The following is a 57,671-nucleotide window of genomic DNA, read 5'->3' as shown; positions in this document are numbered from 1 at the left end:
CAATTAGTTTAATCCCACTGATATTTTTCGCGTTAATCAGTACTCCTACGATTCCTAATGATTGAAACGGGACGATATGCTTCTTGACTGCTAATCGTAAAGCAATGGTTGCTTCCTCGTAACATCTGGATGCTTGGCAAATATCATCCTCTAAATGGCTGATACCGCATTTAAAATGACCTTGTGGATATTTTTTTAACATATAATCGAGGTATTCTTTTATCACATCATAGATCGCTTTCTTTTGAATGGTTTCATTGGTAATCAATAACACCATGTTGCCATCCCGGTGTCCAACCAAGATATTATGCTTTTTCTCATTGAAATAATGAAAGGTCGTTTCAAAAATCTGTTCCTGCAGAAGAAACTCATCTTCAATCGAACTTTGGATTTTTTTATATTCCACTACCGATAGATAATATTTCTGCTCAAGATCTACACCAGTATATTTCCCACGATTGATGATCTCATTTGTAGACAGCCTGCCCTCTACTATTTGTTCAAGAAAATTTCCCTTCATTCTCTCAAACGTTTCTACTTTTGTTTTCTCATTTAAGAGAATGAGTGATGCCGCATTGGCAAATCGGTCTAAAAACAAATAATCCTCTTCGTGATGATGATTTTTCAATTCATCATAAAGCAAGCTACAATAACCGATTACTTCTTTTTGTAAAAGGATTGGGGTGATGAGACGTTCCTGAATCGAAGTTTGGATCACTTTTTTTCTAAAAGGTAAAAGTGACTTCGTGCTTAATCGATTTTCTTGAAGATAACTTTCCATATCCTCTCGATAATCCAAATATTTTTCCTTCGATAGCCCTGAATAGGTAATCGTTCGATGTAACGTATCTTCAACGATAATGGGAATTTGCATCATTTTATATACCATATCAGCTAGGGTTTGCAAATCACTGCCATTAATAATCTCTTCGGTTAATTTGTTTTGAAAATTGGCCAAGCGAGTGACGACATTTTTTTGATCCAATAATTGGTCATAGGTTAACTCAAGTTCTTTTACAATCGGTGTTTCATTATAATAATCGAGTTCATGCTCATCTTGCAGTTCCTTTTCCCATTCCTTTTTGGGCTTCATCACCCATCGGCACTCCGAATCGCCCTTCCCCACACAAGTGATTTCTCTCGACAGAAGTGATTCTCCAAATATCGTTGTCATATAACCGCTCGCAAATCCGCTCAATGTGTGACAAACCGGACCATTAGATACTCCGAGATGCTTTATATGCTCCTCAGCCTCATAAGAATCAATCCATGTTCCGGATGAAAAGAAATAATGAATCCGGCTTTGTTCATCTAACTCATAAGAGCAATCATGTTTAATCCCTCTTATATGCCCATTTTGAATGTGGAGAATCGGCCCATGTTTGATGAGATTTTCTAGTGAGGATTCGGTATGCACCACTTCATTGGCAATTTTAACACCCATTTCCCAGCCATAATGAAATAAAAATCCCTTTATCCTCTTAATGCCAATATTCTTTGCCAGTTGCTGCCTGAGAATCCCGAAAACGGATGCAGATGTAACAATCTTACGGTCACCTGCAACTACCTCGTGGCTATAACTCTCCTCCGAAACTTTGACGTTCATGCTAACACATCCTGTTTTCATGATAGATAGCATACGTCCTTCTAGTTGAAAACAAATCTTTTCGTATGCCTTAAATTTCAGTTACTTTAATCATAAGGCTTTTCAAATAGACCATCAATCAAAATCCACCATTTTTCCACGAAGAGCACCTTAACCTAGAGGATCTTCTCCAAATCGTTCCCATAGATTTGAAAAAATAACCTCAACAAAATCTTTGATAGTATAGTCCTTCATATATTAGGATTTGTTATTAGGTTCCACAGTTATGACGACATTTCCCTTTTTGTGTCCTTTTTCGACATATCTATGAGCCTTAACGATTTCTTCGAACGCATAGGATCTATCAATGACCACTTTTAACTTCCCCGTCTCTACAAGTTCTTTAAGAAAATCTAGAGCTTCTGAAGTTTCAGGTGAGTTTTGACTCAATATTAGTTTTTTGCTGCTTGTCAATTTAGTCCATAGCATTCGAACACCTGGTAACGGTACTGTGACATTTATATAGGTTCCGTCCTCCTTTAGCGATTTCATACAATCCGAAAACGAGCTCTTGTCAACCGCTTCAAAGATCACATCATAAGTCTCGCCTTTACTCGAAAAATCTTCTGCAGTGTAATCAATTACCTGATCCGCTCCTAAAGATTTTACCAATTCTATATTCGTGGTACTGCATACCCCTGTAACATTTGCTCCGAGATATTTGGCAATCTGACCTGCATAACTTCCTACACTTCCTGAAGCACCGTAAACTAGAACCCTTTGACCGCTCTGAATGTTAGCTTTTCTAAGAAAATACAATGCGGTGCGTGCTCCAATCGGAATGGCAGCGGCTTCCTCATATGTTATATTGGAGGGCTTAATAGATACTGGTCCATCTTCAGGCAGACACTTATACTCGGCATAAGCACCAAAACCCAATAGAGAAGCAGCAAAAACCTGATCACCTTCCTGAAACCTTTTGACATCTTTCCCTACTGACTCAATTTCCCCAGCTAACTCCATCCCCAATGTAGTTTTTTTTGGTTGTCTAAAACCAAGTGTTATTCGGGCAGGCAGCCAAAAAGCGGGAGGAACTGTAAAACTCCGTGCCCGAATATCTGCTACCGTTACGGTTGTCGCTTTTACTTTTATCAGGATTTCATTTTCCTTAGGAGAAGGTTTTTCTACCTCTTTCAGTTGAAGAACGTCGGGGGGGCCGTATTTTGTGTACTCAATTGCGCGCATTTATTCTCCTCCAATTCGTTATAATCATTAATATCTACGAAGGTCTACGAACTAATAGAACGAGGATTCACTCCTTAGATCGCACGGCTTTTCGTATTTTATCAGGAAAAATATGTTAATATTATTCTACTAAGCATAATCAATTAAAGGAAGCAGGTTCTTTAATCTGAGCTGGCTATTTTATAGGAGGAGATATAAATGAAAAAAATGATTAGTGTGCTATCTATCCTTGTTTTAAGTTTTTTACTTTCTAATGTCATTGCTGAGGCAAAAACACGAACAGGCGGGACGAGTCCTAGCTATACCAAACCGTCTACGTCTACTCCGAAGACTTCGCCGTCAAAACCGAGCTCAAGCAGTACAACAAACACAACGACAAAACCGACAACTTATTCCTCACTTAGAACAAAATATCCAAAATCTACACGTTATTTTTCTGGCGATGTGTTATCAACAACGCTTGTTTTTGGAACGATTTTATTAATGTTAAACGATGGAAACGATGTTGAACCTACATATGCGGATGAAGAAGGGAACGTTTATACGCTTGCAGATTTAGAAGAGATGGATGTCCAAATACCAGAAGATGAACCAGTAGAAGATGATTTATATTCTGAAACGGTTAGTTTTGATGAAAATGAATCGGACACGGAAGTGCCTGAAGAAATAGAAACAGCATCTTCTTACGAAAATTTTGAAAACGAAACATACTACGAAGAAGAAAATCACTCATTTAATTGGCTCTGGCTTATCCTCCCTGTAACTGTCGTAGTGATTGCATTATCTTTTTTACGGAGAACTAAAAAATAAAAAACGCTAAATGGGCGTTTTTTTTGTACATCTATTAGGGGGGTGGAATGGCAAAATGGTGATGAATGTCCCTATGTCCAACCGGAATTACTTTTTTATTTCAATTTAGAGTATATGTAGTTAAAATAGGTTTTATATGATTTTGAGTAAAGAAGGAGAATAAATTGACTTTAGAGAACAATAAGTACCAGGATCAATCATTGTTTAGTATCACGTGGCCTCTATTTATCGAAATAACGCTTCATATGAGTATGGGAATTGTTGCTACGTTAATTTTAAGCGGATATTCAGACAACGCTGTTGCAGGAGTTGGAGTAGCCAATCAGATTCTTAATATTTTTATTTTAGTATTTAACATCACAGCCATCGGAGCGACTATCCTTATCGGTCAAAATTTAGGAGCAAACCGATTGGACCGGGCGCGACGCCTTGCAAGATCTTCCTTTGGAGTGAATTTCTGGTTTGGAGTTGTGATGACCATTATTGTGGTTGCTTTTGGCGGTTTGTTTTTAAAATTTTACGGACTTAGCGGTGAAGTTTACGATTTTGCTTACACCTTCCTTACCATCATAGGTCTATCTCTTTTCCTTGAAGCCATTTCTTTAGCTTTAAGTGCTGTTTTGCGCAGCTACGGACATACAAAAGAAACCATGGTCGTTACGGTCATCATGAATGTGATTAGTATGATCGGTTCCTTTATTGCCATTAAAGGATGGTTCGGCCTTCCTGTAACAGGTGTTGCTGGGGTGGCCTATTCCATATTTGTTGCCCGGATTTTTATTATTGTAGCACTGTTTTACTTTGTTTATAAACAACTAGCTTTAAAGTTTCATATAAAAGATATTTTTAAAATTAATAAAACCGATGTAAAGGAGCTTCTGTCCATCGGGATTCCATCCGCTGGAGAAAACCTTTCCTATCAATTTTCTCAAGTGGTGATTACAAGCTTTGTCGCACTTACCGGTGATGCAGCATTAGCCGCACGGGTGTATATTTTAAATATATCGATGATTTGCTTCCTGTTTACAGTTGCAATTGCCCAAGGGACACAACTTTTGATTGCCCGCTATATCGGAGCTAAGCAATACGACAGAGCCCTGAAGAGGGGTCTTAAGACATTAAAAATTGCAGTCATTGTTTCAGCTGCGGTTTCTCTTGCTGTTGCTTTAATTGGTAAGCCCATCTTAACTATATTTACAACCGATACTAGCATTATTGCTATAGCTCTTCCAGTATTGTGGGCGATTGTATTTATTGAACCTGGCCGTGCCATGAATATCGTTCTTATGGGTTCTTTAAAATCAGTAGGTGATGTACGGTTCCCAGTTGTCATCGGTGTGATCTGCATGTGGGGCATTGCCGTAGTATTTAGTTACTTTTTCGGAATTACACTTGGTTTAGGACTACTAGGAGTTTGGCTGGCCCAAGGACTTGATGAATGTATCCGAGGATTTTTCGCCTTGAACCGGTGGGTCTCCAAACCTTGGTTAAAGAAAAAAATTGCCGAACAGAAAGTATCGCCAAGCGTGTCTTAGATTACTAGCTTACTTCGCTAACATTGCTGCCAAAATGGCGGCTTTTTTTTTGTACGAACGGACCAGATTTACAAAAAGTGTTTACTAATGATGCTTGTAGGCAACTAACTATTGCTATCATACGAAACGAAAAAAAAGCACTATATAAGACGATGATTGCCTTAAAAAGTGCCGTGTTAAAATTAGCCTCTTAAAACTCTAAAGGCTTCCCTTACTTTTCTTGCAAATTGCAGTGGTGGTTCAACTGATTCAAAGTGCATGTACATTGCTCTAGGTTCTTCAAACAACCAGTGATTATGAACAGCCGTAACGATAATATCCCGTTTTCGAAGTTCCGTTAATAAGGGGTTAATTTCTTCTTGTAAAAGAACGGTTTCACCTAAATTTAACGCATTCCCTTTTCTATCTAAATTTTCAAAAGAAAAAAATTGAGGATTAACTAGTGGAGAATTTGTTTCGCGTCCAAGAATTCTAAAGTTAATATTACGAAACTTTTGCACTAAACAAACTCCATTTTCATCTAGGCTTCCACTCCCACCAAGTATCCTAGCAAATTCTTGACATAGGTCTCTTCTCTCGTCCCAACTCATCATGTAATCTCCTTTGTTATAGTTATTTTACTAAAAGGATTTCCCTTTGCTATTACACTATGATTTACTTTTTAATTTTGAGTGGACAAGAGTTTAATGACAGTTATTTTTTTCTGCTTTCTTACGGAATCATTATTTTATACGCCAAACGGTTTAGGGTATTCTGAAATCTGTTTAATTCCATTTTTCCTGCATTAATTGTTTTGCAATGGTATATCCAATTAGGAATGCTGATGCAGATGTGTTGCCATCAACCGTAAAGGGAATAATCTGTGCATCGGCAACAATTAGATTATTGACTCCATGTACTCTTCCAAAACGATCAACTACGCCAGCTTTATTAAATGGTGCCATTCGTAGTGAACTTTGTTGATGGTGATTATGACCGAAGTTTTCTTTAATGAAATTTTCAAGCTTTTCATCATGCGCATGGCTCCAGTAAAGCTTGCCCTAAAAAATGCAGTTGAGGAACTGCAGGTCCAGTCCCCACAACAATATAGTCAAATATATTTTTTGACCGGCTTTCATTGCATTCCCCTTTTTTTCAGTTTAATTATCTTATGAAAAAACACCGGGGGAGTAGTGGGTGAAGATACACTTATTCACTCTTCCTATTTGTTATTTTAGATTATATGATAAGAGAAGTTCTGAAAGTGGATGGTATATTTTCAATCGAATTGGATGGTTAATAATTGATCTAATTGAGATATTATTAAATTATTAAAAACTAATAACAAATTAAAGCTTTAACGGAGATGATGGAAAATGACCTGGGCTGTAATTTCGATAATTCTTTTAAGTATTGTTAAAATATTAATGACTTGTCTTCCAACTGGTCCTGTGGAATGGCTTATAAGGAAATTTGAAATTCATTCTAAACTTAGTGAACCGAATGTCACCGTAACAATTGGCGGAAAACTCTTAGAAGGTATAGACAAAATTCAAGTTATTCATTCCTTTAACGAAGCAACATTTTTAAAGCAGCATTATATATTTCCAGGGACCGATATTTGCATCCAGAGAACAGTGAGACTCCAATAGTTATTGATACGAAAAGAGGCATAAAAGATGTTAGGTTATTTGTTTTTAGCTACAACGATCGCATTGATGTAGTAAAACAGTACAAGAAGAAAGTAGTTGCGTATAGCCTCCTTTCAGATCATCTCCAAAAAAGTTCTTTAGCCGTACAGGGGATTTAGTTTAATAGATCAGAAGAAAGTCGGTTTCAACTATTTGTGAAAAGTCGTACTTAAACTATCGGAGTGCGATTGTTGACTAGAAAACACCTATACCTATCCTCAGCTTTTCTAGAAATTGAATAATAATTTTACTCTGATATGAAAATGAACACGGGAGCCTTATGCCTGTGTTCATTTTTGTTGGTCAAGACCCTTTTTTCTCTAACTCTCCTTCACCATTTATATAAAAATATAGAAAAATAAAAAGAACCCTGATGAGCGTTATCAGGGTCTCTTGAAAAGTATTTAATCAACCGTTTGGTTAGTTTTTCAGCCCATGTATACCAGGGGTTGTCCGATTTAATTAACCGTTTAGTTAGTTTTTTCTCCACTCTTTTTATGATCATGCAAAGCTTTGACTTACAATCTTATAAATTCTCTTAAAAACGATTGAGTGAATCTATTCACTAGCAACCTTGGATTCTACATCCAAGGGTCTAACTAAAGACCAACTCTTTTTCGCTTAGACCAAGCGTCTTTGCTGTTGATGTATGAATTTCGTGCAGAAGCTCGGGGTTTTCCATTAGCGACATGCCATAAGAAGGAATCATTTCTTTGATTTTCGGTTCCAACCTATTCATATGTTGCGGGAAGCATTTTTTGATTACTTCAAGCATAACGTGCACGGCAGTAGAAGCACCCGGAGAAGCGCCTAGTAGTGCTGCGATCGAGCCATCAGCAGCAGTAATCACTTCCGTACCAAATTGAAGCGTTCCTTTGCCGCCAGCTTCAGTATCCTTGATAACTTGCACACGTTGGCCTGCTACTACTAAATCCCAATCCTCGCTTTTGGCGTTCGGGACAAACTCACGTAACTCCTCCATGCGTTGTTCTTTCGATAACATAACTTGCTGAATCAAGTATTTTGTCAATGACATCTCTTTTACGCCTGCCGCCAGCATAGTTAAGATATTATCTGGATTTACAGAAGTTACTAAATCAAACATTGAACCAGTTTTTAAGAACTTTGGTGAAAAGCCGGCAAATGGTCCAAATAGCAACGATTTTTTATTGTCGATAAATCTTGTGTCAAGATGCGGAACAGACATTGGCGGAGCACCAACCTTAGCTTTGCCGTATATTTTTGCATGATTCTGCTCTACAACATTCGGATTATTGCACACCATAAATATTCCGCTTACCGGGAATCCTCCAATATGTTTTCCTTCAGGAATACCGGATTTTTGCAGTAAATGCAGACTTCCTCCCCCGCCTCCAATAAAGACGAATTTTGCCGTATGGCGTTCGACCGTACCGCTATCGAGATTCTGCACTTTCAATTCCCACAAGCCGTCGCTCGTACGTTTAATATTATTAACACTATGTTTGTAGTTTATATTGACATTTTTACTCTCTAAGTGATCAAACAACATCCGTGTTAGGGCACCAAAGTTGACATCCGTTCCAGCGTCCATTTTAGTTGCCGCTATCGGTTCATTCACTTTACGGCCTTCCATGATAAGCGGAATCCATTCCGTCAGTTTATCATGGTCATCCGAAAATTCCATCCCTTGAAATAGAGGATTGTTTGACATAGCTTCAAAACGTTTCTTTAAAAACGTAACATTTTGTTCCCCTTGTACTAAACTCATATGAGGCAGTTGTCTGATAAAATCCTGTGGATTATTCATCAGCTTGCTGTTTACAAGATAAGACCAAAACTGCATGGAAACCTGAAACTGTTCATTAATTTTTATTGCTTTACTAATATCTAAAGATCCATCAGGTTTTTCGACTGTGTAGTTAAGTTCACATAGTGCCGCATGCCCCGTACCCGCATTATTCCACTCGTTAGAGCTTTCCTCTCCTGCGTTAGCGAGCTTCTCAAACACAGAAATTTCACATTCCGGTACTAATTCTTTTAAGAGTGTCCCTAAAGTCGCACTCATGATTCCGGCGCCAATTAAAATGACGTCTGTTTTAGTTTCTATGTTGTTCATTTTCATCAACCTTCCCCTAAAATTTGGCTAGACGTCACACTAACCTAAGCGCGACCTAGTCACACACCTTTTCTATCTTAATTATAACCATTTATAGTGTAAAAATGTTGTTTATAGATTTATATACTTATATTATATGATAATTTCAAATTATTTAAAAGCCGGTAAAAAGTGAGAATCCTTTTATGAGTCCTAGGAACACACGTAACCAAAATAGACCAAAGTTGCAATGGTCTACTTTTTGTATTAGTCATTAAATTTTTTTTAGTAGCTGGATTGGATGAAAGATGTTTTTTCCTTTTAATATCAAAAGTAACTAGTATTCTCATTAATAGTTCTAATAGGGGAGAGGAAATCGTAGAATTGAGGAAAAGGACAAGGGAGGGGCTTTGTTGGAAGTCCTAGTTCACAAGAAACCTAATGGGTCCTATACACATCTGTTGAATTTAGTTCCTCCCCCCATATATACCAAATTAATTCGTACACTTCAATAATTAGCTTATCCAGGTCTCCTTCGACTCTTTCATTTGCCAATTACCATCTTTGTAGTGGACAGTACCTTCTACACCAATTGCACCTAATCCTGACCTATATTTAGAACCTTCAAAGAAAACATTGTTATTTAGTTTAAAATCCATTTTCTCTAGTCTAAGGAGTACACCATCCAAAGTCATTTTATCTGCATTGTAGTATCCTTTTTCTTTCAGTTCATCAAAAGTGGCATCCATTACATCAACTTTATATTTATCTTTGAAAAAGTTCATAATTTCTTTTTTATCCTTTTTACTTAATCCATCGTCGAAATTGCTCATATCAATAGCAATAAATTTCATTTCACTACTCAATGCCTCGTCTTTTTCCATGATTGCGTCCAACGCAACGCTGTATATTTCTCCTAAATGTTCCTCCGGTTTTACTCCAAGGTTACAAGCAGTGAGAAAGAGCGATATGATCATTAGAATGGAAGCAAATTTAATTTTCAATTTTATGCCCCCCTTTCATTAACTAATACTAGGGCTTTTTTGGATTTGGAGTTCCTTTTTAAAGAAACTTCTAAAACCTACAAATGATAACTCATGATGATAAGTTCCCCTTTGTTCCCCATCGTTCACCTTCATCAATAAATCCACATTTTTTATATAAGTCTTGTGCGACAGTATTTTGAAGTATCAATAGGTTTAATTATTGATTGGTCTTCTCCTTTAATAAATGAAGCTTTCATTTCCGTATTAAATGATAAGTGCACTAGGGCATCCCGCTGATTTGAATTTCCATATTGATTTATAGATTGTGCTAATGAGTATATAAAATTTCAGGGTTAAGACAATCCTCCATCTCAGTAGGGGTAAATAATCCTGTTGGGTTTAATCTTTGTAGCTCAATATTTTGCTTTCTATCGTATTGCATTCTTGCTATTCTTACTTTATCTCTTACTTCACAAGGCATATTGATGGTTTTTAGGACATCATCTGTATCTATTAAACAAAGCACTTTACTATTTAATGCTTTAATTTCACCTTTTTCTCCAAAAGGAGCAAAAAGATATTGATACAATTTTACAACATTTCCACATCCACCAACTGCAAATATTTTTAAATTATTTATATCCTTTAGGTAATACTCTAAATAAAGTTTATCATCGCTGCCTTCACATATTATCCAATTCGTACCATCAGCCCTCATTGAACTTAATATTGAAGAAGTAAGCTCAAAGTAACTTTTTATAATTATATCCTCTGGTAAAGAGCCTCTCTTTTCAAAATAATTATTTAAATCATAAGAGTTTATTTTAATTCTCTTACCCTCTTTACGTTCAATATATTGAACATTTCCTGTGTCTGTTACCGGAAGCGAACCATACCAATGGGTCGTTAATAATAATTGATTTTCGTTTGAGAGTTTTTGGAGTCTTTCAAATTGACTAAACGACTTGGAAATATGTAAAGAATTTTCCGGTTCATCACCTTCCAGTAACTTAATTCTTGCTTCCTGTCTCTCGATAATTTCTGCTTGAGAAAGTTCTCGTTTTAAAGGCCTGCCGGTGTCTGTTTTCCGTGCATCTGAGAGTCCAATTAACCCATCTTTTTCATAAGCTTTTTTCCACCTATATGCAGATTGTTCAATCCGCTTCATGCCTAAAATGTTCATATCAAAGCCATTCTCCTCAAAGATTTGCCTAGGGAGTTTACCAGCCAGTTATTCATCCATCAATCTATTTTTAAATACATCTGTATATGTAATAGTTAAACTGCTTACACGTTGTACATTTGGGTTTTTTTGAAGTATTTTTATTTCTCTAGTTGAAAAAATTATTTTGCTCATAGTCGTTCCCCTAATCCTCATATTCATAAGACTTAAGTATATAAAAAAGTACCTATAGATGGAACACTCTTTTTCAAGTGTCCTATCTATAGGTACCATATTATTTTATCGGCACCCTTTTTCTTTTTATAGTAATTCTTTGGCGGCTGCTGCTATGTCTTTCTGGGTTAGTTTGTAGAATTCTTTTAGGTATTCGAGTTTGCCGACTTGGCCGAATTGTTCTTTTACTCCAATGCGTCTCATTTTGGTTGGGCAGTGTTCGCTTAGGACTTCGGCTACTGCGCTGCCTAGCCCGCCAATGACGTTGTGGTTTTCGGCGGTTACGACTGCTTTTGTTTTCGACGCATACTTGACAATTAAGTCTTTATCAATAGGTTTAATCGAGAACATATCAATGACAGTAGCTTCGATTCCATCCTCGTAAAGCAAATCTGCCGCTTTTAAGGATTCCGCTACCATAATGCCGCTTGAGATAATGGTAACGTCGGCGCCTTCACGGAGAACCTTTCCTTTACCATCTTGAAAAACTTCATTCTCATCGTAAAGCTTAGTTGCATTTTTGCGGATCGTACGGATGTAATGGATACCGTACTCTTTTTCAATTTTTCGAAGCAAGTAACGAAGCATGGTGGAATCACTCACTTCATACACCGTAGCATTAGGAAGGAGGCGAACAAGACCAAGATCTTCGAAGGCCATATGGGTGCCGCCGTTATGCTCGGCTGTTACACCCGCATCAGATCCCAAAATCTTAATGTTGGTTTTCGCATAGACGCCTGAAACGAAAAGCTGGTCAAAGGTCCTTCTTGTAGCGAACTGACCGAAGGTATGGACGTAAGGAATCTTCCCTGTCAGCGATAGACCTGCAGCCACTCCCATCATATTGGCTTCCATAATCCCGCTGTTAATAATTTGCGTTGGAATCTGCTTAACAATTTTATTTGTAGAGATAGCACTCATTAAATCAGCCTCTAATGCGATCACATTGGGATTGCCCTTCGCCAATTCAACCAACGTATTTGCATACATTTGCCGCATTTCCACTTTTTCTAGTTCATAGCTTTTGGATGGTGTTTCAATCATACTGACACAACCTTTCCAAGTTTGTTTTCCAATTCTGCAATTGCACGCTTAATGGCAGCTTCATCCTCTTCACTAGGACGGATATGATGGTTATCAGCCTTTTCTTCTAAATAGGGAACCCCTTGCCCTTTAACGGTATCCAAAATAATTGCAATCGGCTTCTCTGACTGACGTTTTCCCTCTTCAATCGCTTCATATATTTGTTCTAAGGAACGACCGTCGACTTGCAGTGTGTAAAAACCAAACGCTTTAAACTTCTCCACAAAGTCAAGTGGGTCAATAATATCCTTCGTTGGACCGTCTAGCTGCTTTTTATTGTCATCAATAAATACAAAGAGATGATTCAGCTTATGGTGTGCCGCGAATTGCGCTGCCTCCCAGCACTGCCCTTCGTTCAATTCTCCATCACCGACGATACAATACGTATAATTATCCTTATTTGATAGTTTATGAGACAGAGCGACACCAACAGCCGCGGAGATTCCCTGCCCTAAGGATCCCGTTGTCATATCCACACCAGGTGTTAAATTCTTATCGGGATGAGAAGGAAGGGTGGTTCCGTTTTGATTTAAAGTATAGAGAACTTCTTCAGGAAAGTAGCCTTTTGCCGCTAACGTCGCATAAAGACCAGGCCCGCCATGACCTTTTGATAGAATGAAGTAATCACGATTCTCCCATTTTGGATCTTGTGGATTCACCTTCATCACTTCACCATATAAAACCGCCAATACTTCAATAATTGATAAGCTGCCGCCGTAATGCCCAAAACCGAGATGATACAATTCTTTTAATGTCTTAAGCCGAATCTCATCACGAAACGCATCTACTTTTTGCAAATCCATTTTCTTTCCTCCTTTTTTTACTCAAAAGTTGGGGGTGATTCAGTTTGTGAAACACCCCCAATGTCCTATGCTCCTACTTGTTGTGAATCAGCTGTAGTTTTATTTTTTTTGAAAAAACCATATACAACTGTCAAGACGACAAGACCAACAACGGTAACACTAACACCTGTTGCACCAAGGGAATTTGCAATATTTCCAAGAAGAATTCCGGAAGCTGCAAAGTCCGCATCAGAGAATGTTGTACTTGCAAAACCAAGATCGCCAAGTACTGGCATTAAGAATACAGGAAGGAAGGTAATCAACAAACCATTGGCAAACGATCCAATCGTCGCACCGCGAACACCGCCTGTTGCATTACCAAATACTCCAGCCGTTGCACCTGTGAAGAAATGTGGAACAACACCAGGTAAGATAATCACTGCTCCTGCAAACCCAAGGATGGCCATTCCGACGATACCGCCAAGGAAGCTGCAGAAGAACCCGATTAAAACTGCATTTGGTGCATATGGGAATACAATTGGACAGTCAAGAGCCGGCTTAGAGTTTGGAACTAGTTTAGTAGAAATCCCTTTAAAGGCCGGAACAATTTCAGCTAACACAAGTCGAACACCTGAAAGGATAACGAAAACCCCTGCTGCAAACGTAACACCTTGAATAATAGAGAAAACAATATAATGAGTGCCGCCACTTAATTCTTTTTCAACATAAGATGGGCCTGCAAAAAGAGCAATAATCACATAAAGGATGACCATCGTTAATGAAATCGTTACAGAACTATCACGCAAAAATCCTAGACCTTTAGGAAACTTAATATCTTCTGTAGAACGTGATCCCTTACCAACTACTTTCCCGACAAGAGCAGACAATACATAACCTAAGCTTGAAAAGTGGCCAAAACCTACGTTGTCGTTACCCGTAATTTTTCTCATAAACGGCTGACAAATTGCAGGGAAAACAGCCATGATTAAACCTAAAGCAAGGGAACCAACAATAATCAGTGGTACTCCTTTTAAACCAGAAACAACTAAGATAACTGCAAGCATACATGCCATGTATAAAGTATGATGACCCGTTAAGAAAATATATTTTAATCTAGTAAAACGAGCAATTAAGATATTCGCTAACATCCCAAAGAACATGATAAAAGCTGTAGCACTGCCATACTTGGTTAATGCCATCGCAACAATCGCCTCGTTATTTGGTACAACCCCGTTTACGTTAAAAGCTTCTTCAAACATTTTTCCGAAGGGTTCAAGCGATCCAACGATAATTCCAGCACCTGCAGAAATAACGAGAAAGCCTAAGAACGTTTTCGTTGTTCCCTTCACAATATCACTTGCCGGCTTTTTCAAAATAACAAGACCAACTAGTGATATTAACGCAACTAGAACAGCTGGCGTACTCAAAATATCCATCAATAATTTAAGAATTCTTTCGCCCATAGTATTACCTCCTCATAGTTTCCAGTTATTAAAGCAATCCTTTTTGTTGAAGCACGTCCTTCAATTTACTGCGAAGACCGTCCATATCGATAATGCTCTCAATCACGACAACCTCTCCTAAATGACCCATCCCTTCTGCAATATCCTTTGCTGCGATAAAAAGATCAGCTGAATCCGGAGTCGCAGAGCTAAGGTCAGAATGCTCGACTTCAATTCCGCTAACGCCTAACTCACCAAGGATTTGTTGCACATTCATCTCCAACATAAAGCTGCTTCCTAAACCTGAACCACAAACGGCTAATATTTTCATTTGAAATTCCCCCTATAATAAATTAAAAATTAAACCACTACTGAATAACGCTCAAATAATTCAAGAATAATTTCTGTTGTCTCTAGTTCTTTTAAAAGCCCAACATTATTGTTCTCACTGAGAAGCTTCGTTAATTGAGATAACGCCTTAAGGTGTGTTGTATTATCGATGGCCGCAATACAAAATATTAAGCGGACAGGATACTTTTCATCATTTAAAAAATAGACCGGCTCATCGAGCTTTAAAAAGCTCATCCCTACTTGATTAACTCCTGATTCAGGTCGTGCATGTGGAATGGCGACTTCTGGACCAATGACAACATATGGACCTAACGTCTTGATATTGGTAATCATCGCATCGATGTAGGATGACTCAATAGCCCCTGACTCTAGCAGCGGATTGGCTGCTACTTTTACAGCCTGCTCCCAATTAGAAAGCTGTCCAACAATTTGAATCGTATTCTCTTTCAGTAAATCGCTTAACACTGGTTGATTCCCCCTCTGAATATCTACCTTTTTGTGAAAGGTTAGTTGATTTAAAGCATGGGTTAAGCCTTTTTCATCATAAACATTGGCATAGCGCTGAATCGTTTGAATCAACTCTTTTGTCGAGGTGTCATGGTATTGAATCCCAAAAAGATGATGATACACTTCATTGACCAAGCTGTTCTTTTCCGTTGGTGTCATAATCGGCTTTACATAAAAGCATGGCAGCTTCGACTCGAGCTCTACCGTTGAAAAAAGAAGATCATATTGATCCACATTCTCCCTCTGATATCCTTGCAAGGACAATGTTTTTTCGACGATGATTTCGGAAAAAAGCGATTCCAACAGGTGTTTTACCATCAAGGATGAGCTAATCCCACTTGGACAAACGACAATCGCTCGTTTCTTTTTCGGTACGACCTGCTTCGGCTTTTCCAGCAATGCTCCAAAATGAATCGTGATAAAACCAATTTCTTCTTCTGGAATTCTGATACTTAATAGTGATCCAATCGGCTGAAGCAATTCTTTGACAATCGTATAGAGCACATGATGTTCTCGCTGGATTTGGTCGAGCAACGGATTCGTAATCGGAATCCGATATTTCATTCGAAAATAAGCTGGCTTAAAATGCTGATACAAGGTGTTGATGACATCGTTCTTTTTTTCGAAAGCAATCGCTGCTTTATTTTCAAAATCAAAGACAAGCTGTTCACATAATTTAAAAAGTAAGTCCCAGTCTCCGTCATGAACGAAGCGGTTCCCTAAAGACAGACCCAGCAATTGGGTGGTGAAATAACCTAGCTCATTTTCATCTTCCTCAAACTGAAGCGAATGAAATAATGATTTTGCCACCTGCCACATATGTTCTTTTTTCAATAATTCGATTTCATCATGATGAAACCTAACAAACTTTCTTTCTCGTTGACGATAATAGTAGAAAACGAGAAAATACGTAAATTGGTGTAATCGTTCCTCGACAAAATGAAGATCGAACAGCTTTTCCATTTCCGTAAGCGTATGTTGAATCGTATTCAATGGGATTTGTTCCGTTCGATCACTTACTAAATGATTGATCAGTTCTTTATAATACGGAATGCGTATCAACTCAGCTAAATGGTGCTGGACAAGTACCCGCTTATCTGACTCTGCACCTGATAGATGGTAGCCCTTTTGCCTGGAGTAGCGTATTTCAACCAGGAAGGACAGGTTCCTTTCATTTGCCTTTTTCACGTCTGATATAACTGTGTTCTTACTTACCTGTAACAGCTGGGTTAAATGGACCGATGAAATCGGCTCTTGCCTGATAAAAAGGTAAAGGTAGATGAAGATCAAACGTTCCTCTTCTGTTAAAATAAAATCGCGTTCCTTCTCTTCTATTTGTTGTTTTCGAAAAAAGTCGACTACCTCTTCCGGCATGACAATATAGTGATGTCCCCTGTAAGGAATCGCTGGAAGTGCTCGCTCTTTCAACCAATGATTGACTTTCTCCAAATCATAGGAAATCTGCCGCTTGGTTAATTGAGTTTGATCCATGACCTGATTCATGGTGGTATTCTTCACTTTTAAAAGATGTTTCAGTAAAAGTGCGGGACGTTTATCAATCATCATCGGGTCTCTACCTCCTGAAATAATCATATAATAAAACGCTTTCAAGCTGTTGGGTGATTGGGAATAATTACTGTTTGAATAATCTGACAAAATTGTTCTCATCTCCCAATCAGACAAATCATTGTCTCATGATGGACAATTGTGAATATATTCACTATAGTAGTTTTAAAAAAAGAGCAGGTGAAAAGAGTATGTTTTTAATGGATTATCATCATCACACCAATCATTCCTTTGATTCCACCGCTAGTATGGTAGAAGTATGTAAAAAAGCAGTTGAAAACGAGATTCAAGAAATTTGCTTTACCGAGCATTTCTCCGTTAATCCGCTTGCGCCAACCTACGGACACATGGTTTTTGAAAAATATTTAAATGAGATTTGGTTTTGTCAGGAACAATTTAAAGGCCAATTAACCCTAAAAGCCGGAATTGAACTTTGTGAGCCTCATCTTTTAAAAGATCAATATGATGAAATACTACAACCACTAGATTTAGATTTCATCCTGGGCTCCGTCCATAATCTCAACAACCAGAAGCTTCGTCTGGCCCTCAAAGAAGATCATCCAACCGCCTATGAACGGTATTTTAATGAACTATATCATATGATTTCAACAGCGGATATAGATATCCTCGCCCATTTCGATTTAATGAAACGGTATGCCTATAAAGAACATAGCCTTTATGATTTTCATGAATATCAAGAAATCATCGAGCAAATATTGAAAAAAGCGATTGATAGAAATATAGGAATTGAGATTAATACCTCTGGACTTAGAACGGGATTAAAACAGACATTACCATCGGTCGAAATCATCCAACTGTATAAACAGCTAGGCGGTGAAATTGTAACGATTGGTTCAGACTCTCACACCGCTGAGTCTGTTGGTGCCAACCTCACAGATGCGCTTTCTTTAGCGAAGGATTGTGGATTTAACTATATTTGTAAATTTGAAAAAAGAAAGCCGATACCGGTAAAAATATAAACACATATTCCAATTGATACCAAAAACATTGAATTTTTTAGTATAATCAAATAGGTGGTTAAGTATTTTTATTCTTGTGTTGGGGGTATTGTGATGTTTGGTGCAGTTGAAGCGGGCGGTACGAAGTTTGTTTGTGCTGTGGGAGATGAAACAGGCAAAATGATCAAGCAAATTCAGGTACCAACGACTGTCCCTGAGGAAACGATGTCACAGGTGATTGGATTTTTTAAGTCCTACGAGCTTAAGGCTATTGGAGTGGGGTCATTTGGACCAATAGATATTAACCGAGAAAGTGCCGGATACGGCTCTATCACCCCGCCTAGTTAATGAACATGCCTTGCAAACAGAATAGGGAGTTCCTGTTTAATGGAACTCCCTAATTTTTATGGTATTCAATTAAAAACCAAGTAAAATTTATGACCTTAAACAAATACATCTAAAATTAAAACTAGGATAAAGGCGACAAAAGAAAGGAGCGTTTCCATAACTGTCCATGTCTTGAATGTTTCTTTAACAGTCAATCCCATATATTCTTTTACCAACCAGAAGCCTGCATCATTAACATGTGAAAGCATTAATGAACCTGCACCAGTAGCAATAACTAATAATTCGAGGTTAACACCTGACATATGCTCCACTACTGGAGAAACAATTCCGGCTGCGGTTGTTAGCGCAACAGTTGCTGAACCGGTAGCGACTCGGATTAATCCCGCAACTAGGAAGGCTAGGACAATCGGTGATAAGGACATTTGCTCGGACATTGCTGCAATCGCTGTCCCTACACCGCTTTCAATTAGAATTTGCTTGAACGCACCGCCTGCCCCAATAATGAGAATAATCGAAGCTAATGGTAATAAACATTCTTCCGTTAATTTTTTAATTAATGTCCTATCCATACCCTGGCGGTAGCCCAAGAAGAAATAGGCTGCAAAACATGAAATTAGTAAAGCAATAACCGGGCTGCCAATAAGCAATAGAAATTTTTCAATAGCACCTGGCAGTGAAAGATATGGGGCAATTACCGTTAACATTATTAATAAAACAGGCAGCAAGATAATGAAAAACGAAATCGCTATACTTGGTAATCCGCTTGACTTTGTCACCACGCGGATTAATTCCGGTTCTCCAACAGGAGTTACCCGTTTTTGAATCCATTTTGAAAATAAAGGTCCGGCAATGACGGCCGTTGGAAAAGCAATAATTAATGAATAAAGCATTACATGTCCTAAGTTTGCATTATAAATGCCAATCGCTGTCATCGCACCAGGATGCGGAGGAACTAATCCGTGCACAATCGACAATCCGGCAAGCACCGGGATACCAATTAATAGAATGTTTTGTTTAGTAGATTTGCGAATCGAAATAACCAAGGGCAGCAAGATTACTAGACCAACCTCAAAAAACACAGGAATCCCAATAATAAAACCAGAAAGAAGCATCGCCCATGGCAGGTATTTCACACCGAATTTTTTGATAAAGAAATCGGCTACTTGCATGCCCGCACCTGAGTCAGACATCATTTTACCTAAGATGGTTCCCAACGCTAAAATTCCAATTAGATGTCCAAGGACAGCGCCCACTCCCGTTTCATAGGCTGTGACAATCTTGTCCATTGGTACGCCAGAAAAAACAGCTAGAAACAGGCCGGCGACAGTTAAACTAATAAATGCATGCCATTTCCACCACGATACTCCTAAAATTACGATTACAATGGCTGCCAACGTAATACCTATTAAATATAAACTCATATTTCCTCACTCTCCCCTAAGAAATCGCTTACATACTATTCAAAAAAATGGGTTACTGAATGGAATCATTATAATTAACAATATAATTTTGTTTACCTGTATTATAGTAACCCACGCTATATTCCAATACATTTCCTTCATCATCACTGGAACGACGAATTCTTTTTAACACCACTGTGTCTTTTTCTACGTTTAATCTTTCACTAACATGACTAGGTGCAATCGAAACGGCAAACTCATCTCGGAATGATTCCAGTCTAATGTTTTGCTCTTCTAAAAAGCGGTACAAAGATCCGAAATTGACATCCTCTAATTCTTCCTCACTTATGTCTAATAAGATGTAATGAGTGAAATGAATATAGGGCTCGTTGTCCAATAAGTAGAGTCGTTCAATTTGGACACAATGGCTTCCAAATAAAGAATAAAGTTCCGAGTCCGGAGACAATTCAGCCTTTTTAATATTTAACACCTTTTTGGTGATGTGGTGGCCTTCTTCTACTAATAGTTCCGTAAAGCGTTTCCCTTTTGAAAGCTTCGCAGACGATACATTCGCAATGACCTTTGTTCCTTTACCACTTTTCTTCTCCAGATATCCTTCTTGAGCCAGTTCTTTAATGGCATTCCGTACAGTAATTTTGCTTACATTAAATTCTTCTTCTAATTGAGGCTCGGAGGGAATGTTCGTGTGAATTGCATAAACACCATGTAAAATACGATCCTTCAATATTTCTTTTATTTGTAAATACATAGGTCCCTTTTTTCGATTCACATTCATTCCCTACTCGCTCCTTCATCTCTTTATATCATCAATGGTTCCGGCCATGGCGGACAAGATCTCATCTTCCGTCGACATCGGGGTATCGCCAACAATGGTGCAGGCCAACATTCCTGCTGCAGCTGCAAACCGGACTGTTTTCTCAGGTGAAAATCCCGCCAGCTCCCCATGTAAAATCCCGCTAGTAAAAGCATCTCCGGCTCCAATTCGATCATACACGGAAAAAGAAATCTTTTCTGAGAAGTGAAACTGCCCATCTTTATACAAATATCCCCGTATAGAATGGGTGTTATCACTATTAATCCCTCGGTGTGTTCCCGCAATCGTTTGAATATCGAAGTGTTTTGCCACCTTAGGAATGAGGTCTTTCAGCTGTTCCTCCCGGGAGGTTTCTGCTGTCTCCATTCCTAAAATATACATCGCATCTTTTTCATTCATCATGACGATATCAGCCAAAGCCAGCATGTCTTCATAATGAGGTTTCGCCCCACTGTACCCTCCCTCCCATAAGGAAGGGCGGTAATTACAATCGAAACAAACCAATCCGCCTTTTTCTTTTAGCTTTTTAGCCAGCTCTTTCATACTAGCACGAACACCATCGGTCATGGCAAGCGTAATACCGCAAAAGTGAATAATATCTGTTTGTTCGGCAATCAAATCCAGATCGTAATCCGAAACATGAGCGGTATTAAAGCTGCTTTCCAGGCGATTGGTATAGGTAACCCGGCTCGCCCGCTGTCCAAAACCATTTTCTAAAAAATACAACCCTAGATATTTTCCGCCTCTAGAAACAAATTTCCGATTGATTCCCAATCGCTGTAAGAAAGAAATGGCTGCATCACCTAAAGGATTCTCTGGTAATTTCGTCACAAGATAGCCATCATAGCCTAGCTTGGTCATCGCAGAAGCAACGTTTACTCCCGTGCCTGAAAAAGAGTATTGTAATGTGTTAGCTTGAGTCAGTAATTCATATCCCGGCACCTGCAAACGCATCATTACTTCACCGAATGCAACAATTTTTTCAGGCATGTTTTTCAACCAATTTTTTTGTAATGGCGAGTAGTGTCCTCACATCTTCCGGGTTTGTTTTTCCAGTTTCTTTATTAATAATAGAAGAATAAACATGAGGAATAATTTTAGGCACTTTTGCTTCCATGGCGATTTCTAGAATGGTCTCAAAATTAGCTAAATCAATTCCGCCAGTTGGCTCTAACGCAAACCCTTCTTCACCGCAAGCTTTCGCAACTGCACGGAACTCTTCCACATACTTTAATCCCTTCATAGGGAAGTATTTCAAAGCATTTCCACCCATATCCCGCACCAATGCAATCGCCGCTTTAATGGGAACAATCGCTGTTTCTCCCGCTGCTGCACTTACAGGACCAGTGGAAATATTCACATAGCCTACTTTTCCTGTTGGAGATACAAGAGAATTAATCCAGCTATCATTCTCGCCTAAATTGGCACGTGTTGCCCCAACCGCCGGAAACACTTGATTGATATGACTTCCCGGATAGTATTTGGCGATTTCCGCTACCACTGCTGCTTGTTTATTATCCCCAGCGCCAAGGCCAATTGATACGGCTTCATCAATCGCTGCCCCGTATTCCTTCATCGCTGTCACAGCAGCCTCTACCGTAGGATAATCCTTGGAAAGCACCCCAACTAGTACATGACCTTCCGCCGCTTCAAAAACTTCGACTGCATTTTCAATGCTATTAGCTAGAACATTCAATGCAACACGGTTGTGATAAAAACGTTTTTCAATGTTTGTCATTGTTCGCTTCCTCCTAAAATCGCTCTTAATTGGGCTTCAATTACGTATAGATCGTCACCCTGTAATGGACGTGGATCAAGATCGAAAAAGCCTTGTCGAATTCCGTAATCACGGGTATAGATTGCAATTTCACCATTTCTTAGCTTGTCATTTACTTCCCTCGCAGTTGTTTTCGTCACAGCCGGATCAATTTGAATACGACCTCTGAAAATGGCACGGCCAGCTTCATCCTGTACAATCGTTACCTTTACACCCTCAATGGATTCAAGTGATTTGAGAACTGCCAGACTGGCTTTTTCCTTTTCGCTATTGTCGATCTTGACAAAATACTCATCCAATGCCTGCAAAAGTCCAAAGGTTGTTTCTTTACCGACCTTCATGCTTCTGCCGGTGCAGTGCAATTGAACCTTTACCCAATCGATATATTTTTGTTTTCCGGCAACGATCCCGGATGTTGGACCTTCAATCGCCTTCGAGCCGCTGTATATCGCTAAATCAGAAACTTGTACATATTTCTTCAAATCTTCCTCTGCAGCTGCATCGACAATCAATGGAACATGATTCGCTTGCGCCACTTCCCATGCTTCTTCAACCGAAATCATATTTTTTTGAACAGCGTGGTGGGATTTGACGAAAAGAATCGCCGCCGTATTTTCAGTAATGGCATCCGCAATGTGCTCCGCTTTGCCCTCATTGGCATAACCGACTTCCACTAATTTTCCGCCGCCGAGAAAAACCATCGTTTCCACCGGAGCCCCGTATTGAACGTTATGGCCCTTCAGCATGATGATTTCATTTTTTTGAATCGTTTCTTGATGAAGTCTTTCGCTTCTTCGTCTGTTTCCTTCAGTCACGATTGCTGCTACCGAAAGAGCGATTCCACTCGATGCTGAGTTCACGACAACCGCTGCCTCTGATTGAAGCAGCCGAGCGATATGCTGTCCTGCTTTATCGACTAAATCAGCGATTTCAACATAATTTTGCCCGCCTATTTTCATGGCTTCCATTACGGTGTCTGTTGGAGCCGAAACACCTAAAATACTCATCCGGCCGCTTGCATTGATAACCCTTTTCAAACCATATTTAGCATTCAATGTATTCTCCATTGATTACCACTCCTTTTACGACAATATTCTGCTCTGCTGTTCGTTCTTCTCCTTCAGAATCCATCAACTGAGTCACTTCATCCTCTATAGAAAATAATGTGAGGTTAGCTAAATCTCCCGCTGAAATTCTTCCGAGTGCCGGCTTATTCAACCAGTCTGCCGCTTTAACTGTAACGGCATCAATGACCTCTTTTAAGGGATATCCTAAATACAAAAATTTAGATAGTACACTGGCCATACTATAAACTGGACCGTGCAAGCGATTTTTCCGATAGATATCCGTGCTGATCGTATCGAAGTGAATACCATACTCCTTCGCCTGCTCTGCCATTTGGAAAGAGAAGCTTGCATTTCCATGGCCAACATCCAAATGTACTCCCCGTTTAATGGCATCCAGCAGCTTCGGAAGAGGTTTTCCATCTTCATCAAATAAATTATTGGCTTTCCCATTTAAGTAATGGGTGATAATGTCCTTTTTCTCAAGTAAATCGAGGACATCATTAATATCCGGCGGTCCTGAACCAATATGAACCATCAGCGGCAACTCAGTGTCCTTTGAAAATTTACGGGCCACTTTTAATGGTTCTACTCCATTTGGACCTACGACACTTTTACTAATTCTCGCTTTCAGTCCAACAATAAAATCTTTGTGTTTGGCTATGGCCTCTTTTAATGCATCCTCATCCAGCCATGAAAGGTCGGATAGCTCATCGATTCTCTTAAGGCCAATTCGTGAAATATTTAAAAAGGCAAAAACATTCGTTTTCGACTTTTTAAAGCTGTTAACTAAGTCAGGCAAACGATCAGCGCCAGTACTGCCGGCATCAACAATCGTTGTTACTCCTGTTTTATAGCCAATCTCATCCACTTCATCCCCATATGGATTAAATTCTGGAAAGGCATGGACATGCATATCAATCCAGCCGCTGGAAACAATTACTTTATGATTAAAGTCAATTGCCTCCCCGCCATTTCCAGTTCCCGCCGGAACAATGTTTTGGATTTTTTTATTTTCTACTTTGATGTCTACAGAATTTCCATTGACTAGTTTTACATTCTGTAATACAAAACAATCTTTCATTTCCCTCATCCTTTTCGGTAAACCTAATAAAATGGGTACTTGTATACGATTACATCTACCTCTTTTGTTTTTCTTACAAGAGTAGGTTACCACGTATTTTCATTCCAGTCAATATAACGTTATAATGTTTAATCTATTTTATACCTTCTATATAATCTTTTCGAACTTATAATTCATTACTCATTTCTTAATAAAAGCAAATACAAGCACAAAAAATGCCCCAAAAGGTACTTTTGGTACATCTTTTATTGGTAAATTTTTAAACCAACCTTATATATTTAGAACCGCAGATTCATTACATATTTTTTCTTTTTTTCACAATTATAGAATGATAACTTTTTCTTCCGTGACCACGCCAACATCAAAAAAATCCTAAAGTAGTTGAAAATGCATTAAAAGCTCTTAATGAAGGGGATCAGTATGTCGAAAATCATAAAGAGGAAACCGCAAAACTTGAATTTGAACAATTGAGACTGCCAGAGGATGGTGTATTGAAGGATCTTGAAAGAAATAATTATGTACTTGGCTTTACGAAAGAAGATGCTAACCATATCGAGGAGTTGAAAAAATGGATGGAGGAAAAGAAGATATTTACTAATTCTCTCGACTTAAAATGAATTTCCATGCCTGTCACGCCCGAAGTTTAAACACCAACGGATTATTATTAGAAGTGCCTATTACATAGCTTACAATGGAACCATCGTAAAGTACTCGAGTGTCATGGCACCAATAGGTTCATTAGGGTGAGGACAGGCAAAGCATAAAGCATTCTTTGGACCATCTCCAATTTTCATACATAAAATCGAATGTCCCTTTCGAGATTTTCCAGCCTCAAATACGGTAACGAGATCGGGAAACTCATTAGCAAGCTTCCTGCAGCTCTCATCCATTTCATCTATAGTCAGAAAAGCTTTATAATCAGGAACATTAGCAACAACAGATTGGAAATTCATGTAATAGTTTCCTTTCATTTCATTTAAGTATTTCATGGCTTCATAATGTGTCCATGCTATACGGTAGAGCAACACAGATATATGGTAGCATAGTTTCAAAACAACTTGCATGTATCAATTATAAATTTAACTTGTCCCTTGTTATTGATAATAATAAAAAGGAAAAGGACCAAACCTGGTCCTTTTTGATACACTTCATTTATTAGACATATTCCCATTTGAGGGAACAATGGCAGGTTTGGGTCAGGAGTCTTTGACCATTCGATATAATACCGGTAATCCACTAGACATTTAATAAAATCCGTCATATAACAATTGTATTTTCTGACAGCTTCCATTACTTCAGCTCTACCTTAAAACATACTCAGTTGATAATTTCTTGATAAAAGTTCCAAAAGTTTAAGTCCAGCAACACTGTTCCCTTTTTCATCCAATGCAGGCCCGAAAATTCCAATTCCAAATTTACCAGGAACAGCCCCCATGATTCCGCCTGATACACCACTTTTAGCCGGAATACCTATTTTTATGGCGAATTCGCCCGATGCATTATACATTCCGCACGTAACCATAAAAGTTTTGCAAATTCTTGCTACATCGTCGGGCATAAACCGTTTTCCGTTAAGAGGATCCACTCCATCCATCGCAAAAATCATGCCGATTCTCGCTAAATCCAAACAATTCATTTCGACAGCACACTGTTTTGTGTATAAATCCAATAATGTTTCAACATCTTCAGTGATGATTTTATGCTGTTTGAGAAAATAACATAATGCCCGGTTTAAATCAGCAGATTCAAATTCGGATCGGGCTACCTTCTCACTATATCCAACCGAAGGGTCGCCGGACAATTCCCGGATAAAGCCTAATAACCGATTAAACCGATCCTCTACTGAATCCCCTTTAATCATATGAGTCACCACAAGTGCCCCTGCATTGATCATCGGGTTTAATGGTTTAGCTGGTGCCATTGTTTCTAATTTGGCAATAGAATTAAACGGATCTCCAGTAGGCTCCATCCCAACCCGTTCAAATACATAACGAAAACCTCTTTCCATTAAAACAAGAGCTAAGCTTATTACCTTTGAGATACTTTGGAGCGTAATCTTTTTATCAATATCCCCCGCTGAGATACATCTTCCGTCAGGATAATTAATAGCAATAGACAAATCACCTGGATTTGCTTTAGCCAGCTCGGGAATATAGTCTGCAACCTTGCCATCTTTTGTATATCTTTTTGCATCTTCCACTAATCGCCGTAAATCGTCACTTTTTTGACATGGCATTATCCATCACCCATAGTAGTATGGGCGAATGATAGGGCGAGCATTCCATTAGAAAAAAACAAAAATGTTCACATGAACCCGCTATGTAACCAAACTCAAGTAGAACTATTTTAACGATCTTTAATGAATAAAGAAGGGGCCACCTCATATATAGCTAATGGCCCCAATTCCTGTGCTAATTATAACCCCATCCCATTCAACAAATCCCTTAACGACTTTAGCTCTTCAACCGTCAATGTAACACCTTTTCCCATTTTCTCATGGTCCGGTGCCCATTCACGTAAATCATATTTGGGCTCTTTTCCGTTCCAACTAATCAGATTTAGTTCTTTGCTCCAGCCTTTTGGGGACTTTGAAATTGCCCCAATAGTCTCTTTTATTTCAAATTTAATTTCAGCCATCATCCTTGGCCTCCAATTCATCATTATTTCTTTAGTCATTCTGTTCATCAATGCTCAAATATTTCATTTTTAAATTTTCTTTGCTCTGGACCCGAGCTCCCCCAATTAGGCAGTACACCACAATAGTTGCCTAATCCCTCCATCGAAAAATTTTTTTTTTAAAAGAGTGGTATTTATAAAATTACTTTTGAAATTATGGTTGGAGGGAAATGCTGGTTCCCAACTTTGCACTAAAGTATATACCATAATTACCACTTCCTCTGTCCTAGGAACTTTGTAATCCTAGAGATAGGGTTTGTTATTTTCGCTATTTGTTTTCACAAATTTCTGCGAGGCAATTATGAATTCTTTTACAGCAGGCGTACAATCCTTCCTAGACTTTACTGCTAATCCAATAGTACGATAGGTTTCAGGAACAAGTTCAACAGTAGAAACTTGCGTTAACCAATTTGGTAATGTTAATTGAGGAATCACTGTTAGCCCCAGTCCTTCTTGAACCATTGAAATTATGGTTTGATTATCTTCCACCTCAAAATGAATATTAGGCTGTAATCCATTTGATTGAAACCTTTCCTTGACCAGCACCTCACAGCCTGCCTTTGGCATGATAAAGGGTTCCTGCGATAACTGCTCTATGGTTAAGGACTTATGTTCACGGAAAGGGTGATCGCTAGGTACTAGCACAACTAATTTATCTTTTAAAAGAGGAATCGTCTCCAACCTTTTAACCGGCAACGATACAAATCCAATATCAATAACTCCATTTTCTACCCATTCAGTAATTTCGTCATAGCTCCCCTCATATAGCTCCAACTCAATCCCTTCATACCTGCTTTTGAAATAAGATATAATGCCAGGCAATAATTTAGCTGAAGTGCTTGGAAAACTTCCTATCTTGATTTTACCCATTTCTATCCCAAGAATAGCAGCCGTCTTTTGTTTAATCTGTTCCGACTCTGAAACTATATTTCTCATATGTCCAATAATCCGTTTTCCTGCATCCGTCAATGAAACTCCATTTCTGCCTCTATTTAAAAGAATAATCCCCAGTTCTGACTCCAAAGCAGATATATTATGACTGACACCAGATTGTGTGAGTCCTAAATTTCCGCCAGCCTTCGTAAAATTTCCAGTGTCTACAACCTTAAGAAATACTTCAAATTGAAAAAGCGACATGGTTTCCTCCTTAATTTATCTAAAATACGGGGCACGTATTTATTCTTGAGATAGATTTACATGAAAATTTCCCATGTATTCAATTCATAATATTCATTTTACTTATACAAAATTAGTGCATATGATTAAAGTACAAAAGATCATTTCAAGGAGGAGAAACATGAAACAAATCCCGGTTTACCATATTGATGCTTTTACTGATGTATCGTTTGGTGGAAATCCTGCGGGGGTTATTCCCGATGCGAAAAATTTAAGGGAGGAAGACATGAAAAAAATTGCAAATGAATTGAACCTCCCAGAGTCTGTTTTTTTAATGGCTTCTTCTCATCCACATGCAGATTTTAAAGTAAAATATTTTACACCGCTTGAGGAAATCAATTTTTGCGGCCATGCAACAATTGGTCTTTCCTGGTTACTTGGAACCAAATACAATTGGTTAAATAAAGCTGATCAGATTGTATTTGAAACCAACGTAGGACTGATTCCAGTAAAATGGATAAAAGAAAACAATCAACTTATTAGTGTTTCTATGACCCAGATCGCTCCAAAAGTCAAAGAAATCGAAATCAATAAAGACACGCTTGCCCAACTAGTCGGTATTCAAACAACTGATCTAGATGAAAGATATCCAATTAAACTAAGCAATACTGGAAACTGGCATCTTCTTGTTCCAGTGAAAACACGTAAAGCCATTGATTTAGCTGAGCCGCAACTAAAAGAGTTAGGCAGCATGAATCGGGAGCATAATATTTCAACCACTCATTTATTTACCTTTGATACAAATGGGGAGTTTGATATTTATACAAGGGATTTCGCCCCTGGTATCGGAATCAATGAGGATCCTGTAACTGGTGCAGCAAATGGTGCATTAGCCGGGTATTTGTTTTTAGAAGGATTTCTTTCAAAAAAGCAACCTCATCAACTTAAAATTGGTCAAGGTCATGCAATTGGCAGACCGGGTACATTATATATAACGATTCATTCGGAAAATAATGAACCAATCATTGACGTAGCTGGAACAGCAGTAATAACGATTGAAGGGAATATCAACATTTTATAAAGATACTATCTTATCTTTAGGTGCAACATACTTTTCTCTCATTTTTTTCACAGCATATGCATCTATATACTAATTAAGAGGAGCCTGTCCCAATTGAGTTTAAAAAAAGCGACTGGCTCCACTATTATTATTTTACCATCCCTTTTCGAAGTGCGCTGACTACAACCTGGGCCATCATGTCCCCGTAATCCCACTGCCCAGCAGCTGTTAAATTCCGCTCCACATTCTAAAATTCTATAACTTTATTTTCAAAGTAAGGTATGTACTCTATTAGTTTTTAATAGTCACCCTTCAGTTCCCCCATTGCTAATTATTGCATCGGATTTTTATAATCATTAACCAACACCTGGACTTCATCATTTTCGTGAATGATTCCAGGCCTTTCTACTGCACATACGATCCCCCGCCGCTTATAACCAGAACAGATTCAACACCTAATTCTTCTGCAATCCTGTCTAATTCTTCCACAGACACAATCGTTATTTGGCGGTGGTTTAGAATCTCTGTTTCTCTTGGATACATCGGCTGTCTTAGATTCCGTGCCTGTCACGCCCCGGAGTTTGATGAATTTTGTCGAAAAAGACAAACAGTGCCCTCCATTATTTGCCATTAAAAATAGCCCTTGAATAAAGAGCTCACTGTTCGCGATGCATCTCCCCAGATTTATACCATCTCATCCACGTTTTAATCTGAGAAATATTTATGATCCCATACTTATCCATAATCTCTCTATTTGTTAATTTACCTTCAATTTTATCTTTGACTACCGCCCATTTGGTTTCTCCTGAATATACGTTTTTGCCCAAGCAAAAACACCTCCGATAAATGTACTGATAACAGTGCAACATTTAGGAGGTGTTTTATATTGTCTTATTTACTTAGGTTAGTCCAAGTTTGTGTCCGTTTTCTTTTACCGTACGTATTCACCATTCCAAATATGCAATCTCTAAATCCTAACTCAGTCAAATATAATTTGCAGTTCGTTTAACGATCTAAACCCAATCATTTTTCGCCATTGCAAGTCAGGAGCCGCTAATTGAAGGTTGTCTTTCCAGTCCAGGAGTGATTTAATCGTAATTTGTGTTTCTAACCGTGCCAACGGGGCACCTAAACAAAAATGCGTGCCATATCCAAATGCAAGATGGGGATTCGGATTCCTCGTTATGTCGAATAAATGAGGATCATGGAATTTATTCGAATCGCGATTGGCAGCTCCCAAAAGGATATATACCTGGTCGCCTTTTTTAATAGTTGTTTGATGAATCTCGATATCCTCCGAAGCAATCCGAGCGGTCATCTGTGTTGGACTCTCATAGCGCAAAAACTCCTCAACCGCCCCTTCAATAAGTAATGGTTTTTCCTTTAGGTCCATCAGTTGATGAGGATGTTTCAATAAGGTAAGGATTGAATTGCTGATAAGATTGACTGTTGTCTCATGACCGGCAATAACAAGTAAAATGCAGGTTGCCAATAATTCCTCGTCTGTTAACCTGTCCCCTTGCTGTTCCTCCTTTATTAACATGCTGATAAGGTCCTCTTCAGGGCTGTGTTTCCGTCTTTTAATCAGTTCTTTAAAATAATCCCTTAAGATTATAGTAATTGCATTCCCATTGTCTAACGCCTTTCTCGAACGGGTAAAATCAATGGTTTGAATTAAGCTTGCCGCCCATTCTCTAAATTGATATCGCTCTTCTTGAGGTACTCCTATTATTTTCGCTATAATGAGACTTGCTAAAGGAAACGCTAAATCGGAAACCACATCCATTGTTTTCTTATTTTGAAACTGTTGCAGTAAATCGTTTACCGTTTCTTGGATATAAGGACGAAGATGTTCCACCATTCTAGGAGTAAATACGTTACTAACCAGTAAACGCAACCGCTTATGGTCTGGTTGATTTTTAAAAAGCATCATGTCATTTTGGGTGTTTTTTAGCCGCTCATATTTTTTTGAAGTCTGAGGCAGCGGGATGCGATTTTTAAATCTAGTATCTTTAAGAATCGCTATCGCCTCTTCGTATCCTGTCACGTACCATCCTGGATATTTTAATAGATTTCCCCAATAGATCGGATGAATGGAACGCAGCTTATCGTAAAATGGATAAGGATTTTTAAAAAACTCAGGAGAAGTAAATGAAAATGGTATGGTTTGATTTAAATCGGTTGTCATGTCACGCCCCCTAAAATACGATCACGATCGTTTTACAGAGATGTGTAACTCACATCTCTGTAAAACTCTTAAATTTATCTCATCTGGACATTCTAAGATTGAAAGGGCCTCCTAATTTGTTACTTCCTTCCCATCTAACACTTGATCTTCAAGTTCCATCCATTTATACATTTTCCTACCTCCATTTGATTGATTAGTAATGTCACATCTATGTGATCCTTTACCATTTTTTGAATGTTATCTTTTGTTATTTCTTTAAGTTTAGGTGTGATGCCTAATATAGGCACACCACATAACTCTTCAATTAGTTTCGGGTTTGTTTTTTCCGCAAGATCAGGACTTTCACTTATGCCGTTGATCACGATTCCGGCAATCGTCAGACCTAGGCTTTTTGCGTATTGAACCGTTAGAAAAATATGATTTACTGTACCAAGATTAGGTCGGGCTACAAGCACGATTGGCAGCTGTAACGCCTGAATTAAGTCACTAACTAAGAAATGTTCACCCAGTGGGACTGAAATACCGCCAGCACCTTCTACGATGAAGAATTCATGTTTTCCTCTAATCTTTTCCCAGTGACTTAATACATCTTCAATCCCCACTATCTTCCCTTCTAGCTTCCCTGCAACATACGGTGCAAGTGGTTCTTTAAATTCAAAAGGGGTAATCTCTTCATAGGATAAAGATGTTTGTGACAGTTGCTTCAGTAAGCTTGTATCACTTTCTGGATCTTCACGTGAAGTACCGCTCAACAATGGCTTAAATACGCCAACATCCACATTTTTCTCTTTTAATACAGCTGCAAGTCCACTAGAAATAATGGTTTTTCCAACTCCTGTATCTGTTCCTGTTACAAAAAAACCGTTCATTTAATCATGTTCAACTCTTTTCCGATGAAATTAAAGGACTCTAGCAAGTAATCGATTTCTTTTGAACCATGGTCGGAGGAGACTGTTAACCGGATACGACTTTCTCCAATTGGGACGGTTGGTGGACGAATCGCTGGTGCATGTATTCCTTTTTCCTGTAATTTTTTCGCAAATTGTACAGCCTTTTCGGTATCCCCAATGATTACAGGAATAATCGGTGTAAGATCCCCCTTCACGGTATAACCCATTTCTTCAAGACTGATTTTTATTTTTTTTACATTTGAAAATAACAGTTGGCGTATTTCTTTACTATCTTCAATTATCTCTATGGCTGCATACGAAGCAGCACAGATTGCCGGCGGCATGGCTGTTTGAAAAATAAAGGTTCTCGCATGGTTTAACAGAAAATCAATTAACACCTTCGAACCAGCAACAAAACCACCCTCCGTACCAACAGCTTTGCTTAAGGTTCCAATCACCACATCAGGATGAACACCAAAATATTCACTTGTGCCCCTGCCATTTTCTCCTAAAACACCTGTTGCGTGTGCATCATCAACAATAACGTAGGCATGATAGCGTTTAGCAAGTGAGAGCATCTGATCAAGAGGTGCAATCGTACCATCCATACTAAATACTCCATCTGTTACAATAAAACGCCGCTGATATGACGCTGTTTCCTTCAACTTTTCTTCAAGATCACCCATATCGACATGGCTATAAATGACTGTGTCAGCATTGGATAGCCGGCAGCCATCGATAATACTGGCATGATTTAATTGATCACTTAAAATGACATCCCCTTTTTCAGGCAATGACGATAGCACACCGACATTCGCTAAATAACCGCTTGAAAACAGGAGAGCTTCCTCCGTTTGCTTGAAGCTTGCAATTCTTTCTTCAAGTTTTTGATGCCATTCAGTGTGACCTGTAGTTAACCTTGAGCCACTGCTTCCTACTCCAAAATCATGTAGGCTCGTTTCTGCCGCATAAACCAATCGTCGATCATTCGCCAGCCCTAAATAATTATTTGATGAAAAGACGATCTGTCTCTGACCATCAATCAACATCTCAGGAAGCGGAGCCGTATTCATTGTTCGAAACTTTCGATACAAACCAGCCTCTTTGGTCTTGTCTAATCGATGGCTTAACCATCTATCAAGCTCCAACACTCGTCACTCCATTTGTTACCTCATTGATGGCTTCTTTCATGATCATGACCATCGCTTTAATTTCTTCCCTAGTACTAACAAGCGGAGGAAAAAATACAATGACATCACCTAATGGTCTCGTTAACATACCAAGCTCTCTCATTTTTAAAGTAACCTGATAACCTACTCGTTTATGAGCAGAAAAGGGCTCCTTTGTTTCCTTTGAGTAAACAAGCTCTATTCCACACATAAAACCAAGTTGCCTAATATCCCCAACGTGCGGAAGCGATTGCAGCTCTTGTAGGAGTAAATGGAGATACTCTGCCTTTTTGGCTACCTGTTCTACAATATTTTCAGATTCAAACAAACGTAAATTTTCAATTGCAACTGCACATCCAAGCTGATTTCCTGTATAAGAATGACCGTGGAACAACGTTTTTAACTTTTCATAGTCATCATAGAATGCCATATAGATTTCCTCTGTTGTCAATGTACCAGCAATTGGCAAATAGCCTCCTGTAATCCCTTTCCCAACTGCCATTATGTCTGGTTGGACACCTTCGTGTTCACAGGCAAACATTTTCCCCGTACGTCCAAATCCAGCCGCTACTTCATCAACAATCATTAAGACATCATATTTTGTACAAAGCTTACGTACACCTGCCAAAAATCCTTCTGGCATCACAATCATACCTCCGGCTCCTTGGACCATTGATTCAATAGTAAGTGCAGCGATTTCTTGGTGATTTTCATTCAGGAGCTGTTCAAGTATATCTAAACATTCATCGCGGCACTGTACAGGATCACCACTCTTAGAGTGATATACGTAAGGAATTGGTGCTTTAAAACTCTCAAACATTAATGGGCCGTACACTTGATGGTAAAGCTCGATTGAACCAACACTAACGGCCCCAATCGTATCGCCATGATAGCCATTTTGCATCGCTATAAATTTTTGTTTCTCTGGCCTACCAATATTCATCCAATATTGAAACGCCATCTTAAGAGCAATTTCCATCGCTTCTGCTCCACTATCTGAATAAAAGACACGCGTTAACTTTTCAGGACTTATTTCAATTAGTTTTTCAGCAAGCTCTGTTGCTGGAACATTTGTCATCCCCAACAATGTAGAGTGGGCTATTTTTTCAAGTTGTTTCTTAATCGCTTGATCCAATTCTTTTTTTCGGTGGCCATGTACATTGAGCCACAAAGCAGAAAATCCATCATAATATTCCTTACCATAAATGTCTTTTACTTTAATTCCGTTTCCACTCTCAATAATGAAAGGATTTTCATCATAATCTTTCATTTGAGTGAAAGGCAGCCAAAGATACTTTTTACTTTTTTCAATTAACTCTTGTGTCATTCTCTTCCTCCCAATGAATAAAAATTGGCTGTTTTTCTAAGTAGTGTATGTATGAATGAAGATCGCTTAAGCCATCCACAAAGAAGATTCGACAGCCGTGTTCATCTCCGTATTCTTTTAATTTTGTAATGCGTTGATAGCCTAGCTTTTTACTAGCTACATAGCCTGTTATGTATTCAGGATCATCTGACCAACATAATTCTGCGACAGTAGCTGGGTGCTCATTCACCTTTGTTGCAAGTACAAGTGCCTCCTTCACTCTGGAATTCTTAGGCATCTTATAGTAGTCAGCCCATTTTTCAAAATTCGTGTCCAACCAGTCCATTCTGGAAACACGCAAGCCCTTTTCTTTCCGTTCATCAATTCGTTCACCTGAATGAATATCAATCAAAATAGCGCCCCTGATTCCTGAATATTCAGTCATCAGTTGATACGCTTTTTCAATGCTCGTTCTTGGGATCCCCTCTCTCTCCAAAAGTCTCCTGGCGAATGATTGCCCTTCATCTACTGATTCCACTTCATTTGTCGCAATTTGTAATGGCTTAACTAGTTTTATAGGCTCGTCAATAGATTCAAACTGAATCTGCATAAAATCTGGGTTTCCTCTTGAATGAGTTAAGCCCTTTTCCAATAAAGCATTCACTGCATGTTTCATATTGCTATATGTTGAAAGTAGTTCTCCACCGGATATATGCTTTCCACCATGTTCATGAGGTCCATTCTTGGCAGCTCTCATTCTAATGCTATAATACTTTCCCTCTTGCATACCTTCTACCTCCCAACCTTGTAATTTGTTGTTAATCGAATATCAGCAATCATTTTAAAAATAATTCTGGGGATCTCTGCAATAATTAAAGGCCTAAGTACAATAGTTTTCTAATAGAACTACTATAATAAGCACAGGTTAAAATGTTCGAAATACTTCAATAATCTACTCGCAACAATCCGGTAAATCACTGAAATTCCAACGTTTCAACTACATTCGCCTCTAATTGTAAACCAAAATCAATGATAGGTTAACAATTAGAATAATAAGATAGTTACCCTTTTCTGTCAATATTGTTAACAAAATTGTATTGGTAATTTAAAAGTTATTAAAGAAAAAAAAGGAATAAACCATTTTTAAGTACTTTTAGGTTTATCCCAAATTATTGTCTTGTTTTGGTTTTTCTTTAATAGCTTTTTACAGGTGGAATGGATGTAACTAACAGTTCCTATTGAATCTGTTCAGAAATATGACTTAATGCTTCTCCAGCTTCGTTTACATGAATGTTGACTGTTGATAGATCACCAATCGCACAAATACCAATCATTTCACCATTTTGTACAACTGGAATGCGACGGATTTGATGGTCTGCCATCATACGAGCACATTCATGTACATCTGTATCAGGCGAACAAGTGATTACATCCGAAGTCATACAATCATGGCAATGAACGGAATTGCTGTCTTTCCCATCAGCTACACAATTCAATACAATATCACGATCTGTAATCATTCCAACAACTTTTCTACCTTCACAAACTGGAACAGAACCACAGTTGATATCACGCATTATTCTTGCGGCTACTGTCACAGAGTCATGTGATGCACACACCTTAACATCCTTTGTCATAATGTCTTGTACCATTGTCATTGTTTTTTCCTCCTATTGGTGATTGATTTTTCCTTTGTATTTTCTCCATGCGAATCTAAATTATTACTCAAAATTACACTTTTTATGTGAATCCTATTTATTAATCTCAAAGATTTAAATTCAGATATATATAAATATACAAAGCCGGTGATTATGATAAAGTATTCCCAATTGATAAAAGCCTTTGCTCTCGTTGAGCAAAGGCAACTTTTTTACGGGTTCCTTCTATTATATAATGTTATTTTTCGATTTTCTTTCGTACTCCTTTACTAACTTATAAAGAGTTGTCTTTTTCACCCCTATACCATGCGTCGCCTTCACAGCTGTCATCTCTCCCGTTTTCCATCGATGATAAGCTTGTTGGCCTCACGCAGTTTTTGAAGTTAGAGGAGATTCTATAGGTACATGAAAAATCCGTATAATTAATTAGACCTACATCTCGAAGCCAGCCTAATCTATTGCAGGATTAATAGATGTTTTTATACCAGAACCAACAAAAAGATGTTTAGACCGCGTACTGTATCTGAACATCTTTTTGTATTATTTACATCGCTTTTTCCTTTTTTGAAGTAGAAGTAGCTGGAGAGTGCTCCCAACATTCAATGCCTTCATAATTTTTAATACAATCTTTATAAAAGACAGGATCTTTACCAGCTTTTTTCTGTTTCATGTAATCCGTTAAAGCAGCAAAGGCTATTTTTGCTAGTAATGTAATAGCAATCAAGTTTATGATAACCATAAAGCCCATAAATAAATCCGCTAAATCCCATACAAACTGGACCTTTGCAATGGAACCGAATACAATCATGGCTAACACGCTTATTCGGTATAGCATCAACCATACTTTACTTGTGTGTAAAAATCGAATATTTGTTTCCCCATAATAATAGTTACCGATTAACGCACCGAATCCAAATAGAAAAATAAAGATAGCCAGACAGCCTGATGCCCAGGAACCGACATGTTCACTTAATGCTGCTTGTGTAAGTGCAATACCACTTAGCCCTGGTTGTTTGTAAGCATCAGAAAGTAAAATAATAAATGCTGTGCTTGTACAGATGATCAGAGTATCCGTTAATACGCCAAATGCTTGAATAAGTCCTTGTTTAACCGGATGACTTGTTGTTGCCGTTGCGGCAACGTTTGGCGCACTCCCCATTCCAGCTTCATTCGAGAACAAACCACGTTTAACTCCATTCATGAGTGCAGCGCCGATTGAACCGCCTGCTATTTGTTCAAAGCCAAACGCGTTTTTAACAATAAGAGAAAGAATTTCCGGCATTTTTGTTATGTTCGTAGCTATGATAAATAATGCAATACCAATGTATAACACAGCTAGAATCACAACCTTGTATTCAGCCATTTTTGCAATACGCTTCACACCGCCAAAGATAATCGCAGCGAAAGCAAGTGCCATGATAATCCCTAAAGTTAAACGATCTGTACCAAATGAGTTCTCAAAAGCAATTGAAACGGTATTTGATTGTACAGAATTGAATACAAGACCGAAAGAAAGCGTAATTAAAATGGAGAATACTACTCCCATCCAACGTTTGTTTAATCCTTTTTCCATATAATAGGATGGGCCGCCGCGGAAACCATTTTTATCTTTTACTTTATATACTTGCGCTAACGTACTTTCAATAAAGCTGGATGCTGAGCTAATAATAGCAATAACCCACATCCAGAATACCGCTCCAGGACCGCCTAATGCAATCGCAATCGCAATTCCTGTGATATTACCTGTCCCAACGCGAGCGGCCATACCAATACAGAACGCTTGAAATGGGGAAATGTTGTCTTTAGCACCAGTTCTCCCTTCCATTAAAACACGGACCATTTCCTTTAACATTCGAAACTGTACAAATTTCGATTTAAATGTGAAATAAATCCCGCAAGAAACAAGCATAATAATTAGTAATTTTGACCAAAGGAATTCATTTGTTACACCAATCATATTTTGTAATAATTGTGGCATTTTACCACCCCTTATTAAAATTTAGTAGTTTATATTGAAGCAATTAGGACATCAGTTTGATAGAAATGGTTCGAATCGAAGTAGAGTCAGTGCCGGCGATGGTGCCACCTGCTGCTGGAATCTTAATATAAGATCATTTTTTAACAGGGTTTATTGCATCAGCATCATTTGCAGAGTTAGCTGATCTCCGTATAGACATGGATGCTAATGCAGCGGAAGAAAATGTTTCTTTGTCGCTGTGGTAAGAAACCATTGAAATGTAATTTTATTATGCTATGTATAGATCTTGTACCACTCCTTTCATGGCCGCATACGTATTTGTTAAAGCAATAGATGAATAAATTTCATCAGAAAGCAATTCTTGAAATGGCCTTGATGAGCACAGGCAATGGTTAATGAAACGAGACTGTAATCACTTCTACTGATAACCTCATCACAGGCAGGTTTCGAAAATTAGAAACTTACAAATACTGTTAATCGCCTTCATGTTTCTTCTCTCTAACAAAAATGTAGTTTTAATTTATAATAGAAACTACATAATCATAGGTAAAGGATCTCAGTAAGGATTTTACAGCCCTTCATTTTTTCGAAAGCTTCTTTTGCTTCTTTTTCAGTGTCAAACTCAAACATGTTTAGATTGTTTTTTGAATGGACAGTGATAATCCACAAGAAAATCTCCTTCTTCCATATAATTGTAGAAAATCTCGCATTTTAGATCCAGCCCCGGAAATGTGAGGCCTCAGCCAGTTTTCTTATTCCAACCATATACGCTGCTAAGCGCATATTAACTTGATGGACATGTGTTGTTTGATAAATATTTTCAAAAGAATCGACCATTACTTTTCGTAATTTTTCAGCCACCTCTTCCTCTGACCAATAAAATCCTTGATTGTTCTGAACCCATTCAAAGTAAGATACGGTGACACCACCTGCACTTGCCAATATATCCGGAACAAGGAGGATTCCTCTTTCATCCAAAATTTTGGTTGCTTCAAGGGTTGTTGGCCCGTTAGCTGCCTCCACTACGATGGAAGCTTTAATACGATTGGCGTTTTGTGCTGTAATTTGGTTGGAAATGGCAGCCGGCACCAGAATGTCACATTCTTTTTCCAGTAATTCTTGATTCGTGATAACATTGTTAAATAAAGGTGTTACTGTACCAAAACTATCGCGTCGATCGAGCAGGTAATCAATATTAAGCCCTTCTGGATCATAAAGAGCACCATATGCATCCGAAATACCAATCACTTTTGCTCCAGCATCATGCATGAATTTGGCCAAAAAGCTTCCTGCATTCCCAAAACCTTGAATCACTATGCGAGCACCTTGCAATTCAATGTTTTTTTTCTTTACCGCTTCTTCAATACAGATGGTTACACCCCGGGCTGTTGCCGTTTCACGTCCATTTGACCCCCCTAAAACAAGGGGCTTGCCCGTAATGAATCCTGGAGAATCGAATTCACGAAGGCGGCTATACTCATCCATCATCCAAGCCATGATTTGAGAGTTTGTATATACATCGGGTGCCGGTATATCTTTTGTAGGCCCGACAATTTGGCTGATGGCACGAACATAACCACGACTCAATCTTTCCAGTTCTGCAAACGACATTATTCTCGGGTCACACTTAATGCCGCCTTTTCCACCACCGAAAGGGAGGTTCGCAATGCCGCACTTTAAACTCATCCAAATAGACAAGGCTTTTACCTCTTCTTCGTTCACTTCTGGGTGAAAGCGTACGCCTCCTTTTGTCGGACCTACTGCATCATTATGTTGGGAACGAAAACCGGTAAACACTTTAATCGAACCATCATCCATTTTTACAGGTATGCGGACAGTGAGCATTCGGATAGGTTCTTTGAATAATTCAAATTCATTATTTGAATAACCTAATTTATCCAACGCCTCTTTTATGACCGTTTGTGTAGAAAGAAATAAATCTAGAGATTCCTTTTCTTTTTTCTGTTCTTCGGCTAGGCTTTCTACAGTATTTGTTAATGCCATTAATATCACCCCATAATTTGAAGAATAAAAGTTTTATTGCATCGTTTTCTTAATTTCGTATGAATTTTTCAAATGTCCAATGAAATCTTTTCTTATAAGATGTTTTTAGAAAATACACAGATCCCATTCTTGCGATAGATGTTTCAATAGCTTAACACCCGTCAGGCTATTGCCATACTGATCAATTGCTGGTCCATAAATACCAATTCCACATCCATCTTGAAAAGGCAGTTCTCTTTTCATACTTGGGGGAACTGTTGCTAAAATACCTCCCGATACCCCGCTTTTGGCTGGCACTCCGACAAAGGCGGCAAATTTGCCTGAAGCATTGTACATTCCACAGGTAAGCATTAAGGCTTTGGAAAGTCTGGCCACTTCAACAGGCATTACTTGTTGTTTTTGAATTGGGTGATATCCATCATGAGCAAGAATCATTCCAATCAGGGCTATATCTTCCGTATTTACTTCTAAAGAACACACCTTCAGATAAACTTCTAAAGCTTCATCCACCTCTGATTCTAAAAAACCCGTCTCTTTTAAATAATAGGCTATTGCTCTATTTCGATTGGCAGTCTGCCATTCTGACTGAAAAACCTCCGCATTGATGTTCGGACGTTTCCCTATCATTTTTTCGATAAATTTGTAAAGAAACTCCAATTTATTTTTTGATGATTCTCCCGGAAGCAGTGATGCGATGGTAATTGCTCCTGCATTGATCATGGGATTAAACGGCTTACCTGGTTTATGCATTTCAAGGCGGATAATGGAGTTAAAGGCATCTCCAGTTGGTTCCACATCGACCCGATCTAACACATAAGGAATTCCGCGACTTACACATGCCGCTATAAAGCTGATCACTTTTGAGATACTCTGCAATGTAAAAGGGACTTGCCAATCACCCGACTTGACGACTAGTCCATTTGATCCTACGATACAAATACCTAACTGTGACGGGTTTGCCTTTCCCAAAGCAGGAATGTAGCTTGCACATCGTCCTTCTGTACCATAGGAACGATAATGAGCCACCCATTCATCCAACCAATCCTGCCTTTGGTTCCCGATTTGATCTCTTTCCTTTTTTTTAATCTTGTGAATCAACTCTTCCAACCCTCTCTTTCTAAATTCTTTTTTAGGGAAAACATTTCACACTCAAAAGAAAACGCTTTCTATTTTCTGATAGAATGATATAGGTGATTCTATAATTAGAACTACAAAAGATAACAAAAACCTACAGAAAATTTTTTATCTTTCGTTTAATTTTTTATTCAAACAAAATTGGAGTATTTAATAATAAAGTTTGCATTGTATTGTGGCCAATCTATCTGTATACTAATTTTCAGAAAAATGAGGAAGTGATCTGCTTGAACATCAGTCCTTTAGTAAAAAAAGAACTATTCATTCTCGTTTTAATGATGATAACAGTCCCTTTGGCGGGTGAATTAAATTTCTATCCGATTAATGAAACGTTCCGGGTCAGTTTTGGTGTACCAATATTTTTATTCTTTTTGTTATTGTTCCGAAAAATCCCCGCTATTTTGTCTGGTTTATTGACAGCTATACAAGTTGTGGTCTTTCGTATTTTACTAGAATTCATCAACCAAGGTAATATGAATTTGACTTCCTCTTTTGAAGCTAATTTTCCTAGTTTTTTCTTTTATTTTGCCTATGCTTGTTTCTTTTATTTGGCAAAAGTAAACCGATTTTATCACCGTCCTATTTTAATTGGATTGATTGGCATCACCATCGAAATATTGTCGGATTTGACAGAGATAATGATGCAATATTTCGTATTGGGAACAACGATTAAATTGGCAGCACTTAGCGAAATTCTGATTATGGCGATTTCACATAGCTTTCTGGTTGTCAGCTTTTTCACGATCATGCAGTTGTATGAGGCACAAGCAAGGGAAAAACAAATAAGAAAACAAAATGAGCATATGCTCATGCTCATTTCCAATTTATACGAGGAATCAATTCATTTAAAAAAAACATTGCTAGATGCTGAAAACATCACAAAAAAATCATATGATCTATACAAATGCTTAAATGTTTTGCAAAACGAAGGGACGACTGCCCATACAGTCGAGGACCTCGGCAGGCAGGCATTGACAATAGCCGGCGAAGTCCATGAAATAAAAAAAGATAACCAACGTATTTATGCGGGACTTTCAAAACTTATTTCTGATGAAAGTTTTACAGATTATATGAACCTGGTTGAACTTGTTTCCATTATCAAACGAACAAATGAAAAATATGCCAGTATCCTTGGAAAAAATATTCAAGTTGAATATTCCATTACAGGAGCTCATCCTCCTTACCATGTTTTTACCCTTTTATCGATTATCAATAATATCGTCACTAACGCCATAGAAGCCAGCGATAAAACGGGCAAGATTACCATTAGTATTGAAAGGGAAAACCATTTGGTTAAATTCCAGATCAAAGATAATGGCCCTGGTGTTATCCAGAAACATAAAAATTTAATTTTCAAGCCTGGGTTTACCACTAAATATGATTATTCCGGAAATCCATCAACGGGAATGGGATTATCCTTTGTAAAAGAGATAGTTGAACAACTTGAAGGTGATATTACAGTGCAGAATAGATTAGAAGGAACAGGGTCCATTTTCACTATCCGCTTATCGGCCAATCATTTAATGGAGAAAGGGTGATTTGTTACTTTTTCATATAATAGATGATGATGAAGCCGTTCGTTCGATGCTGGCTCAAATCATCGAAGACGAGGGCTTAGGGGAAGTGGCCGGGGAGGCAGCAGATGGATCCTTATTGGATGGAAACAGGTTAGACATTGATATACTTGAGAGAGTCCTTGCATAGTCTCAATGACGGAAAAACTTCACTAAACCGTTGTTTAGTGAAGTTTTTCTGTTATAAGAAGAGAAAAATATACTATTCGTTAACAAAATAAGAGGGCTTACATGTTTTGACCTGATACGCCATAATCTTTGATTGTTAATTTTACGTTATAGTGAATCGGAACCTCACTGAATGTTTGATCCCAATCTTTTTTAACCTTACCCCACACTTGCGTTTCAGGAAGAACTGTCGCACCTAGCTTGACGAAATGAACATTAATGTATTTTTTTGAAGGCCTCTTTTGCTTCTGCTTCTGTCTCAAATTTAAACATTGTAATATTTGAATCTAAATACTGAGTGATAATCCACATTAAAATCCCTCCCTAATTTAAAGATTACCTATTTGCTAGTCCTGCTGACTAACTTAACTAAATTAACATAAGCTTTGTTGACCTTAAGGATAATTTGTTGTTAAAAAAGCAGCTAATTTTTTGCTCTTTTGTTTTCTTTCTTTGCGAACTCTTGCTCGCTCTGGTGCGGTCTCATGCAATTTTTTCTCTTCTTCTGTTTCCGGAATAACCTGTGGAACATGTGTTGGACGTTTATGTTCATCAAGTGCGACAAATGTTAATAGAGCTGTTGCTGCAATTGTACGTTTACCACTTTTTAAATCTTCAGCAATAATTTTCACAAAAACCTCCATAGACGATGTCCCTGTCCATGTCACATATGATTCAAAACAGACCGAATCTGTTGTACGAACAGGATATAAGAAGTCAACTGAATCAGTTGAAGCAGTTACACATTCCCTGCGACTATGGCGAGCCGCAGAAACAGACGCTACCTGGTCCACATCACTCATTAATTTTCCTCCAAATAATGTATTGTGATTGTTTACGTCATTTGGAAATACACGACTTGTTCGTATAACTCGTGATTCTTTACAATATTTTGCTTCCATATATATACTCCCCTATTGAACTACTGGCACAATCTTCTACGAAATAACTTTAATTTGGTCTACCCTATAAAGCTCTTAGTCTTCTAATAATTAAGTTTCTGGATCTTACAAATAACTAGTTGACAGTGCCAAGAAACTAACGATTTCTTTTTCCATCCCAATCCAGTGATCGTAGGAAAGGGCAATATACATGTTTGATTTTTTGCATACCGAGAATCCCCCCTTGTAGGCTTTTTAAGATCGGCGTTGACATTAAGGATTTAAAGACTCCGCCGTTTGTGATAGTAAAGCCAAGATTTGGACCATGAAAGTTTGGACATTGATTTTGTTGGGTTTTTTGTATTTCCATGCACAATATCCCCCATGATTCTGTTTCTCCTTATGTTTTTCCTTGAAAGAAGTAATTATTAATTTCTTATGACTAAGAATAATGCAATTATTGAAATAAATAAAATGATATAAAATTATAATCACATATAAAAAACTTTTATATCCTATAAATTCAGGAGTTAATAATGGATTACCGTTATTAACAAATAGTTAAAAAAAACCAACTAAATCGGCAATGAATCCATCATAGAAGAAGTCAGCGAACTTCAACATTCCTGAAATATTGAGTTCAAGCTGTGCTGTATCTTGGACATCCAATAATTCTTTTTGGAAGTTACTCTTAAGGACGCCTTTTAGTCATAAACCAATGTAAGTGCCAGGCACTGATCGCCTTAAAAAAGTATCCTAAATAGTTTACTTTTAAGAAACAGCTTCAAAAGGAAGGATTGTTAGAAGCCTTCATTTAAAAAGGAACCACGGCATATCATGCCACGATTCCTTTCTTTGCTGAATATAAATGTCACTGCTTTAAGAATGACTTCTATCTTATTCTTGTAATCAGACGCTTTAAACTTACTGCATGAGTAAAAATGACTAAATTTTTAATATATCCTCTTCGTTTGGTAAGGAAGATATCGCTCCTACCCTTGTACATACAAGTGCCCCTACTTTATTTGCAAATAGAATGATCTCTTTCAGTTTACTAAAATCATTAATAATTGTATTAATGGACTCCAAGTTTGCAAACTGATATAAAGCAGCACCGACAAATGCATCACCAGCACCGGTAGAGTCAATTGAATTTATTTCTATACTGTTTATTACACCCACATCATTTCCATTTGAAAGAAGAGTTCCTTCACTTCCAAGAGTCACAGCCACAATTTTCGCTCCCAAATGATGGAGCTTCTCTATTCCTTCATACTTATCCATTTTTCCAGTGATAAGTTCAAGCTCCTCTTCACTGACTTTTACAAAATCAGCCATGGATATACCTTTTCTAGCTAAACTAATAAATTCTTCCATTCTATTTTTCCATAAATCCTTACGGAAATTAGGGTCAAATGATAGGAATATTCCACTATTTTGCGCAAACTCCATTGCATTAAAATAGGTTGTTTTAAATGGGTTATCAAGTAAAGCTGTTGCGGATCCAAAGTGTATTATTTTTGCTCTACTTAGTCTATCTAAATTTAAGTTTTCGTCTGTTAGATGTTGATCTGCTCCTCTATTGAATACAAAATCCCTTTCACCGTCTGCTTGGAGAGAAACAAATGCTAAGGTTGTTGATGCTAAATCATCAGTAACAACCATCGATGTATCTACACCCACCTCTTTTAAAGTTTCTTTCAAAAATGATCCAAATGGATCATTTCCCACTTTTCCAATAAGACTCGCCACCCCACCTAGCTTTGAAATGGCAGCTGCTACATTCGCTGGGGCACCTCCAGCCTTCTTTAGGAAATGATCACCTTCTTTTAAATTAACATCAATATCTGTACAGAAAAAATCGATTAACAGCTCTCCAACGCACATAACTGAGCGGGATGTTTTATTCATTTATTTTCCACTCTCCATTCTTATCGCTTCTATTAATATAGAATACAAAGTATCTAGATCTATATCATAAACAGTTCCCTATTTTGTATATAGAGAGATTTAAATAGCTCATATTGCTCATTATATACATATCCATTCTTTTCATTTGGCTCTACTAGCCTATCACTCTTTTTTACCATTTCACTTACTGCTTCTTCCATTGAATTGAAGACTTTTGTACCTACAGCTGCCATAATTGCTGCTCCTTTACAGGCATGTTCCTTCGTCAAGGTAGTACATATACTTTTTTGAAAAACGTCTGCTACAATTTGCATCCATAAATCACTTTGGATAAATCCACCTGAAGCGATAACCTGCTCAACAGGTATTTGTAGTTCATTAAAAATCTCTAATGAATCACGCAATGAAAAAGCAACACCTTCCATCACCGCTCTCAACATGTGGTAACGATTGTGCTTTAATTGAAGTCCAAAAAACATCCCTTTAGCATTAGCATCCATATGGGGTGTTCTGTCTCCATTTAAATATGGTAGGAAGAGTAACTTTTCACTACCTGATGGAATCTTACTAGTTTCTTTGTTTAACTTAGTAAAGTCTGTGATATATAAAATATTTTCCATTAACCATTTTAATGATAGTCCTGCACTTAAATTAGCACCTAATATGTACCAGTTTTTCACATGACAGAATGTATTTGTACGATATAGTCTGTCATGAACTGGTTGATTTACAGGGGAAAATAACTGTCCTCCTGTTCCAATCGTACAGGAAATTGTCCCCGAAGAAAGGATGCCATTCCCAACAGCCTGCATCGGCTGATCCCCTCCACCATATACGACAGGGGTTGCTAATTTCAATCCAGTTTCATTGGCTGCAATTCGTGTTACGTAACCAGCGATCTCGTATGGCTCACGGCATAGTGGAAAAAGGTTCCTATTTATCCCTAACTTTTTAATTAGATCTTCAGCCCATTCTCTTCTTTCTATATTAAATATTAATGTTCCACAAGCATCTGTTGAATCTGTACCAATTTCACCAGTTATTCTGTAACGTATATAATCTTTAGGTAAAACCACTTTATCTATTTTTTCATAATTAAAAGGTTCATGGTCTTTTATCCACATTAAAGAAGGCAGTAAAAAACCAGGAGAAAGTGCATTCAGTGTTTGCCTTCCTACTTCTTCCTTTTGGATTTTATTATGTATGGAGTGGATTTGCTGCTGACTTCTTTGGTCACACCAAATGATCGCTGGTCTTATTACTTGTTTGTCTTTATCAAGTATTACTAAACCATGCATTTGTCCAGAAAAACTAATTCCAGTAATTTCAACCTCATATCCCCCCACTTTTTGTAAACAATGCTGTATGGTCTTCTTTGTAGCTCTCCACCATTCTTCAGGATCTTGTTCTGCCCAATTTCTTGCAGGAGTATTTATGCTATATACCTCACTATCTGAAAAACACTCTGTTCCAGTATAGTCAATCAGGCATGTCTTCACACTAGATGTTCCAAGATCTATTCCAAGCAAGTACTTCATCAAATACCCCCTTTTTGATCGCAAAATTGCATGAAAAATGAAGGCTGTCGATCATTCGACAGCCTTTAAAATGTCTTACTTCCAATGAAAAAATCCACTTATTGGAAAGATATTTCATCTTTTTTACCTTTATTACTCTTGTTCTCTACATTGTTAAATGCATCTGTTGAATTCCATTAAGCTGCACTATTTCCACGTAAGCGATCTAATAATACCGCGGCAACAATTACTCCACCTTTGACAACAAGCTGCCAATAATAGTTAACGTCCATTAGAGTTAAGCCATTACTAATAACGCCCATAATTAATACCCCAATGATCGTTGCTTGTATCTTTCCTTTACCACCTGTTAGACTAGTTCCGCCCAAAATAACCGCTGCAATTGCATCTAACTCATACATTTGTCCTGCAGTTGGTTGACCAGAATACAACCTGCCAGCTAAAACAACCCCACCTAAACCTGCTAATAATCCACTGATGGAATAAACATTAATTAATGACTTCTCAACCTTAATCCCTGTTAATCGTGCTGCTTCTTCATTTCCACCAATGGCATAAATATGGCGGCCAAACATGGTATACTTTAAAACATAAAACATAACGACATAAACAAAAATCATGATATAGATAGGAGTTGGTATTCCGAAAATAGCTCCGCCACCAATGAATTTGAACGTTTCATTTTGTAAAACAATCGGATAACCACCACTAATGACATAAGCAAGACCTCGAACATAGGTGAAACTACCTAATGTAACAATAAATGCTGGTAATTTGGTTTTAGCAGTGAAAAATCCATTTATTAGTCCTACTGCATACCCTACAGCCACACCTGATATCATGGCAATGACGGGGTTAACTCCTGCTGAAGAGACCATAACTGAAATAACACCGGATAAAGCAACTGTTGACCCGACCGACAAATCAATTCCACCAGTTAATATCACAATTGTCATTCCAGCAGCTAGAACAGCAATGATGGAAACCTGCTTTAATACATTTAACATATTGGCCGTTTCTAAGAAATTAGGCGCGGTAAAAGAAAGGACAACACATAATAAGATTAAAATCATGATCATACCCAATCGATTCCATAATCCGTGAAGGATCTTCCCAACATGAAGGCTTTCTCTTTGTGATATTGTTTGAGTATTTCCCCTCATTTTCTTTACTCCCCCCTAGTAGCTAAGTACATAATTTTTTCCTGTGTGGCTTCTTCTCTCGAAAGTTCTCCTGTTAATCTTCCTTCGCACATGACGAGGATTCGATCACTTACGCCTAAAACTTCCGGAAGCTCAGATGAAATCATTAAAACTGCCAAGCCATTTTCGGCAAGCTTCGAAACAATTTTATGTATTTCAGTCTTTGCCCCAATATCCACACCTCTCGTGGGTTCATCAAGCAGTAATACTTTAGGTGCGATGGACAGCCATCTTGCGATCACAACTTTTTGCTGATTACCACCACTTAAGTTCGATACCTGCTGTTCCGGTGAGGCAATTTTTATGTTTAGTTCTTTTATATAACGATCAGCGGTAGCATTCACTTCTTTCCAACTAACAATTCCTGCCTTCGTATGCTTTTTCAACTCTGCCATTAAAATATTCTCTTTTACAGACATAGATAAAAATAATCCTTGCTCTTTCCTGCTTTCAGGTACATGAGCAATCCCATTAGCCATTGCATCTATAGGGGATTGTATTTTAACGGACTTTCCATCTACAAATATTTCGCCACTTTTCAACTCAGATGCACCAAATAGAGCCCTAACTAACTCTGTTCTCCCCGCACCTACAAGCCCTGCTAAACCAATAATTTCACCTGGATAAATTTTAAACGAAACGTTTTTAACAATGGTGTTATCTGAAACATTTCTCAGTTCTAGAACAGGGGAACTGCTTTTTGAAAGTTTTTTAGGATCAGAAGACTTATCTCGATTAAACAAATCTTTTAAATCACGACCTACCATTAGCTTCACAAGGTGATCAGGGTTTGTCTCTTCAATGGGGCCACTTGCAATCCACTCACCGTCACGTAAGACAGTAAATCTATTAGCAATCGTAAAGATTTCTTCCATTCTATGAGAAATATAAACGATGGCAACACCCTGTTTTTTTAAATCCTCAATAATATCAAATAGTTTCATAATTTCTTTATCTGTTAAAGAGGCTGTTGGTTCATCCATAATAAGAACCTCTGCCTTAAAGGATAATGCTCGGGCGATCTCCACCATTTGTTGTTGAGCAACGCTTAGGGTTGAAACCAATTGGCGTGGGTCAAGATTAGAACCCATTGAATCCAACACCTTTTGTGCACTTTTATGCACCTCTCCCCACTTAACCATCCCTAACCGATTTCTCGGAAAGGTTGAACCCATTAAGATATTTTCACTAATCGACAAATTGGGAGAAAGGCTTAATTCCTGATGAATAACATTTATTCCTTTGTTCCTTGCATCAACAGGATCCTTCCACAAAGTCGGCTGACCTTTAAAATAGATCTTTCCACCATTATTATCAGGTGTATAGATCCCTGCTAAAATTTTCATAAAAGTTGACTTTCCGGCTCCATTCTCACCCATTAAGGCATGTACTTCACCTGGATAAAGTTCAATTTTCACATTGTTTAATACGGTTACACCTGAGAACGTTTTACTAATTCCTTCCATATTTAACACTGGATTTTTATGACCATGTTGAACCTTCACTACCCGCTCTGTAACTGCCATACTTTTATCTCACCCCTTTTTTTAATTTGAAAAGGGCTGAACAAGGGTTCTTCCTTATCAGCCCTTTTGATTGGAGGAGGCTTACCACCCTAGGTAAGAATCTAATTTATCTTGAGTAACAAGTTTAACCGGAACTTTAATAAGGTCTTCTACGTCTTCGCCATTTTTCACTTTCATTCCAATTTCAACTGCCTTTTTCACCATTTCACTTGGTGATTGCGCGGAAGTTGCCTTAATAGTACTTCCCTTTTTGGCCATCGCTTCTGTCACTTCAGGAGCACCATCTACACCTACAATAAAAAATTCATCTTTACGATCAGCTTGCTCTTGAGCAATTTCAACACCGATTGCTTCAGGGTCATTGATGGCAAATACGGCGTCAATAGAGCCTGATGGATTAGCTTGTAAAATACTTTCCATAACGGTTAATGCCTTTTCACGATTTCCTTCGCCGTTTTGCTTCGCTACTATTTTAATTTTAGAATCTTTAATAGCTTCCTCAAACCCTTTAATACGGTCTGTTACGGCTGAAACAGGAGGTCCATCAATGATAGCAATGTTTCCTTTTCCACCTAATTGTTCAATGACATATTCTCCAGCTAGTTTACCAGCTTGATAGTTATCCGATGTAACAGTAGCATCAACACCACCTTCAGCATTCGTATCTACAGCGATTACAGGAATACCAGCGTCTTTTGCCTGTTGAACAGCTGCTGCAATTCCTTTTGTATCAACAGCATTTAATAAAATAACATCTACTTTTTTTGTAATGAAGTTTTCAATTTGAGAAGTTTGCTTTGCGAGATCATATTCTGCACTTTCAACAAAAACCTCTGCACTTAATTCTTTCCCTGCTTCTTCAACCCCTTTTGACATGGCAACAAAGAAAGGATTGGCCAAAGTACCCACAGTTAGTCCTATTGTTAACTTTTTGTCACCTTTTTGCTCTTTGTTATCTTTCGGAGATTCACTTGATGATTCACTAGCACTAGTACACGCAGTCATCACAACCATTACAAACATTAAAACTAGTATTAATAGCATTTTTACATTTTTTCTCATTATGATCCCCCTAGTTTTTATAAACTTAAAGATTACTTAAAGAAGTTAAATTTGTTATCGCTTTCAGTTTTAATTGCATCACCTCCTTAAAAATAGTTTTTAGGTTGTACAAATAGATCTATAAATCCTTTCTGCTAGATTATTAGGTATAAACCCCTCTGTTAGCGTTTTCATATCTTTGAAAATAAAACCATTTCAATGATTATTTTTGGAGTTTTATTTGAACGTTATTGCTCATTTATGATTGTTTTTGAATGTTTTAAGTTAATTCAGATTATATTATGACTGTTTTTAATTGTCAACAATTCCAGATTTATACAAAAATATATTAATATAGCTAAATATGAACTATTCAAATAGAAGTTCTCACACATCGTGGCATATATTTCAATGATGTTTGACAATCTTTTCTATAAAGAAAGGAATCTACTTTTTATGCTTATTTATTATATTGGTAAAATGCAACAAAAATAAAAAATGGATGCCCGCAAGGATTCGAAAATGTCTCACTAGGTTTCCATAAGAAATTAATTTTGTTTATATCACTTGAATTTCTGGACCACTATTCTCTTTTTTAAATGATAGTTTTATCGTTTTTGTAGAAGGCTATGACAGACAACGATAAATCAAAAACACCCTCTCCTACCAGAAAGGGTGTTTGGTTTATTTCTTTTGGGTTTGCAACGCACAGGCACCGTTCTCATAAAAAAACCTGTTTAGATTAAATCTACACAGGTTTTTGAAGCATATCTTTTGATTATATCACTTGAACTTCTTGTCCACTTTTCTCTTTTTTAAATGAAAATTTCATTTTGAAAAGACTTACAACAAAATAGACAATCGCTAGAATTAAAACGAGGGTCCAGATTTGAGAGACAAATCGTGTATCCCAGACACCTAAGAAATACAGCAAAGCTGGAATGGTCAGCGTTACCCATGACTGGACGAAAGCAACAATCCCAATGTACGTATCTATTTTCTTTTTAAGCGCATTTGATAAAAAGAACAGAAACCATAATAGTGCCCACATACCCCATGTTAATGCATTGACAACATCGTGAAAGTGAATAATCGATGTTAACGTATAGACGACTGCAATAATAGCGACCCATAAACTAAACCAGCCGAGACCGCTGCCATCAAGCCCTTTCAATACGGTTACCCCAACATATAAATAGGTTAAGCCAAATAGGAAAATAGATGCAACATTATAAAGTTCCCAATTATTTTGACCCGATACAAACATTAAGTAAGATGGGATTATAATTTGAATAATTCCAATGAATATATTAAAAACACCTACACTTTTTGCTTCTGCCTTCCCTAATAGCATAAGACTGTTTAAAAATAATACTGCACCTGAGAGAAATAAACCAACAAAACTCATATTAATAGTTGTGAAAAACTATTTTCACAACCTTCCCCTCCTTTTAGAAAGCAATACCCTCTCAACTAAGAAAAGAAATTGCTTTTTCAACATCATTTATTGCTCTTTCGTAAACTTTGTTTATGCCACGATACCTTTATTAATACGGGTTTAGACATTGATTCGAAAAACCACGATCATTACGAAAACAACCTTATTTATAAAACGATACTTACGATCACAGATGATAAAACACTAACTAATGTTGCTCCAAATAAAAGTTTTAGACCAAATCGTGCGACAGTGTTTCCCTTTTTTTCATTTAAGCTTTTTACGGCTCCTGCAACAATTCCTATCGAGGAGAAGTTTGCAAAGGAGACAAGGAAGACAGAAATAATTCCTAATGTACGCGGGCTAAAGCTCTCCTGTATTTTTGCTAAATCCATCATCGCTACAAACTCATTTGTGACAAGCTTCGTTGCCATAATTCCCCCAGCTTGGACAGCTTCTGAAAATGGAACTCCCATGATAAAGGCAAATGGTGAAAAAATATATCCTAAAATTTCCTGGAATGAAATTCCGAAAACCATATCAAAAACATTATTGATACCAGCCATTAAAGCAACAAATCCAATCAACATAGCACCGACAATGACGGCTACTTTAAATCCATCCATAATATATTCGCCTAACATTTCAAAGAAGCTTTGCTTTTCCTCTTCTTGAATGATGAGGATATCTTCGTCTTCTGGCACAGTATATGGATTAATAATCGATGAAATAATAAATCCGCCAAATAGGTTTATCACAAGTGCTGTCACAACATATCTTGGTTCAATCATTGTCATATACGCACCGACAATGGACATCGAAACGGTTGACATTGCGGAAGCACATAATGTATATAGGCGATGGGCAGGCAGCAGGCCGAGCTGCTTTTTAACCGTAATAAATACCTCTGATTGACCAACGATCGCGGAAGCTACGGCATTGTATGACTCTAATTTACCCATACCATTTACTTTACTTAACAATAAGCCTATTGCTTTCATAATGATAGGGAGTATTTTAAAATGCTGGAATATCCCAATTAATACTGAAATGAACACGATTGGAAGTAATACATTAAGGAAGAACGACATTTCACCTTTATTCGCAAGCCCGCCAAACACAAAGGAAATACCGCTGGCTGCGTATTCTAATAATTTACTAAAAACGTCAGCAAATCCTTTAACTAAAACTAAACCAAATTTTGTATTTAATAACAATGCTGCTAAAATTACTTGAATGATGACCATTAGGATAATCGGTTTGATTTTAATATTTTTCTTATTATTACTCGCAACAAAAGCAAGTCCAAAAACAACAAGTAATCCAATGATGGCTATGATGTATTTCATGATTTCCTCCACAATGATGTATTTTATTCTAAGATGTAAATGATTCCGAACCTGACTACAGGGCTATCCCAAACAGATTACTTTCTTTAAATCCTTTAAGAAAAAGATACCTGGTTATTCTTTGTTAATATAGCTGCAATGACTTGAAAGTTTGAATATGGCGAATAGGCTTGTTTCCGAGCCTCGACCGCTTGATCAATTAATTTATTATTCTCCATTCATGATTTTTCTATAAGAAAGCAAATAGCCTGAGACTGACCAACAAGCCAACCTCGTCAGGGATTAATGGATTTCTGTATAAATAAGTGTTGGTTGAGCTACTTTTTCTTCAACTAGTTTGTAGGCTGCGTAAATTTTCTCGATGACTTCTTGAACATTCTCACGATTACTGTGGATCGTCACAAGTGCGTCACCCTGTTGGACAAAATCGCCTACTTTTTTGTGGAGAACAACGCCTACTGCCAAATCAATGACTGATTCTTTAGTGATGCGTCCAGCTCCTAACATCATTGCGGCAATCCCAATCATCTCGGCAGTGATTTCAGCAACACATCCTGTTTTTAGGGCTGGTACTTCGATCGTATATTTAGCTGTAGGAAGTTTTGTAGGATCATCAACAACAGAAGCGTCTCCACCTTGGGCAGCAAGGAATATTTTAAAGGATTGTAATGCTTTTCCGTTTCGGATCGACTCTTCCAACATTTCACGCGCTTGTTGCAAATCGGCTGCTTTTTCTGCTAGGACGACCATATGGCTGCCAAGTGTTAAACATAATTCATGTAAATCCTCTGGACCTTGTCCACGAAGGGTATCAATTGCTTCTTTCACTTCTAAAGCATTTCCTACGGCAAACCCGAGCGGTTGGCTCATATCAGAAATGATCGCTTTTGTCTTCCGTCCCACACCATTTCCAATGTCCACCATTGTCTGTGCCAATTCTTTCGCATCGTCGAGATTCTTCATGAAAGCCCCACTGCCTGTTTTCACATCAAGAACAATCGCATCTGCTCCTGCGGCAATTTTTTTACTCATAATTGAGCTTGCAATAAGCGGAATCGAATCGACTGTAGCGGTTACATCCCTTAAGGCATAAAGCTTTTTATCTGCAGGTGTTAAATTGGCACTTTGGCCGATTACAGCAATTTTATTTTTGTTCACTAAACGAATAAACTCGTCATTTGTAATTTCAACATGAAAACCTTTAACTGATTCTAACTTATCAATCGTGCCGCCGGTGTGCCCAAGACCTCTGCCAGACATTTTGGCAATAGGTACCCCAACAGAGGCGACTAATGGTGCTAACACAAGTGTGGTTGTATCACCAACACCGCCAGTACTATGCTTATCTACTTTAATTCCTTCAATTCCGGATAAATCGATTTGGTCCCCAGAGTTAACCATCGCTTCCGTCAAATAGACGCGTTCTTCTTTGGACATTCCTTGGAAAAATACCGCCATTGAAAATGCAGACATTTGATAGTCAGGAATACTTTCGTTGGTAAATCCATTTATTAAAAACTGAATTTCTCCGTTTGTTAATTCAATACCATTACGTTTTTTCTCAATAATATCAACCATTCTCATATGGTTTTCCCCCTAAATTTAGGTTAAAGTCTTTTTTTAATATTTTAAAGAAATTTAAGATCATTAAAGTTACAAACAGTTCAGCTGCTAAATACTAGTAGAAATCTGACTAATAACTTCTTGAAAGCTTGGTTTGTGTTTTCCCAAAGCGAACGCTTTCATCTATCCTTTTATTATTTTAAAATAACTATAGCATAAATGGTGAACAAATGTTAATTGATATTTGAACAAAATTTAAATTTATTTTTTACCATATTCGCCATCTTCGTCCTAAATAACATTCATATCAGCAAATATGCACTATATTTAAGAATTTACTGAACTTTTGTAAAAGTACACTAGAAAAATTGTAAAGTTCAGCAATTTAAAATGACCCTTGCCATTTCATCAAATAATTCAACTGGGTTTGCAAAACGATTGGAGTTAAAAGCGGGAAATGGATGATCTACCGATATATCCGATCGCGGAAAGATGGAGATAGATAAGAAATGAGGTGAAATGGGTGTTTTAGCTGTAGATAGGAACTTTAAAAAGCTTTGTTAATTAACCTTGTTGCTATTTTTACATTTACGAAAAAGGGAGCTTTCGCGGTGCATAAAAGAACGTTCCATTGACCGTTTGAGGAAAACAGAGTAGTCCCTCGGGCATTGAAACATCGTTAGAGTGACCGTTCGATTAAAAAAAGCATTCACCTGGGCACTGTAACACCGTTAGAGTGACCGTTCGATTAAAAAAGCCCTCACTCGGGCACTGTAACACCGTTAGAGTGACCGTTCGATCAAAAAAAGCCCTCACTCGGGCACTGTATCACCGTTAGAGTGACCGTTCGATGGAAAAAAGGCCCTCACTCGGGCACTGTAACACCGTTAGAGTGACCGTTCGATCAAAAAAAGCCCTCACTCGGGCACTGTATCACCGTTAGAGTGACCGTTCGATCAAAAAAAGCTCTCACTCGGGCACTGTAACACCGGAGGCTGAATCAGTGGTGTGCCTATATGGGGCATAACTCTTTTTTGGCAGGTTTCTCATTCTGATAATCGATTGCTACCTCATTCCAAACGGCAAATTTAAAACTAGTCGGGCTGCTATCCCTTTCGGAAAAGATCGTATATTAGGGGAAGAACATTTGGCTGTCAATTTTGTCAATAGCCCTTAAAATTGAAAACGTTTTAATTAGTTGGGGGAAATTCTAGTTATGGAAAGGTTGATAATAATATCTTGATTTTTCATAAAATTAAAAATAGTAGATGACCATGGGGACGGTTCTTGCGGTCGGCACTAACCTAATTAAAAACCATGAGAACCGTCACCATGGAGTCTGATCAGACCCATTTATGGACATTTCCACTTAGCGCACTCATCATTATTTCTGTAGTCGTTATGGTATTTGGTATGATATCGGGCCGCAATCGGTATGTATAAATGGCGAACAGTGATTGTCACTGTTCGCCATGTAACTCGATGTCTTTGGAGATGGTGTTCGGTTGAAGATCCCCCTTTATACTTTTAATAACCTTCAGCTGTAAAATCTAAGAGAGACGAGCTTTATGAACCTCTCTTTATGACCCGTGACCCTCTTTTTTCATGTGGACGAGCTTTATGAACCTCTCTTTATGATGATGTGACCCCCAAAAGTTAGAGTTTTATGTTAAGCAGCTAATTGGCTGGTATGGATACGGAATTGAACCGGACTCATGCCTGCCAATTTTTGCTTTATACGCTTGTTATTATAATAATTGATATATTCTTCGATTCGCTCTTTTAATTCCTCAAATGGG

Annotated in this window: 49 protein-coding genes and 6 pseudogenes (1 of these 55 running past the window's edge); 9 read left to right on the top strand and 46 right to left on the bottom strand. The window is 37.9% G+C overall.

The genetic code is table 11. The annotated features are described in order from the left end of the window. Positions 1–1,606, bottom strand: the 5' portion of a protein-coding gene (locus J7E67_RS07310; RefSeq protein ID WP_214715839.1) for a XylR N-terminal domain-containing protein. Its footprint begins 263 nt before the window's first position; only the first 1,606 of its 1,869 coding nucleotides appear in the window; the start codon lies at positions 1,604–1,606; its stop codon lies off the left edge, out of view. A gap of 237 nt (positions 1,607–1,843) precedes the next feature. After that, on the bottom strand, positions 1,844–2,830 hold the full coding sequence (locus tag J7E67_RS07305; protein ID WP_214731305.1) for an NAD(P)-dependent alcohol dehydrogenase: 987 nt from the start codon (positions 2,828–2,830) through the stop codon (positions 1,844–1,846). Between the two features lie 198 nt (positions 2,831–3,028). Here J7E67_RS07305 and J7E67_RS07300 point away from each other — a divergent pair, with 198 nt between their 5' ends. Together J7E67_RS07300 and J7E67_RS07295 are read left to right on the top strand one after the other, a co-directional pair. Next, the gene (locus J7E67_RS07300) at positions 3,029–3,640 is read left to right on the top strand and encodes a hypothetical protein (RefSeq protein WP_214731302.1); all 612 of its coding nucleotides are present in this window, start codon (positions 3,029–3,031) and stop codon (positions 3,638–3,640) included. A 164-nt stretch (positions 3,641–3,804) separates the two neighbouring features. Continuing rightward, on the top strand, positions 3,805–5,175 hold the full coding sequence (locus J7E67_RS07295) for an MATE family efflux transporter (protein ID WP_214715845.1): 1,371 nt from the start codon (positions 3,805–3,807) through the stop codon (positions 5,173–5,175). A 182-nt stretch (positions 5,176–5,357) separates the two neighbouring features. Here the strand turns inward: J7E67_RS07295 and J7E67_RS07290 are convergent, their stop codons facing one another. Both J7E67_RS07290 and J7E67_RS07285 read right to left on the bottom strand, forming a co-directional pair. Continuing rightward, positions 5,358–5,765 carry a DUF1259 domain-containing protein gene (locus J7E67_RS07290; RefSeq protein ID WP_214715847.1) on the bottom strand — a complete coding sequence of 136 codons (408 nt, stop codon included), beginning with the start codon at positions 5,763–5,765 and terminating at the stop codon, positions 5,358–5,360. Positions 5,766–5,939: 174 nt separating this feature from the next. After that, a pseudogene (locus tag J7E67_RS07285) lies at positions 5,940–6,191 on the bottom strand (GMC family oxidoreductase); the annotation flags it as partial. A gap of 339 nt (positions 6,192–6,530) precedes the next feature. Between J7E67_RS07285 and J7E67_RS07280 the strand changes: the two are divergent. Beyond that, a pseudogene (locus tag J7E67_RS07280) lies at positions 6,531–6,964 on the top strand (YfmQ family protein). A gap of 476 nt (positions 6,965–7,440) precedes the next feature. On the opposite strand, the gene J7E67_RS07275 reads toward J7E67_RS07280, so the two are convergent. The 8 genes from J7E67_RS07275 to J7E67_RS07240 all read right to left on the bottom strand — a co-directional run bounded on the left by J7E67_RS07275 (position 7,441) and on the right by J7E67_RS07240 (position 17,035). After that, positions 7,441–8,943 carry a malate:quinone oxidoreductase gene (locus tag J7E67_RS07275; RefSeq protein WP_214715900.1) on the bottom strand — a complete coding sequence of 501 codons (1,503 nt, stop codon included), beginning with the start codon at positions 8,941–8,943 and terminating at the stop codon, positions 7,441–7,443. 494 nt (positions 8,944–9,437) lie between these two features. Continuing rightward, positions 9,438–9,926: a peptide ABC transporter substrate-binding protein gene (locus J7E67_RS07270; RefSeq protein WP_214715849.1), complete on the bottom strand. Its 489-nt coding sequence runs from the start codon at positions 9,924–9,926 to the stop codon at positions 9,438–9,440. 310 nt (positions 9,927–10,236) lie between these two features. After that, positions 10,237–11,091 carry a helix-turn-helix domain-containing protein gene (locus J7E67_RS31120; RefSeq protein WP_251026618.1) on the bottom strand — a complete coding sequence of 285 codons (855 nt, stop codon included), beginning with the start codon at positions 11,089–11,091 and terminating at the stop codon, positions 10,237–10,239. Between the two features lie 300 nt (positions 11,092–11,391). Next, positions 11,392–12,348: a transketolase family protein gene (locus J7E67_RS07260; protein WP_214715850.1), complete on the bottom strand. Its 957-nt coding sequence runs from the start codon at positions 12,346–12,348 to the stop codon at positions 11,392–11,394. Further along, complete coding sequence (locus J7E67_RS07255; RefSeq protein WP_214715851.1) at positions 12,345–13,190, bottom strand: transketolase; 846 nt, start codon at positions 13,188–13,190, stop codon at positions 12,345–12,347. The genes J7E67_RS07260 and J7E67_RS07255 overlap by 4 nt, the downstream gene beginning before the upstream one ends. Positions 13,191–13,255: 65 nt before the next feature. Beyond that, on the bottom strand, positions 13,256–14,632 hold the full coding sequence (locus J7E67_RS07250) for a PTS ascorbate transporter subunit IIC (RefSeq protein ID WP_214715852.1): 1,377 nt from the start codon (positions 14,630–14,632) through the stop codon (positions 13,256–13,258). A gap of 28 nt (positions 14,633–14,660) precedes the next feature. After that, positions 14,661–14,942 carry a PTS sugar transporter subunit IIB gene (locus tag J7E67_RS07245; RefSeq protein ID WP_214715853.1) on the bottom strand — a complete coding sequence of 94 codons (282 nt, stop codon included), beginning with the start codon at positions 14,940–14,942 and terminating at the stop codon, positions 14,661–14,663. Positions 14,943–14,971: 29 nt separating this feature from the next. After that, the gene (locus J7E67_RS07240) at positions 14,972–17,035 is read right to left on the bottom strand and encodes a BglG family transcription antiterminator (RefSeq protein WP_214715854.1); all 2,064 of its coding nucleotides are present in this window, start codon (positions 17,033–17,035) and stop codon (positions 14,972–14,974) included. Positions 17,036–17,226: 191 nt separating this feature from the next. On the opposite strand from J7E67_RS07240, the gene J7E67_RS07235 reads away from it, so the two are divergent. Further along, complete coding sequence (locus J7E67_RS07235; RefSeq protein ID WP_214715855.1) at positions 17,227–18,015, top strand: histidinol-phosphatase HisJ family protein; 789 nt, start codon at positions 17,227–17,229, stop codon at positions 18,013–18,015. A gap of 93 nt (positions 18,016–18,108) precedes the next feature. Continuing rightward, positions 18,109–18,330, top strand: a pseudogene (locus J7E67_RS07230) (ROK family protein); the annotation flags it as partial. A 107-nt stretch (positions 18,331–18,437) separates the two neighbouring features. Here J7E67_RS07230 and J7E67_RS07225 read toward each other — a convergent pair. The 6 genes from J7E67_RS07225 to J7E67_RS07200 are packed head-to-tail and all read right to left on the bottom strand — an operon-like array spanning position 18,438 to position 24,502. After that, positions 18,438–19,763 (bottom strand): GntP family permease, encoded by a 1,326-nt coding sequence (locus J7E67_RS07225; protein WP_214715858.1) that lies wholly within the window; start codon positions 19,761–19,763, stop codon positions 18,438–18,440. Positions 19,764–19,815: 52 nt separating this feature from the next. Next, entirely contained in the window at positions 19,816–20,538 is a 723-nt protein-coding gene (locus tag J7E67_RS07220; RefSeq protein WP_214715859.1) for a GntR family transcriptional regulator, read from the bottom strand. 15 nt (positions 20,539–20,553) lie between these two features. After that, on the bottom strand, positions 20,554–21,567 hold the full coding sequence (locus J7E67_RS07215) for a sugar kinase (RefSeq protein WP_214715860.1): 1,014 nt from the start codon (positions 21,565–21,567) through the stop codon (positions 20,554–20,556). Continuing rightward, positions 21,560–22,315: a 2-dehydro-3-deoxy-phosphogluconate aldolase gene (gene dagF, locus J7E67_RS07210; RefSeq protein WP_214715862.1), complete on the bottom strand. Its 756-nt coding sequence runs from the start codon at positions 22,313–22,315 to the stop codon at positions 21,560–21,562. The genes J7E67_RS07215 and dagF overlap by 8 nt, the downstream gene beginning before the upstream one ends. Continuing rightward, complete coding sequence (locus J7E67_RS07205) at positions 22,312–23,421, bottom strand: DgaE family pyridoxal phosphate-dependent ammonia lyase (RefSeq protein WP_214715864.1); 1,110 nt, start codon at positions 23,419–23,421, stop codon at positions 22,312–22,314. Before J7E67_RS07205 ends, dagF begins: the two co-directional genes overlap by 4 nt. Beyond that, positions 23,399–24,502, bottom strand: a complete 1,104-nt coding sequence (locus J7E67_RS07200) for an amidohydrolase/deacetylase family metallohydrolase (RefSeq protein WP_214715865.1) — start codon at positions 24,500–24,502, stop codon at positions 23,399–23,401. Before J7E67_RS07200 ends, J7E67_RS07205 begins: the two co-directional genes overlap by 23 nt. Before the next feature lie 491 nt (positions 24,503–24,993). Here J7E67_RS07200 and J7E67_RS31800 point away from each other — a divergent pair, with 491 nt between their 5' ends. After that, positions 24,994–25,119: a hypothetical protein gene (locus tag J7E67_RS31800; RefSeq protein ID WP_285290592.1), complete on the top strand. Its 126-nt coding sequence runs from the start codon at positions 24,994–24,996 to the stop codon at positions 25,117–25,119. Between the two features lie 69 nt (positions 25,120–25,188). Here J7E67_RS31800 and J7E67_RS07195 read toward each other — a convergent pair whose 3' ends face one another. From J7E67_RS07195 to J7E67_RS07180, 4 genes are all read right to left on the bottom strand, one after another. Then, complete coding sequence (locus J7E67_RS07195; protein WP_251026617.1) at positions 25,189–25,455, bottom strand: M14 family zinc carboxypeptidase; 267 nt, start codon at positions 25,453–25,455, stop codon at positions 25,189–25,191. Positions 25,456–25,808: 353 nt separating this feature from the next. Then, on the bottom strand, positions 25,809–26,738 hold the full coding sequence (gene glsA, locus J7E67_RS07190) for a glutaminase A (RefSeq protein WP_214715866.1): 930 nt from the start codon (positions 26,736–26,738) through the stop codon (positions 25,809–25,811). A gap of 179 nt (positions 26,739–26,917) precedes the next feature. Next, positions 26,918–27,139 carry a YdbC family protein gene (locus J7E67_RS07185; RefSeq protein WP_214715867.1) on the bottom strand — a complete coding sequence of 74 codons (222 nt, stop codon included), beginning with the start codon at positions 27,137–27,139 and terminating at the stop codon, positions 26,918–26,920. Positions 27,140–27,421: 282 nt separating this feature from the next. Beyond that, complete coding sequence (locus J7E67_RS07180) at positions 27,422–28,315, bottom strand: LysR family transcriptional regulator (protein ID WP_214715868.1); 894 nt, start codon at positions 28,313–28,315, stop codon at positions 27,422–27,424. Between the two features lie 160 nt (positions 28,316–28,475). Between J7E67_RS07180 and J7E67_RS07175 the strand changes: the two genes are divergently transcribed. Further along, positions 28,476–29,375: a PhzF family phenazine biosynthesis protein gene (locus J7E67_RS07175; protein ID WP_214715869.1), complete on the top strand. Its 900-nt coding sequence runs from the start codon at positions 28,476–28,478 to the stop codon at positions 29,373–29,375. Positions 29,376–29,759: 384 nt separating this feature from the next. On the opposite strand, the gene J7E67_RS07170 is transcribed toward J7E67_RS07175, so the two are convergent. The 11 genes from J7E67_RS07170 to J7E67_RS07120 form a co-directional block, all read right to left on the bottom strand. Beyond that, the gene (locus J7E67_RS07170) at positions 29,760–29,897 is read right to left on the bottom strand and encodes a hypothetical protein (RefSeq protein ID WP_214715871.1); all 138 of its coding nucleotides are present in this window, start codon (positions 29,895–29,897) and stop codon (positions 29,760–29,762) included. A gap of 113 nt (positions 29,898–30,010) precedes the next feature. Then, positions 30,011–30,181, bottom strand: a complete 171-nt coding sequence (locus J7E67_RS07165) for a helix-turn-helix domain-containing protein (RefSeq protein ID WP_214715872.1) — start codon at positions 30,179–30,181, stop codon at positions 30,011–30,013. Between the two features lie 152 nt (positions 30,182–30,333). After that, a complete protein-coding gene (locus J7E67_RS07160; protein ID WP_214715873.1) occupies positions 30,334–31,542 on the bottom strand; it encodes a cytochrome P450 in 1,209 nt (402 codons plus the stop codon). Between the two features lie 134 nt (positions 31,543–31,676). Then, a complete protein-coding gene (bioD, locus tag J7E67_RS07155) occupies positions 31,677–32,411 on the bottom strand; it encodes a dethiobiotin synthase (protein ID WP_214715874.1) in 735 nt (244 codons plus the stop codon). Beyond that, positions 32,408–33,580 carry an 8-amino-7-oxononanoate synthase gene (gene bioF, locus J7E67_RS07150; protein ID WP_214715875.1) on the bottom strand — a complete coding sequence of 391 codons (1,173 nt, stop codon included), beginning with the start codon at positions 33,578–33,580 and terminating at the stop codon, positions 32,408–32,410. The genes bioD and bioF overlap by 4 nt, the downstream gene beginning before the upstream one ends. Continuing rightward, positions 33,570–34,928: an adenosylmethionine--8-amino-7-oxononanoate transaminase gene (bioA, locus tag J7E67_RS07145; RefSeq protein WP_214715876.1), complete on the bottom strand. Its 1,359-nt coding sequence runs from the start codon at positions 34,926–34,928 to the stop codon at positions 33,570–33,572. Before bioA ends, bioF begins: the two co-directional genes overlap by 11 nt. Continuing rightward, complete coding sequence (gene bioW / locus J7E67_RS07140) at positions 34,909–35,694, bottom strand: 6-carboxyhexanoate--CoA ligase (RefSeq protein WP_214715877.1); 786 nt, start codon at positions 35,692–35,694, stop codon at positions 34,909–34,911. The genes bioA and bioW overlap by 20 nt, the downstream gene beginning before the upstream one ends. Before the next feature lie 448 nt (positions 35,695–36,142). Further along, positions 36,143–36,565 (bottom strand): CBS domain-containing protein, encoded by a 423-nt coding sequence (locus tag J7E67_RS07135; RefSeq protein ID WP_214715878.1) that lies wholly within the window; start codon positions 36,563–36,565, stop codon positions 36,143–36,145. A gap of 544 nt (positions 36,566–37,109) precedes the next feature. Beyond that, a complete protein-coding gene (locus J7E67_RS07130; protein WP_214731300.1) occupies positions 37,110–38,543 on the bottom strand; it encodes an alanine/glycine:cation symporter family protein in 1,434 nt (477 codons plus the stop codon). Between the two features lie 711 nt (positions 38,544–39,254). Then, complete coding sequence (locus J7E67_RS07125; protein ID WP_214715880.1) at positions 39,255–40,547, bottom strand: Glu/Leu/Phe/Val family dehydrogenase; 1,293 nt, start codon at positions 40,545–40,547, stop codon at positions 39,255–39,257. Between the two features lie 105 nt (positions 40,548–40,652). Further along, positions 40,653–41,633 (bottom strand): glutaminase, encoded by a 981-nt coding sequence (locus J7E67_RS07120; RefSeq protein WP_214715902.1) that lies wholly within the window; start codon positions 41,631–41,633, stop codon positions 40,653–40,655. A gap of 266 nt (positions 41,634–41,899) precedes the next feature. On the opposite strand from J7E67_RS07120, the gene J7E67_RS07115 reads away from it, so the two are divergent. Continuing rightward, positions 41,900–43,219 (top strand): ATP-binding protein, encoded by a 1,320-nt coding sequence (locus tag J7E67_RS07115; protein WP_308160667.1) that lies wholly within the window; start codon positions 41,900–41,902, stop codon positions 43,217–43,219. A gap of 46 nt (positions 43,220–43,265) precedes the next feature. Beyond that, positions 43,266–43,379, top strand: a pseudogene (locus J7E67_RS31795) (transcriptional regulator); the annotation flags it as partial. Between the two features lie 103 nt (positions 43,380–43,482). Here J7E67_RS31795 and J7E67_RS32525 read toward each other — a convergent pair. The 13 genes and pseudogenes from J7E67_RS32525 to J7E67_RS07055 all read right to left on the bottom strand — a co-directional run. Then, positions 43,483–43,596, bottom strand: a pseudogene (locus tag J7E67_RS32525) (Ger(x)C family spore germination C-terminal domain-containing protein); the annotation flags it as partial. Between the two features lie 222 nt (positions 43,597–43,818). Next, positions 43,819–44,325: an acyl-CoA thioesterase gene (locus J7E67_RS07105; RefSeq protein ID WP_214715882.1), complete on the bottom strand. Its 507-nt coding sequence runs from the start codon at positions 44,323–44,325 to the stop codon at positions 43,819–43,821. A gap of 105 nt (positions 44,326–44,430) precedes the next feature. After that, positions 44,431–44,614, bottom strand: a pseudogene (locus tag J7E67_RS07100) (2-oxo acid dehydrogenase subunit E2); the annotation flags it as partial. A gap of 635 nt (positions 44,615–45,249) precedes the next feature. Then, positions 45,250–46,215, bottom strand: a complete 966-nt coding sequence (locus J7E67_RS07095) for a carbohydrate kinase family protein (protein ID WP_214715883.1) — start codon at positions 46,213–46,215, stop codon at positions 45,250–45,252. Between the two features lie 59 nt (positions 46,216–46,274). Continuing rightward, positions 46,275–47,753, bottom strand: coding sequence for a xylulokinase (xylB, locus tag J7E67_RS07090; RefSeq protein WP_214715884.1), 1,479 nt, complete (start codon positions 47,751–47,753; stop codon positions 46,275–46,277). A 176-nt stretch (positions 47,754–47,929) separates the two neighbouring features. Continuing rightward, positions 47,930–48,832, bottom strand: a complete 903-nt coding sequence (locus tag J7E67_RS07085; RefSeq protein ID WP_374102983.1) for an ABC transporter permease — start codon at positions 48,830–48,832, stop codon at positions 47,930–47,932. A gap of 89 nt (positions 48,833–48,921) precedes the next feature. After that, positions 48,922–50,481, bottom strand: coding sequence for a sugar ABC transporter ATP-binding protein (locus J7E67_RS07080; protein ID WP_214731299.1), 1,560 nt, complete (start codon positions 50,479–50,481; stop codon positions 48,922–48,924). Positions 50,482–50,562: 81 nt separating this feature from the next. Then, on the bottom strand, positions 50,563–51,543 hold the full coding sequence (locus tag J7E67_RS07075) for an ABC transporter substrate-binding protein (protein ID WP_214731296.1): 981 nt from the start codon (positions 51,541–51,543) through the stop codon (positions 50,563–50,565). A 757-nt stretch (positions 51,544–52,300) separates the two neighbouring features. After that, a complete protein-coding gene (locus J7E67_RS07070; protein ID WP_214717452.1) occupies positions 52,301–52,930 on the bottom strand; it encodes an AmiS/UreI family transporter in 630 nt (209 codons plus the stop codon). Positions 52,931–53,127: 197 nt separating this feature from the next. Continuing rightward, positions 53,128–54,309: a NupC/NupG family nucleoside CNT transporter gene (locus J7E67_RS07065; RefSeq protein ID WP_214717451.1), complete on the bottom strand. Its 1,182-nt coding sequence runs from the start codon at positions 54,307–54,309 to the stop codon at positions 53,128–53,130. 95 nt (positions 54,310–54,404) lie between these two features. Beyond that, the gene (locus J7E67_RS31790; protein WP_285290733.1) at positions 54,405–54,527 is read right to left on the bottom strand and encodes a cytidine/deoxycytidylate deaminase family protein; all 123 of its coding nucleotides are present in this window, start codon (positions 54,525–54,527) and stop codon (positions 54,405–54,407) included. 64 nt (positions 54,528–54,591) lie between these two features. Beyond that, complete coding sequence (locus J7E67_RS07060; RefSeq protein ID WP_214717449.1) at positions 54,592–55,893, bottom strand: pyrimidine-nucleoside phosphorylase; 1,302 nt, start codon at positions 55,891–55,893, stop codon at positions 54,592–54,594. 1,648 nt (positions 55,894–57,541) lie between these two features. After that, positions 57,542–57,671, bottom strand: a 130-nt coding sequence (locus J7E67_RS07055; RefSeq protein ID WP_214718670.1) for an IS3 family transposase, incomplete at its 5' end; no start/stop codon positions are given.

The sequence above is a fragment of the Bacillus sp. ISL-46 genome (assembly GCF_018613205.1).
Note: the sequence above shows the minus strand (reverse complement) of the source record. Positions and strands in the feature narration are given on the sequence as shown.

What these genes read in the sequence shown, in the direction of transcription:
- J7E67_RS07255 (WP_214715851.1), bottom strand. Translation starts at nt 13,190, where the DNA reads ATGGATTTGCAAAAAGTAGATGCGTTTCGTGATGAGATTCGGCTTAAG.
- J7E67_RS07300 (WP_214731302.1), top strand. Translation starts at nt 3,029, where the DNA reads ATGAAAAAAATGATTAGTGTGCTATCTATCCTTGTTTTAAGTTTTTTA.
- J7E67_RS07125 (WP_214715880.1), bottom strand. Translation starts at nt 40,547, where the DNA reads ATGGCATTAACAAATACTGTAGAAAGCCTAGCCGAAGAACAGAAAAAA.
- J7E67_RS07095 (WP_214715883.1), bottom strand. Translation starts at nt 46,215, where the DNA reads ATGAATAAAACATCCCGCTCAGTTATGTGCGTTGGAGAGCTGTTAATC.
- J7E67_RS07240 (WP_214715854.1), bottom strand. Translation starts at nt 17,035, where the DNA reads ATGATGATTGATAAACGTCCCGCACTTTTACTGAAACATCTTTTAAAA.
- J7E67_RS07185 (WP_214715867.1), bottom strand. Translation starts at nt 27,139, where the DNA reads ATGGCTGAAATTAAATTTGAAATAAAAGAGACTATTGGGGCAATTTCA.
- J7E67_RS07290 (WP_214715847.1), bottom strand. Translation starts at nt 5,765, where the DNA reads ATGAGTTGGGACGAGAGAAGAGACCTATGTCAAGAATTTGCTAGGATA.
- J7E67_RS07135 (WP_214715878.1), bottom strand. Translation starts at nt 36,565, where the DNA reads ATGACAATGGTACAAGACATTATGACAAAGGATGTTAAGGTGTGTGCA.
- J7E67_RS07170 (WP_214715871.1), bottom strand. Translation starts at nt 29,897, where the DNA reads ATGTATCCAAGAGAAACAGAGATTCTAAACCACCGCCAAATAACGATT.
- J7E67_RS07275 (WP_214715900.1), bottom strand. Translation starts at nt 8,943, where the DNA reads ATGAACAACATAGAAACTAAAACAGACGTCATTTTAATTGGCGCCGGA.
- J7E67_RS07225 (WP_214715858.1), bottom strand. Translation starts at nt 19,763, where the DNA reads ATGAGTTTATATTTAATAGGTATTACGTTGGCAGCCATTGTAATCGTA.
- J7E67_RS07160 (WP_214715873.1), bottom strand. Translation starts at nt 31,542, where the DNA reads ATGACAACCGATTTAAATCAAACCATACCATTTTCATTTACTTCTCCT.
- dagF (WP_214715862.1), bottom strand. Translation starts at nt 22,315, where the DNA reads ATGACAAACATTGAAAAACGTTTTTATCACAACCGTGTTGCATTGAAT.
- glsA (WP_214715866.1), bottom strand. Translation starts at nt 26,738, where the DNA reads ATGCCATGTCAAAAAAGTGACGATTTACGGCGATTAGTGGAAGATGCA.
- bioD (WP_214715874.1), bottom strand. Translation starts at nt 32,411, where the DNA reads ATGAACGGTTTTTTTGTAACAGGAACAGATACAGGAGTTGGAAAAACC.
- J7E67_RS07070 (WP_214717452.1), bottom strand. Translation starts at nt 52,930, where the DNA reads ATGAGTTTTGTTGGTTTATTTCTCTCAGGTGCAGTATTATTTTTAAAC.
- J7E67_RS07060 (WP_214717449.1), bottom strand. Translation starts at nt 55,893, where the DNA reads ATGAGAATGGTTGATATTATTGAGAAAAAACGTAATGGTATTGAATTA.
- bioW (WP_214715877.1), bottom strand. Translation starts at nt 35,694, where the DNA reads ATGCAAGAGGGAAAGTATTATAGCATTAGAATGAGAGCTGCCAAGAAT.
- J7E67_RS07200 (WP_214715865.1), bottom strand. Translation starts at nt 24,502, where the DNA reads ATGAAAGATTGTTTTGTATTACAGAATGTAAAACTAGTCAATGGAAAT.
- J7E67_RS07130 (WP_214731300.1), bottom strand. Translation starts at nt 38,543, where the DNA reads ATGCCACAATTATTACAAAATATGATTGGTGTAACAAATGAATTCCTT.
- J7E67_RS07105 (WP_214715882.1), bottom strand. Translation starts at nt 44,325, where the DNA reads ATGGAAGCAAAATATTGTAAAGAATCACGAGTTATACGAACAAGTCGT.
- bioA (WP_214715876.1), bottom strand. Translation starts at nt 34,928, where the DNA reads ATGACACAAGAGTTAATTGAAAAAAGTAAAAAGTATCTTTGGCTGCCT.
- J7E67_RS07215 (WP_214715860.1), bottom strand. Translation starts at nt 21,567, where the DNA reads ATGCCTGAAAAAATTGTTGCATTCGGTGAAGTAATGATGCGTTTGCAG.
- J7E67_RS07175 (WP_214715869.1), top strand. Translation starts at nt 28,476, where the DNA reads ATGAAACAAATCCCGGTTTACCATATTGATGCTTTTACTGATGTATCG.
- J7E67_RS07080 (WP_214731299.1), bottom strand. Translation starts at nt 50,481, where the DNA reads ATGGCAGTTACAGAGCGGGTAGTGAAGGTTCAACATGGTCATAAAAAT.
- J7E67_RS07195 (WP_251026617.1), bottom strand. Translation starts at nt 25,455, where the DNA reads ATGAATTTCCAATCTGTTGTTGCTAATGTTCCTGATTATAAAGCTTTT.
- xylB (WP_214715884.1), bottom strand. Translation starts at nt 47,753, where the DNA reads ATGAAGTACTTGCTTGGAATAGATCTTGGAACATCTAGTGTGAAGACA.
- J7E67_RS07235 (WP_214715855.1), top strand. Translation starts at nt 17,227, where the DNA reads ATGTTTTTAATGGATTATCATCATCACACCAATCATTCCTTTGATTCC.
- J7E67_RS07085 (WP_374102983.1), bottom strand. Translation starts at nt 48,832, where the DNA reads ATGATCATGATTTTAATCTTATTATGTGTTGTCCTTTCTTTTACCGCG.
- J7E67_RS07250 (WP_214715852.1), bottom strand. Translation starts at nt 14,632, where the DNA reads ATGGGCGAAAGAATTCTTAAATTATTGATGGATATTTTGAGTACGCCA.
- J7E67_RS07245 (WP_214715853.1), bottom strand. Translation starts at nt 14,942, where the DNA reads ATGAAAATATTAGCCGTTTGTGGTTCAGGTTTAGGAAGCAGCTTTATG.
- J7E67_RS07180 (WP_214715868.1), bottom strand. Translation starts at nt 28,315, where the DNA reads ATGTCGCTTTTTCAATTTGAAGTATTTCTTAAGGTTGTAGACACTGGA.
- J7E67_RS31120 (WP_251026618.1), bottom strand. Translation starts at nt 11,091, where the DNA reads ATGAACATTTTAGGCATGAAGCGGATTGAACAATCTGCATATAGGTGG.
- J7E67_RS07305 (WP_214731305.1), bottom strand. Translation starts at nt 2,830, where the DNA reads ATGCGCGCAATTGAGTACACAAAATACGGCCCCCCCGACGTTCTTCAA.
- J7E67_RS31790 (WP_285290733.1), bottom strand. Translation starts at nt 54,527, where the DNA reads ATGGAGAATAATAAATTAATTGATCAAGCGGTCGAGGCTCGGAAACAA.
- J7E67_RS07075 (WP_214731296.1), bottom strand. Translation starts at nt 51,543, where the DNA reads ATGAGAAAAAATGTAAAAATGCTATTAATACTAGTTTTAATGTTTGTA.
- J7E67_RS07205 (WP_214715864.1), bottom strand. Translation starts at nt 23,421, where the DNA reads ATGGAGAATACATTGAATGCTAAATATGGTTTGAAAAGGGTTATCAAT.
- J7E67_RS07065 (WP_214717451.1), bottom strand. Translation starts at nt 54,309, where the DNA reads ATGAAATACATCATAGCCATCATTGGATTACTTGTTGTTTTTGGACTT.
- J7E67_RS07220 (WP_214715859.1), bottom strand. Translation starts at nt 20,538, where the DNA reads ATGAATGTGAATCGAAAAAAGGGACCTATGTATTTACAAATAAAAGAA.
- J7E67_RS07260 (WP_214715850.1), bottom strand. Translation starts at nt 12,348, where the DNA reads ATGATTGAAACACCATCCAAAAGCTATGAACTAGAAAAAGTGGAAATG.